General features: G+C 68.4%; 34 protein-coding genes and 1 rRNA gene (1 of these 35 running past the window's edge). 20 read left to right on the top strand and 15 right to left on the bottom strand.

Going from position 1 to position 41,876, the window contains the following annotated elements; all coding sequences use genetic code 11:
- The first annotated feature begins 62 nt into the window (after positions 1–62).
- Positions 63–179: ribosomal RNA gene (gene rrf / locus ACIP5T_RS18810) — 5S ribosomal RNA — on the top strand.
- A gap of 144 nt (positions 180–323) precedes the next feature.
- Here rrf and ACIP5T_RS18805 read toward each other — a convergent pair.
- Entirely contained in the window at positions 324–1,061 is a 738-nt protein-coding gene (locus tag ACIP5T_RS18805) for an IclR family transcriptional regulator (protein WP_400867026.1), read from the bottom strand.
- A gap of 91 nt (positions 1,062–1,152) precedes the next feature.
- Here ACIP5T_RS18805 and hutH point away from each other — a divergent pair, with 91 nt between their 5' ends.
- The 4 genes from hutH to ACIP5T_RS18785 are packed head-to-tail and all read left to right on the top strand — an operon-like array spanning position 1,153 to position 6,502.
- Positions 1,153–2,694 carry a histidine ammonia-lyase gene (gene hutH, locus ACIP5T_RS18800; RefSeq protein WP_400866967.1) on the top strand — a complete coding sequence of 514 codons (1,542 nt, stop codon included), beginning with the start codon at positions 1,153–1,155 and terminating at the stop codon, positions 2,692–2,694.
- Positions 2,687–4,399 carry a urocanate hydratase gene (gene hutU / locus ACIP5T_RS18795; RefSeq protein ID WP_400866964.1) on the top strand — a complete coding sequence of 571 codons (1,713 nt, stop codon included), beginning with the start codon at positions 2,687–2,689 and terminating at the stop codon, positions 4,397–4,399. Before hutH ends, hutU begins: the two co-directional genes overlap by 8 nt.
- The gene (gene hutI / locus ACIP5T_RS18790; RefSeq protein ID WP_400866962.1) at positions 4,396–5,613 is read left to right on the top strand and encodes an imidazolonepropionase; all 1,218 of its coding nucleotides are present in this window, start codon (positions 4,396–4,398) and stop codon (positions 5,611–5,613) included. The genes hutU and hutI overlap by 4 nt, the downstream gene beginning before the upstream one ends.
- Positions 5,597–6,502, top strand: coding sequence for an arginase family protein (locus ACIP5T_RS18785; protein WP_400866959.1), 906 nt, complete (start codon positions 5,597–5,599; stop codon positions 6,500–6,502). The genes hutI and ACIP5T_RS18785 overlap by 17 nt, the downstream gene beginning before the upstream one ends.
- A 9-nt stretch (positions 6,503–6,511) precedes the next feature.
- Here ACIP5T_RS18785 and ACIP5T_RS18780 read toward each other — a convergent pair whose 3' ends face one another.
- The 3 genes from ACIP5T_RS18780 to ACIP5T_RS18770 all read right to left on the bottom strand — a co-directional run bounded on the left by ACIP5T_RS18780 (position 6,512) and on the right by ACIP5T_RS18770 (position 8,635).
- Positions 6,512–6,940 (bottom strand): HAAS signaling domain-containing protein, encoded by a 429-nt coding sequence (locus ACIP5T_RS18780; RefSeq protein ID WP_400866956.1) that lies wholly within the window; start codon positions 6,938–6,940, stop codon positions 6,512–6,514.
- Entirely contained in the window at positions 6,937–7,281 is a 345-nt protein-coding gene (locus tag ACIP5T_RS18775) for a PadR family transcriptional regulator (protein WP_400866953.1), read from the bottom strand. The genes ACIP5T_RS18780 and ACIP5T_RS18775 overlap by 4 nt, the downstream gene beginning before the upstream one ends.
- Positions 7,282–7,357: 76 nt before the next feature.
- A complete protein-coding gene (locus tag ACIP5T_RS18770; protein WP_400866950.1) occupies positions 7,358–8,635 on the bottom strand; it encodes a DUF445 domain-containing protein in 1,278 nt (425 codons plus the stop codon).
- Between the two features lie 76 nt (positions 8,636–8,711).
- Here ACIP5T_RS18770 and ACIP5T_RS18765 point away from each other — a divergent pair, with 76 nt between their 5' ends.
- The gene (locus tag ACIP5T_RS18765; protein WP_042537810.1) at positions 8,712–8,984 is read left to right on the top strand and encodes a metal-sensitive transcriptional regulator; all 273 of its coding nucleotides are present in this window, start codon (positions 8,712–8,714) and stop codon (positions 8,982–8,984) included.
- 18 nt (positions 8,985–9,002) lie between these two features.
- Here ACIP5T_RS18765 and ACIP5T_RS18760 read toward each other — a convergent pair whose 3' ends face one another.
- A complete protein-coding gene (locus ACIP5T_RS18760; RefSeq protein WP_400866947.1) occupies positions 9,003–10,550 on the bottom strand; it encodes an amino acid permease in 1,548 nt (515 codons plus the stop codon).
- Between the two features lie 156 nt (positions 10,551–10,706).
- Here ACIP5T_RS18760 and ACIP5T_RS18755 point away from each other — a divergent pair, with 156 nt between their 5' ends.
- From ACIP5T_RS18755 to ACIP5T_RS18735, 5 genes are read left to right on the top strand one after another with little or no spacing between them, the layout of a single operon-like run.
- Complete coding sequence (locus ACIP5T_RS18755; protein ID WP_400866944.1) at positions 10,707–12,062, top strand: glutamine synthetase family protein; 1,356 nt, start codon at positions 10,707–10,709, stop codon at positions 12,060–12,062.
- A complete protein-coding gene (locus tag ACIP5T_RS18750; protein ID WP_400866942.1) occupies positions 12,043–12,795 on the top strand; it encodes a gamma-glutamyl-gamma-aminobutyrate hydrolase family protein in 753 nt (250 codons plus the stop codon). The genes ACIP5T_RS18755 and ACIP5T_RS18750 overlap by 20 nt, the downstream gene beginning before the upstream one ends.
- Positions 12,792–14,153, top strand: a complete 1,362-nt coding sequence (locus ACIP5T_RS18745) for an aldehyde dehydrogenase family protein (protein ID WP_400866939.1) — start codon at positions 12,792–12,794, stop codon at positions 14,151–14,153. Before ACIP5T_RS18750 ends, ACIP5T_RS18745 begins: the two co-directional genes overlap by 4 nt.
- A gap of 31 nt (positions 14,154–14,184) precedes the next feature.
- Positions 14,185–14,964: a 3-oxoacyl-ACP reductase gene (locus ACIP5T_RS18740; protein ID WP_400866936.1), complete on the top strand. Its 780-nt coding sequence runs from the start codon at positions 14,185–14,187 to the stop codon at positions 14,962–14,964.
- A gap of 34 nt (positions 14,965–14,998) precedes the next feature.
- Positions 14,999–15,727 carry a FadR/GntR family transcriptional regulator gene (locus tag ACIP5T_RS18735; RefSeq protein WP_400866933.1) on the top strand — a complete coding sequence of 243 codons (729 nt, stop codon included), beginning with the start codon at positions 14,999–15,001 and terminating at the stop codon, positions 15,725–15,727.
- A gap of 50 nt (positions 15,728–15,777) precedes the next feature.
- Here the strand turns inward: ACIP5T_RS18735 and ACIP5T_RS18730 are convergent, their stop codons facing one another.
- Positions 15,778–17,166, bottom strand: a complete 1,389-nt coding sequence (locus ACIP5T_RS18730; protein WP_400866931.1) for an aspartate aminotransferase family protein — start codon at positions 17,164–17,166, stop codon at positions 15,778–15,780.
- Between the two features lie 36 nt (positions 17,167–17,202).
- Complete coding sequence (locus ACIP5T_RS18725; RefSeq protein ID WP_400866928.1) at positions 17,203–18,687, bottom strand: CoA-acylating methylmalonate-semialdehyde dehydrogenase; 1,485 nt, start codon at positions 18,685–18,687, stop codon at positions 17,203–17,205.
- Positions 18,688–18,785: 98 nt separating this feature from the next.
- On the opposite strand from ACIP5T_RS18725, the gene ACIP5T_RS18720 reads away from it, so the two are divergent.
- Positions 18,786–20,324 (top strand): PucR family transcriptional regulator ligand-binding domain-containing protein, encoded by a 1,539-nt coding sequence (locus ACIP5T_RS18720; RefSeq protein ID WP_400866925.1) that lies wholly within the window; start codon positions 18,786–18,788, stop codon positions 20,322–20,324.
- A 43-nt stretch (positions 20,325–20,367) separates the two neighbouring features.
- On the opposite strand, the gene ACIP5T_RS18715 is transcribed toward ACIP5T_RS18720, so the two are convergent.
- From ACIP5T_RS18715 to ACIP5T_RS18690, 6 genes are all read right to left on the bottom strand, one after another.
- Positions 20,368–21,762 carry an aspartate aminotransferase family protein gene (locus tag ACIP5T_RS18715; protein ID WP_400866923.1) on the bottom strand — a complete coding sequence of 465 codons (1,395 nt, stop codon included), beginning with the start codon at positions 21,760–21,762 and terminating at the stop codon, positions 20,368–20,370.
- On the bottom strand, positions 21,759–22,226 hold the full coding sequence (locus tag ACIP5T_RS18710; protein ID WP_400866920.1) for an Lrp/AsnC family transcriptional regulator: 468 nt from the start codon (positions 22,224–22,226) through the stop codon (positions 21,759–21,761). The genes ACIP5T_RS18715 and ACIP5T_RS18710 overlap by 4 nt, the downstream gene beginning before the upstream one ends.
- Before the next feature lie 88 nt (positions 22,227–22,314).
- A complete protein-coding gene (locus ACIP5T_RS18705; RefSeq protein ID WP_400866917.1) occupies positions 22,315–23,475 on the bottom strand; it encodes an acyl-CoA dehydrogenase family protein in 1,161 nt (386 codons plus the stop codon).
- Positions 23,472–24,230, bottom strand: a complete 759-nt coding sequence (locus ACIP5T_RS18700) for an alpha/beta fold hydrolase (protein WP_400866915.1) — start codon at positions 24,228–24,230, stop codon at positions 23,472–23,474. The genes ACIP5T_RS18705 and ACIP5T_RS18700 overlap by 4 nt, the downstream gene beginning before the upstream one ends.
- 48 nt (positions 24,231–24,278) lie before the next feature.
- Complete coding sequence (locus ACIP5T_RS18695) at positions 24,279–25,193, bottom strand: sugar kinase (protein WP_400866913.1); 915 nt, start codon at positions 25,191–25,193, stop codon at positions 24,279–24,281.
- A complete protein-coding gene (locus ACIP5T_RS18690; RefSeq protein ID WP_400866910.1) occupies positions 25,190–26,398 on the bottom strand; it encodes an MFS transporter in 1,209 nt (402 codons plus the stop codon). The genes ACIP5T_RS18695 and ACIP5T_RS18690 overlap by 4 nt, the downstream gene beginning before the upstream one ends.
- Positions 26,399–26,787: 389 nt before the next feature.
- On the opposite strand from ACIP5T_RS18690, the gene nrdH reads away from it, so the two are divergent.
- From nrdH to nrdF, 4 genes are read left to right on the top strand one after another with little or no spacing between them, the layout of a single operon-like run.
- Complete coding sequence (nrdH, locus tag ACIP5T_RS18685) at positions 26,788–27,021, top strand: glutaredoxin-like protein NrdH (protein ID WP_042537838.1); 234 nt, start codon at positions 26,788–26,790, stop codon at positions 27,019–27,021.
- 6 nt (positions 27,022–27,027) lie between these two features.
- The gene (gene nrdI / locus ACIP5T_RS18680; protein WP_400866907.1) at positions 27,028–27,489 is read left to right on the top strand and encodes a class Ib ribonucleoside-diphosphate reductase assembly flavoprotein NrdI; all 462 of its coding nucleotides are present in this window, start codon (positions 27,028–27,030) and stop codon (positions 27,487–27,489) included.
- Between the two features lie 20 nt (positions 27,490–27,509).
- Entirely contained in the window at positions 27,510–29,630 is a 2,121-nt protein-coding gene (gene nrdE / locus ACIP5T_RS18675) for a class 1b ribonucleoside-diphosphate reductase subunit alpha (RefSeq protein ID WP_400867024.1), read from the top strand.
- A 31-nt stretch (positions 29,631–29,661) separates the two neighbouring features.
- Positions 29,662–30,642 (top strand): class 1b ribonucleoside-diphosphate reductase subunit beta, encoded by a 981-nt coding sequence (gene nrdF, locus ACIP5T_RS18670; protein WP_091226104.1) that lies wholly within the window; start codon positions 29,662–29,664, stop codon positions 30,640–30,642.
- Between the two features lie 124 nt (positions 30,643–30,766).
- Here the strand turns inward: nrdF and ACIP5T_RS18665 are convergent, their stop codons facing one another.
- Positions 30,767–31,765, bottom strand: coding sequence for a hypothetical protein (locus tag ACIP5T_RS18665; protein WP_400866904.1), 999 nt, complete (start codon positions 31,763–31,765; stop codon positions 30,767–30,769).
- A 259-nt stretch (positions 31,766–32,024) separates the two neighbouring features.
- Here ACIP5T_RS18665 and ACIP5T_RS18660 point away from each other — a divergent pair, with 259 nt between their 5' ends.
- The 4 genes from ACIP5T_RS18660 (at position 32,025) to ACIP5T_RS18645 (ending at position 39,620) form a co-directional block, all read left to right on the top strand.
- On the top strand, positions 32,025–32,480 hold the full coding sequence (locus ACIP5T_RS18660) for a hypothetical protein (RefSeq protein ID WP_400866902.1): 456 nt from the start codon (positions 32,025–32,027) through the stop codon (positions 32,478–32,480).
- 60 nt (positions 32,481–32,540) lie between these two features.
- Complete coding sequence (locus ACIP5T_RS18655) at positions 32,541–33,158, top strand: RNA polymerase sigma factor (RefSeq protein WP_400866900.1); 618 nt, start codon at positions 32,541–32,543, stop codon at positions 33,156–33,158.
- On the top strand, positions 33,155–34,156 hold the full coding sequence (locus tag ACIP5T_RS18650) for a hypothetical protein (RefSeq protein WP_400866897.1): 1,002 nt from the start codon (positions 33,155–33,157) through the stop codon (positions 34,154–34,156). The genes ACIP5T_RS18655 and ACIP5T_RS18650 overlap by 4 nt, the downstream gene beginning before the upstream one ends.
- 265 nt (positions 34,157–34,421) lie before the next feature.
- Complete coding sequence (locus ACIP5T_RS18645; RefSeq protein ID WP_400866895.1) at positions 34,422–39,620, top strand: beta strand repeat-containing protein; 5,199 nt, start codon at positions 34,422–34,424, stop codon at positions 39,618–39,620.
- Between the two features lie 92 nt (positions 39,621–39,712).
- On the opposite strand, the gene ACIP5T_RS18640 is transcribed toward ACIP5T_RS18645, so the two are convergent.
- On the bottom strand, positions 39,713–41,876 hold the 3' portion of the coding sequence (locus tag ACIP5T_RS18640; protein WP_400866892.1) for a LuxR C-terminal-related transcriptional regulator. 365 nt of this gene lie beyond the right edge of the window; the window shows 2,164 of its 2,529 coding nt (coding positions 366–2,529); its start codon lies beyond the right edge, outside the window; the stop codon is at positions 39,713–39,715.

Below are 41,876 nucleotides of genomic sequence, written 5' to 3'. Positions count from 1 at the left end.
TACGGTCGAGAACCGCATGACAATGACTTTGTTATGTGTTTTGATTGAAACATCTATAGTGTTTCGGCGGCCATAGCGTGAGGGAAACGCCCGGTCACATTCCGAACCCGGAAGCTAAGCCTCACAGCGCCGATGGTACTGCAGGGGGGACCCTGTGGGAGAGTAGGACACCGCCGGACTTCTTTTAGACAGAAAAGCCACCCAATGTTGGGTGGCTTTTCTGCGTTAACGTGCGCACACGACAGATGCCGGGCGTACAGGACACGTGATGCTCGCGGTCGGCGATCGACGCCATACGTCTCGCCTCACGCATGACGCTCGAGTCACCGCTTGAGTCGTGATTCGAGCACCGCCGCCGTCTCGTGTACAGCCTCTGCGAGGGTGCTCTCGTCGAGATCCGCTCCCGCCCAGGTCACGGCCACAGCTGCGACGGGCCAGCCGGCGTGATCGCAGACCACCGCGCCGACGCTGCGCAGGCCCTCCGCCACCTCGCTGTCCTCGGTCGCATAGCCTCGTACCCGCACCGTGCGGAGCACTTCGCGCAGTTGGCTCGGCGTGCGCGGCCCCAACCCGGTGCGATCGGGAAACGCTGAGGCACTCGGGTAGAGGGCGCGCACCTGCTCTCGGGGGAGCGCCGCCAGCATCGCCCTACCCGATGCCGTCAGGTGTGCGGGAAGCCGAACTCCGACGTCCGTGATCAGGGCCTGACGCCGTGGCGCCCGCTCCTCGACGATGTAGAGCACGTCGCCGCCGCTCATCACCGCGAGGTGGGCGCTTTCACCGAGCCTGTCCGACAGCGCCGCGACGAGAGGACGCCCGAGACGCGCGAGCGGCTGCTGCCTCGCGTATCCGCCGGCGAGCTCGAAGGCAGACGTTCCGAGTCCCCAGCGCCGATCCTCTTTCATGTGCAGCACGAAGCCGTGCGCCGCGAGGGTCGTGAGCAGGTGATACACCGTCGATCGGGGCAGCTCGAGTTCCCGGGCGATCGCCGATGCCGCGACCGGTGCGGGTCGCCCGGCGAGATAGCGCAGGATCCGCAGGGTGTTGTCGGCCGCGGGCACCTGCACGGCGGCATCCGATGTGTCTGGGATCACAGACACAGGATCCCATGAACCGCTGTCGCCCGCGACCCGGCGGGTGTGGAATCGAGACATGACCGAACTGCTCCCCGTCCTCGTCGGCGATGCCCCCCTGAGCCACGCCGATGTCGTCGCGGTCGCTCGCCACGACGCTCCCGTCACGATCAGCCCCGCAGCTCTCGGTCGGGTCGACGAGACCCGCCGCGTGATCGACGGCCTCGCTGCCGACCCCCATCCGCACTACGGCGTCTCCACCGGATTCGGCGCACTCGCCACGACCTTCATCGCTGCGGATCGCCGGCTGCAGCTGCAGGCGAGCCTCATCCGCTCGCACGCCGCCGGCACGGGCGCCGAGGTCGAGCGCGAGGTCGTGCGCGGACTCCAGCTGCTGCGCCTGCAGACCCTGACATCGGGGCGCACGGGCGTCCGCCCCGTCGTCGTCGAGACGTATGCCGCGCTGCTGAACGCGGGCATCACACCGATCGTTCGTGAGTACGGCTCGCTCGGTTGCTCCGGCGATCTCGCGCCGCTCGCGCACATCGCGCTCGCGACGATGGGAGAGGGCGACGTCCGCGACGCGGAAGGACAGCTCATCCCGGCGTCCGATGCTCTGGCAGCTGTCGGCATCGAGCCGCTCACTCTCGTCGAGAAGGAGGGCCTCGCTCTCATCAACGGCACTGATGGGATGCTGGGCATGCTGGTGCTCGCGCTGCACGATCTCGAGACGCTGCTGATCACCGCCGACATGGCCGCGGCGATGTCGGTGGAGTCGCAGATGGGGACGGATGCCGTGTTCGCGGCCGATCTCATGGCACTGCGCCCACAGTCCGGCCAGGCTGAATCAGCGTCGAACCTGCGGTCGTTCCTGCGTGAATCGCCGATCGTGCACAGCCATAAGGGCCCCGAAGACGGCCGGGTGCAGGACGCGTACTCGCTGCGCTGCTCGCCTCAGGTCCACGGAACCGCGCGCGACACGATGGGCTACGCCTCGACCATCGCCGAGCGCGAACTCGCGAGCGTGATCGACAACCCGGTCATCACCCTCGACGGCCGCATCGAGTCGAACGGCAACTTCCACGGTGCACCGGTCGCGGCCGTCCTGGACTTCCTGGCGATCTCCGTCGCCGACGTCGCCTCGATCTCGGAGCGTCGCACAGACCGCGCACTCGATCCGGCACGCAACCACGGCCTCCCGCCGTTCCTGGCAGACGAGGTCGGCGTCGACTCGGGGCTGATGATCGCTCAGTACGCCTCCGCAGGCATCGTCTCCGAGCTCAAGCGCCTCGCCGTGCCGGCATCCGTCGATTCGATCCCGTCATCGGCGATGCAGGAGGACCACGTGTCGATGGGGTGGGCTGCCGCCCGCAAGCTCCGTCGGGCGATCGATGGACTGGGTCGCGTCATCGCGATCGAGATCCTCACCGGCGCCCGCGCGCTCGACCTGCGTGCTCCGCTGCAGGCAGGCCCCGCCACGGGAGCCGTGCGCGACCTGGTGCGCACCGTCGCCGCGGGTCCCGGCCCCGATCGATTCCTCTCCCCAGACATGGAAGCCGTGACCGCACTCGTGCAGTCCGGCGCAATCGCCCGCATCGCAAAGGAGCACGCGCATGACTGACACCACGACGCCAGGCACGACGACGACGACCCCCACGACGACCCCGACCACGACCGCGTCGGGACCGCGCGTGGTCCGCGCCGCCCGCGGCAATCAGCGCACGGCCAAGAGCTGGGGCGCCGAGGCCGCCAAGCGGATGCTGATGAACAACCTCGATCCCGAGGTGGCCGAGCACCCCGAAGACCTCGTGGTCTACGGCGGCACCGGCAAGGCCGCGCGCAGCTGGGAGGCGTACGACGCGATCGTCCGCACCCTCGACGAACTGGAACCCGACGAGACTCTGCTCGTGCAGTCGGGAAAGCCGGTCGGCGTCTTCCGCACGCACGAGTGGGCACCCCGCGTGCTGATCGCGAACTCGAACCTCGTGGGTGACTGGGCGACCTGGCCCGAGTTCCGCAAGCTCGAAGAGCTCGGCCTGATCATGTACGGCCAGATGACCGCCGGGTCGTGGATCTACATCGGAACCCAGGGGATTCTGCAGGGCACCTATGAGACCTTCTCCGCCGTCGCTCGCTCGCTCGGCCGGGACTCGCTCAAGGGCACGTTGACCCTCACCGGCGGTGCCGGTGGAATGGGCGGCGCGCAGCCGCTCGCCGTCACGCTCAATGACGGGGTCGTGCTGATCGTCGATGTCGACGAGTCGCGCCTCGCACGCCGGGTGCAGCACGGCTACCTCGACGAGTACACGAGCGACCTCGATGCGGCCGTCGCCCGGGTCGTCGCAGCCAAGCAGGCCGGCGAGGCGCTCTCGGTCGGCATCGTCGGCAACGCGGCGGAGGTCTTCCCCGAGCTGCTGCGCCGGGGCGTGCCGATCGACATCGTCACCGACCAGACCAGCGCTCACGACCCGCTCGCCTACCTGCCTGTCGGCATCAGCGTCGCGGAGTGGAAGGCCGAGGCCGAGCGCGATGCCGAGGAGTTCACCCGTCGCGCTCGCGAGTCGATGGCGCAGCACGTCGCCGCTATGGTCGCGTTCCAGGACGCGGGGGCCGCGGTCTTCGACTACGGCAACTCGATCCGGGCCGAGGCACAGTTGGGCGGCTGCGACCGCGCGTTCGAGTTCCCCGGGTTCGTGCCGGCATACATCCGTCCGCAGTTCGAAGAGGGCCGCGGGCCCTTCCGGTGGGCCGCACTCTCGGGCGACCCCGAGGACATCTACAAGACCGACCGTGCGATCGCCGAGCTGTTCCCCGAAGACAAGGCTCTGCACCGCTGGCTCGAGAAGGCGGGCGAGAAGGTGCACTTCGAGGGCCTGCCCGCCCGCATCTGCTGGCTCGGCTATAAGGAGCGTCACCTCGCCGGTCTCAAGTTCAACGAGATGGTCGCCTCGGGTGAGCTCTCGGCACCGATCGTGATCGGCCGCGACCACCTCGACTCGGGTTCGGTCGCGTCACCGTACCGTGAGACCGAGGCCATGAAGGACGGTTCGGATGCGATCGCCGACTGGCCGCTGCTGAACGCACTGCTCAACACGGCATCCGGAGCGTCATGGGTGTCTCTGCACCACGGCGGCGGTGTCGGAATCGGGCGCTCGATCCACGCGGGCCAGGTCAGCGTCGCGGACGGCTCGGCGCTGGCCGCCGAGAAGCTCGAGCGCGTGCTGACCAATGACCCCGGCACCGGAGTCATGCGCCATGTCGATGCGGGATACGAGCACGCTCGGGAGATCGCCCGTGAGCGCGGCCTCAAGGTGCCGATGCTGTGAGCACCTCGCTGATCACGAACATCGGCGAGCTGACGACCAACGTCGGCTCCTCTGACGGCGACCGCTGCGGCACGCTGCACGATGCCGCGGTGCTCATCGACGGCGGGCGGATCGCCTGGGTCGGATCGGCGGACGCCGCACCTGTGTCCGACGAGATCATCGATGCCGGTGGTCGCGCGGTCATCCCCGGGTTCGTCGACAGCCACAGCCACCTCGTATTCGGCGGAGACCGTGCCGCCGAGTTCGAGGCCCGGATGGCCGGTCAGAAGTACGCCGCGGGTGGCATCCGCTCGACCGTCGCCGCGACGCGAGCGGCGAGCGACGATGAACTGCGCGTGCGACTGCGGGGATTCATCGCCGAGATGCGCGCCCAGGGAACCACGACGGTCGAGATCAAGAGCGGATACGGGCTCAGCGCCGCGGTTGAAGAGCGGCTCGTGAGACTCGCCGCCGAGGTCACGCCGGAGGTCACCTTCCTCGGGGCGCACGTGGTGCCGGCGGAGTACGCCGACCGGGCGGACGAGTACGTCGACCTGGTCACGGGGCCGATGCTCGACGCGTGCGCGCCGCACTCGAAGTGGATCGACGTGTTCTGCGAGACCGGGGCGTTCTCGGTCGAGCAGTCCAGGCGGGTGCTCGAGGCGGGAATCACGAAGGGCCTCCTGCCCCGAGTGCACGCGAGTCAGCTGGGCCCGGGCGATGGAGTGCGCCTCGCCGTCGAGCTCGGCGCCGCCTCCGTCGACCACGGCACCTACCTGACCGATGCCGATATCGCCGCGCTCGCCGCGTCCGACACCGTGCTCACCCTGCTGCCCGGAGTGGAGTTCTCGACCAGGCAGCCGTATCCGGATGCGCGTCGACTCATCGACGCGGGCGTCACCGTGGCGATCGCGTGCGACACGAACCCGGGGTCGAGCTTCACCTCGTCGATGCCGTTCTGCATCGCGATCGCCGTGCGCGACATGGGCATGACACCCGCCGAAGCGGTGTGGGCGGCGACCGCGGGTGGCGCCCTGGCGCTGCGGCGCGACGACGTCGGTGTGATCACCCCGGGTGCGCGCGCCGACCTCGTGCTGCTGAAGGCGCCAACGCGCATCCATCTCGCGTATCGACCGGGAGTGCCGCTCGTCGATCAGGTGTGGAAGGACGGTGTCGCGGTCTTCGCTGCGCCCGCGACGACTTCGGGAACGGAGAACCATGGCTCTCTCTCATGATGACCTCTGGCCCCGTGCCGGATCCTGGCCCGCCTTCGCCGCTGGAGACGACGCGGATGCCGTGCTGGTCGGCGTCCCGACCTGGCGCACCTCGCTCTCGCCGACCGGCGCGCATGCGACGCCTGCGGCGATCCGGGAGGCGCTGACCCGATACAGCGCGACGCTCATGGGTCCGCCGGTCGTAGACCTCGGCGAGGCGCTGCGCGTGCTCGACGCCGGGGATGTGACAGAGCCCGACGGGGAGGCCGGTGTCGCGGCGAGCGTCGCACGCGTGCACGAGCTCGCCGAATCCGCGCGTCTCGTGATCGCGCTCGGCGGGGACAACGCGCTGACCTACCCGGTCGCGCGGGGAGCCGGAGCCACCGGACTGATCACCATCGATGCGCACTTCGACCTGCGCGACGGGATCTCGAACGGATCGCCCGTGCGGCGGCTGATCGAGGATGCACCCGACGGCGAGCGGATCGACCCGACGCGGATCGTCCAGATCGGCATCGCGGACTTCGCGAACTCCGCGGCTTATGCCGCGCGCGCAGCCGGGTGGGGCATCCGGGTGATCACCCTCGACGAGGTGCGCCGCCGCGGGATCTCCGAGGTCGTCGCGGAGGCGACGAGCATCGCCGGAGCGGGTGCCGCCCCCCGCATCCACCTGGACGTCGACGTCGACGCCGCCGATCGCGCCGCAGCGCCCGGCTGCCCGGCATCCGTCCCCGGTGGGTTCGCCGCGTGGGAGCTGCGCGCGCTCGTCCGTTCGCTCGTCGCGGATCCGCGGGTCGTGAGCGCCGACATCGCCGAGGTCGACGCCACCGCCGACACCGACGACATGCGAACGGTCAGACTCGCGGCGCTCTGCGTGCTCGAGATGCTCGCGGCTCTCGCCACGCGCTGACCGCGGCTGCTATCCGCGCACTCTCCACGACGCCCGGCGTCGGCGCGACTCCGTCACCATGAACGTCAGGAGCGCGACAAGGCCCAGGAGGCAGAACGTGCCCAGCGTGAGTCGGATGCTCGGCGCCCACCCCCACAGCTGCATCGACGGATCCATCAGCCCGAAGACGCCGCTCAGCAACAGGAATCCGGCTCCGGCGCCGAGCAGGCCCGAAAGCGCCACGAGCCCCCACAGCATCCTGCGCGTCCACGATCGAGGGGCGAACTGGTCTGCATAGTGCTCGGGCGAACCGAAGGTCTCGAGCGGGTCCTCGCCGGATTCCGCGAGGTGGCTCCGCACCTCCCGCACGATGAGATCCACCTCATCGCTCGGCACGTCGCGCAGTTCGAGCTCGTCCTCGAGGGCCGTGCCGTAGTCATCGTCCCGTGTGCCGCTCATCGTGACTCCTTCTTCTCGCCGAGGACTGCCATCGTCCGGGTGGTGAAATCCGCCCAGGCAGCCCGGTGTTCATCGAGCGAGTGTCTGCCCGCGTCTGTGACCGAGTAGTACTTGCGTCCCGGCCCTCCGTCGCCATCCCGCCAGGTCGAGGCGAGCGAGCCGTCCTGTTCGAGCCGAGCGAGCAGCGGGTAGAGCGTGCTCCCCTTGACGGTGCCGAAACCTGCGGCCGCAAGACGCTGCGCGATCAGATAGCCGTAGGCGTCCTCATCGCTCACGAGAGCGAGCACGGCCGCGGGGAGCGCGGCCCGGGCCCACTCGCTGGGCCACTCGATCGATTCCATGACTAGATCATGACACGGACTAGTCAGAATCTCTACCTAGTGGCCGAACACGAATCGATACAGACCTGCGGGAACCTCAGACGCCGGGGATCAGCAGGTGCGCGATCGTGAAGATCGCGAGGCCCGCGAGCGCGCCCACGAAGGTGCCGTTGAGGCGGATGTACTGCAGGTCGCGGCCGACCATGAGCTCGATCTTCTCGGTGGTCTCGACCGGGTCCCAGCGCTCGACGGTGTCGGTGATGATCGACGCGATGTCGTGGCGGTAGCGGTCGACGAGGAAGACGGCGGCATCCGACACCCAGGTGTCGACGCGGTGCTGCAGCGCGGCATCCGTCGTCAGCCTGTCGCCGACCTCCTGCAGGGCCTGAGCCGCGCGGACCCGCAGCCCGCTCTCGGGGTCGGCGAGGGCGGTGAGCAGTCCGTTCTTGGCGGTGTTCCACGCTTCAGCCGCGAGAGCGCCGACTCGGGGGCTGTCGAAGAGCGACGACTTGGCGTTCTCGAGCTTCGCCCTGGTCGCCGGGTCGTTCTGCAGGCTGTCGGCCAGACGGGCGAGGTATCCGTCGACGGCGATGCGGGCCGGATGCTTCGGGTCGGCCTGCACGGCGCGCACGAACTTGACCGCCTCGTTGTAGGCGGTGTCGTCGACGAACCGGTGCGCGAGCTTCGGCACCCACCCGGGGAGCCGTCGCGAGATGAGCCCCGAGAAGGACTCGGCGTTGGCGTCCAACCAGCGGGCGATGCTGTCGGCGGCGAGATCGACGGCTCCGTGGTGGGCGTCTGCCTCGACGATCTTCTCGAGCCAGGCGCCGGCGGGCGGTCCCCACTCGGGGGAGACGAGGTGCTCGCGCGCGAGGTCGGTGATGAGGTCGCGCACGTCGTCATCGCTCAGGGCGTTGAGAACGGCGGTCGCGATCGTCGCTCCCTCGGCGCCCACGCGCTCGGCGTGGGCGGGCTCGCTCAGCCATTCGCCGGCGCGCTTGGCGATCGCGGTGCTGGCGAGCTTGGTGCGCACGACGCTCGCCTCGAGGAAGTTCGTCTCGACGAACTCGCCCAGCGTGCGGCCGATCTCGTCCTTGCGGTTCGGGATGATCGCAGTGTGCGGAATCGGCAGTCCGAGCGGCCTACGGAACAGCGCCGTCACAGCGAACCAATCGGCGAGGGCGCCGACCATCCCGCCCTCTGCCGCTGCCCGGACGTAGCCCAGCCACGGCTGCCGCTCCTGGAACGCGAACGCGAAGACGAAGACGACGGCCATGAAGATCAGCGCGCCGAGCGCCACGGCCTTCATGCGTCGGAGGGCGCGAAGTCGTTCCTGGTCTGCGGGCGACAGGAGCTCCATCGGGGTTCGCGGCATGACGTCATCCTTTCACGGGGAGTCCTCCGTGAGGTCGGCGAGCACCACCATCGCAGGACACGAGTACCCTCGAAACGTGATCGAAGACATCAAGAAGCGTGCACTGCACCGCACCAGCATCCTCGAGGGTCAGATGCGCGGCGTCGCGCGGATGATCGAGAACGAGGAGTACTGCATGGACATCATCACGCAGTCCCGCGCGATCCAGCGCTCACTGGAGTCGCTCAACCGCCTGCTGCTCGAGAACCACCTGCGCACGCACGTGACGCACATGTTCGACGAGGGTGGGGAGGAGCGCGACAAGGCCGTCGACGAGCTGCTCAAGGCGTTCGACTTCGACCGAAAGTAGAGCCGCGCTCCTCTCGCGTCACCGCTTGCCGTCGAAGACCTCGCCCTCCATCGCGTCGTAGCCCTCGGCCTGCGGGTCGCCGTGCGAACCGCCCGACAGCGCGTATTCCTCTTCGGGCGAGAGGATGAGACGGTGCCGGAAGAACAGGCCGAATCCGAGCAGAATGATCGCGTAGACGATCGCGATCGCGATGATCGCCGGGCCGAACGTCGGGTTCAGCAGGAATCCCACGAAGATCAGCACGGCGATCACGAGTGCGATCACTGCGCCGGGGATGCCCCACGGGCTGACGTACGGGCGGTCGACGTTCGGGAACTTCTTGCGCAGGATGATGAACGACACGAGCTGCAGCCCGTAGGCGACGACCGCGCCCCAGACAGCGATGTTCAGCACGATCGCACCGGCGACGGTGCCCGCGCCCTCGGAGTCGACGGCGGTGAGCACGTCGAGCACGATCAGGGCGACGAAGCCGATCGCGGCCCCGACCGTGAGGGCGACCCACGGCGTCTGGCGTTTGCCGGTGAGTGAGAGGAAGCGCGGGTAGTACCCGGCGCGAGACAGCGAGTACATGTTGCGTCCGTAGGCGAACATGATGCCCTGCAGCGAGGCGAGCAGGCCGATCAGCGCGAACAGGGCGAGCACGGCGGCGAGCTGGTCGCCGACGATCGCGCGGAAGCCGTCGAGCAGAGGCTCGCCGGCCGTGCCCGTCGCATCGGCGCCGAGCACGCCGGTGTTCAGGAACAGCACCAGGAGGCCCGTGACGATGAGGGTGCCGCGAGCCCAGAATCCCGCCTTGGGGATGTCACGCGTCGGGTTGTGCGACTCTTCCGCAGCGAGCGGGAGCTCTTCGATGCCCAGGAAGAACCACATCGCGAACGGCAGGGCGAACAGGATCGGCAGGACGCCGTGGGGGAGGAAGGTCGACTGGCCCTCGTCGGGGACGATGTCCCACAGCGCGTCCCACGAGAACGCGCCCGAGAAGATCGCCATGGCCGAGAACACCAGGATGATGCCGATCGAGATCACCGACACGATGATCGCGAAGCGGAACGAGATGGCAGCGCCCGCGGAGTTCAGGGCGATGAAGACGATGTAGAGGATGAGGTACCAGACCCATCCCGGTAGCTCGAGGCCGAGCAGCTCGCTCGTGATGCCGTTGGCATACGACGCCGAGAAGTAGACGATCACCGCCGTGGTCGCGACGTACTCGATGGTCTCCGCGGCACCAGTGACGAGGCCGCCCCAGGGGCCCATGGCGGAGCGCGCGAACGAGTAGGCCCCGCCGGTGTGCGGCATCGCGGCCGCCATCTCACCGATCGCGAAGATCATCCCGTAGTACATCGCGACGAGGATGGCGAAGGCGATGAGCATCCCGCCGAAGCCCGCGAACTCGATGCCGAAGTTCCATCCCGAGAAGTCGCCCGAGATCACCGCGGCGACGGCGAGACCCCACAAGCCCCAGACTCCGGCCGACCTCTTCAGGGTGCGTTTCTCGAAATAGTCACTCCCGGCGCGTGTATAGGTCGCTCCGGCGACCTTGCGGGATTCATTGCTCTGCTGGGACATCCGCTCTCCGTTCGCATGCGTGCAGGCGCCGGGTGCACCTTGCGGACGATTGTGACAGTCAATGGTGGTTTCGTCTACCTTTAAACCTCGAGGTGATCTACTCTGAGGGCGAAGCCGGTCGGCCGATCGCTTCACGGCACGAGAACGGAGCGTCACATGGCGGGCAACCTGAGCATCGAACAGCTGGATGCCGGCATCGCCGCCGGCGAGATCGACACGGTGATCGTGGCCTTCGCGGATGCGCAGGGGCGACTGGTCGGCAAACGCGTGTCGGCGCGACTGTTCCAGGAGGACATCCTGGCTCACGGAGCCGAGGCCTGTGACTACCTGCTCTCCGTCGACGTCGACATGAACACGGTCGACGGCTACGCGATGTCGGGCTGGGACCGCGGATATGGCGACATGGTGCTCAAGCCCGACGCCGAGACGCTGCGCAACATCCCCTGGCTCGACGGCACGGTGCTCGTCATGGCCGACCTCGTCTGGCAGAACGGCGAACCGGTCGGGCCCTCGCCCCGCGCGATCCTCGACCGGCAGCGCGACCGTCTCGCCGAGCGGGGCTGGACCGCGTACTCGGGCACGGAGCTCGAGTTCATCGTCTTCGACAACACCTACCGCGACGCCTGGGCGCGCAAGTACGAGGGCCTGACGCCCGCGACCGACTACAACGTCGACTACAACCTGCTCGCCTCGACGCGCATGGAGCCGTTGCTGCGCGACATCCGCAACAGCATGGACGGCGCCGGTCTGTACTGCGAGGGAGTGAAGGGCGAGTGCAACTTCGGTCAGCAGGAGATCGCATTCCGCTATGCGGAGGTACGAGAGACCGCCGACCAGCACGCGATCTACAAGAACGGGGCGAAGGAGATCGCTGAGCAGCATGGCCAGGCGCTCACGTTCATGGCCAAGTTCAACGAGCGCGAGGGCAACAGCTGTCACATCCACCTGTCGCTGCGGGATGAGTCGGGCGCCCCGGTCATGGCGGGAGACGGCGAGCATGGCTTCAGCCCGGTGATGGAGCACTGGATCGCTGGGATCCTCGCGACGCTGCGGGAGTTCACCCTGCTGCTCGCGCCCAACATCAACTCGTACAAGCGCTTCGCGAAGGGCAGCTTCGCCCCCACCGGCGTCGCCTGGGGCATCGACAACCGCACGTGCGCGCTGCGCGTCGTCGGGTCGGGCTCGGGGCTGAGGGTCGAGAACCGCGTGCCCGGCGGAGACGTGAATCCCTACCTCGCCATCTCGGCGATCATCGCCGGTGGCCTGCACGGCATCGAGAACGAGCTGCCGCTGCCCGAGCGGTTCACCGGCAACGCGTACGAGGCGGGCGTCGACCATCTGCCCACGACTCTTCGTGAGGCGGCGAAGGTCTTCAGCGAATCGACCATCGCGCGTGCGGCCTTCGGCGATGACGTCGTCGAGCACTACCTGAACCAGGCCCGCATCGAGGTCGAGGCCTACGACGCGGCCGTCACCGACTGGGAGCGCATCCGTGGCTTCGAGCGCCTCTGACCCCGCGCCGCTGATCGGCGTGACCACGTACCTCGAGCGCGCGCAGCAGGGGGTCTGGGATGTCCGCGCGGCGTTCCTGCCCGAGCAGTACCTCACGAGTGTGACCTCCGTCGGCGGCATCGCGCTTCTTCTTCCCCCGCAGGATCCGGATGCTGCGGATGCGGCGATCTCGGGCATGGACGGCCTCGTGCTCTCCGGCGGCGCCGACGTCGCCCCCGAGCTGTACGGCGAGGACCGGCATCCGCTCACCGACCCCGCCAGGGTCGATCGCGATGCGTGGGAGATCGCCCTCTTCCAGGCGGCGGAGCGCCGCGGCATCCCGGTGCTCGCGATCTGTCGTGGTCTGCAGCTCGTGAACGTCGCCCGCGGCGGCACCCTGCAGCAGCATCTGCCCGAATCGCTCGGCACGGAGAAGTACCGCATCGGCGGAGGTGTCTTCGCCGAGAACGACGTCGAGGTGTCGACCGAGACGCCGCTCGCCGACATCATCGGTGAGACCGAGATGCGGGTGCACAGCTACCACCACCAGGGCGTCGATCGCCTGGGCGAGGGGCTGGTCGCGGCGGCGCACTCCGACGACGGACTCGTGCAGGCCTTCGTCGACACGTCGGCCGGTCACATCGTCGGCGTCCAATGGCACCCCGAGGAGAACGCCGAGGATCGGCGACTCTTCACCGATCTCGTCTCACAGGCCCGTGCGTTCGCCGCACGGCGGAAGGAGGACGCCCGATGAGCGCGTTCACAGTCATCAACCCGTCGACCGGCGCGGCGATCCGCGAGGTCACGCGCGCCGACATCGCAGAGACGGATGCCGCGATCGCGCGCGCCGTCTCGGCTCAGCGCCGGTGGGCGGCGCTCGCACCCGTCGCGCGGGCCGATGCGCTGCGTGCCTTCGCGCGCACGGTCGAGGCCGCGGTCGAAGAGCTGGCGCAGCTCGAAGTGCTGAATTCCGGGCATCCGATCGGCTCTGCCCGGTGGGAAGCCGGTCACGTCGCCCAGGTGCTCAACTACTACTCGGCCGATCCCGAACGTCTCTCGGGTCGGCAGATCCCGGTGGCCGGCGGTCTCGATGTCACCTTCCACGATCCGTACGGCGTGGTCGGCGTCATCGTCCCGTGGAACTTCCCGATGACGATCGCGGCGTGGGCGTTCGCGCCGGCGCTCGCCGCAGGCAACGCCGTCGTGCTGAAGCCCGCCGAGCTCACTCCTCTGACGGCCATCCGACTCGGCGAGCTCGCCCTCGAGGCGGGCCTCCCCGAGGGGCTCTTCGAGGTCGTCACCGGCTCGGGTTCGGTCGTCGGGCAGCGGTTGGTCGAGCATCCGGATGTCCGCAAGGTCGTGTTCACCGGATCGACCGAGGTCGGTATCGAGGTCGCAGCAGGCTGCGCGCGTGCGCTGAAGCCGGTCACCCTGGAGCTCGGCGGCAAGAGCGCCAACATCGTCTTCGCCGACGCCGACCTCGAGAAGGCCGTCGCGGCCGTTCCCGGGTCGGTGTTCGACAATGCCGGGCAGGACTGCTGCGCGCGCAGCCGACTGCTCGTGCAGCGCTCGGTGTACGACCGGTTCCTCGAACTGCTCGAGCCGGCGGTCCGGGCGTGGCGAGTGGGGGACCCGTCGAGCGCGGATACCGACATGGGGCCGCTGATCTCGGCGGCGCACCGCGAGACGGTGTCCGGATTCCTCGACGACGCCGACATCGCGTTCCGGGGCAGCGCTCCCGAGGGCGACGGCTTCTGGTTCGCGCCGGCCGTGGTGTTGGCCGACCCCGCCGACCGGATCGCCCAGCAGGAGGTGTTCGGCCCCGTGGTCGCGGTGATGCCGTTCGACGACGAGGCCGATGCGATCCGGCTCGCGAACGACACCGCCTACGGCCTTGCGGGCTCGATCTGGACCGAGAGCCTCGGACGCGCGGTGCGCGTCTCGCGCGGAGTGCAGAGCGGCGTGCTGTCGGTGAACTCGCACTCCTCGGTGCGCTACGCGACGCCGTTCGGTGGCATGAAGGCCTCGGGACTCGGGCGGGAGCTCGGACCGGACGCCGCCGAGCACTTCACCGAGACGAAGAACGTCTTCTTCGCGACCGACGAATCCTGACCCGCATCCCCATCTGCAACGGAGAACACACATGACCATCGATCTGACCCAGCGCCTCAAGGACCGCGTCGCCATCATCACAGGCGGCGCGAGCGGCATCGGCTTCGCCACCGCCCAGCGGTTCGCCGCAGAAGGCGCATTCGTCGTCATCGCCGACGTCGACCCCGCCACGGGCGAAGCGGCGGCGGCCGAGGTGGGCGGAGCGTTCCGCCTCGTCGACGTCGCCGACGAGACCAAGGTGAACACACTCTTCGACGGCGTCGCCGAGGAGTTCGGTCGCATCGACATCGCGTTCAACAACGCGGGCATCTCACCCGCCGACGACGACTCGATCGAGACGACCGAGCTGCCGGCCTGGGATCGCGTGCAGGACGTCAATCTCAAGAGCGTCTACCTGTGCAGCCGTGCGGCACTTCGTCATATGGTGCCCGCGGGTCGAGGATCGATCATCAACACCGCCTCCTTCGTCGCGCTGCTGGGGTCGGCGACCTCGCAGATCAGCTACACCGCGTCGAAGGGCGGTGTGCTCGCCATGTCACGCGAGCTCGGTGTGCAGTTCGCACGACAGGGGGTGCGCGTGAACGCCCTGTGCCCCGGACCCGTCAACACCCCGCTGCTGCAGGAGCTCTTCGCCAAAGACCCCGAGCGCGCGCAGCGTCGACTCGTGCACGTGCCGATGGGACGCTTCGCCGAGCCGTCGGAGCTGGCCGCCGCGGTGGCCTTCCTCGCCTCGGACGACTCGTCGTTCATCACCGCGAGTGCCTTCGTCGTCGACGGCGGCATCACCAACGCCTACGTCACCCCGCTGTGAAGCGGGATCATGTCGCTGTGACAGGCTGAGAAGCATGAGCGAGCACCCTTCCGACGGCGATCTCGTCGAGGTGCGCCGGGCCGTCTACCGGCCCCTGCGCCGAGGCAACGCGCTCGAGGATGCGGTCGCTCGACTCGTGCAGACCATCCGTCTCGGCGTCGTCGCGCCAGGGGAGTCGCTGCCGCCGGAGCGTGAGCTCGCGGCATCCTTCGGTGTCAGCCGCGACACCGTGCGCGAGGCGATCCGTGAACTCGCCGACACCGGATACCTCGTGCCCAAACGCGGGCGATACGGCGGCACGTTCGTCGCCGACCCGCTGCCGCAGCCCTCGGATGCCGGGGCCGTGACCGCTGCCGAGTTCGACGACGTACTGGGTCTGCGTCGGGTGCTCGAGACCGGGGCGGTGCGGGCGGCCGCGAGCCGGACGCTGGATGCCGCGACCCGCGCCGACCTGTGGGCGCGGCATGAGGCCGCACTGCCCGCCGGGCCCGGGGAGTACCGCCGCCTCGACACCCTGCTGCACCTCGCGATCGCGGAGGCCGCCGGAATCCCCTCGCTCGTCGCTCTGGTCGCCGAGAATCGGGCCGACGTCAACGCGTGGCTCGACACGTTCCCGCTGATGCCGAGAAACATCCAGCACTCGGGCGAGCAGCACGAGCGCATCGTGACGGCGATCCTCGCCGGGCGCCCCGATGTCGCGGAGGCCGCGATGCGCGATCACCTCGCAGGTTCCGAGGCGCTGCTGCGCGGATTCCTGATCTGAATCCGCGCAGCAACGGCTGCACCTCACGGCACGGTCAGCTCACAGCACTTTCAGCTCGCTGCGGCCTCGTCGGCGACCGACAGGGCCTCATCGAGCACGGTGAGACCGCGCACGAGCTCCTCCTCGCTGATCACGAGTGGCGGCGCCACGTGCATGCGGTTGAAGTGCGTGAACGGCCAGACGCCGGCCTTCTTCGCGGCGGCGGCGAAGGCGGCGACGGGCGCAGCATCCGCTCCACTCGCGTTGAACGGCACGAGCGGCTCGCGCGTCTGCTTGTCGCGCACGAGCTCGACGGCCCAGAAGAGGCCGCGGCCGCGCACCTCTCCGACGCTCGGGTGGGTGTCGACCCATGAGCGCAGGGTCGGCTCGACGATGCGCTCGCCGAGGTCGCGCACGCGCTCGAGGATGCCGTCGCGACGGAACACCTCGAAGGTCGCGACACCGGCGGCGCACGCGAGCGGGTGGCCCGAGTAGGTCAGTCCGCCGGCGAAGGGCGTGGTGTCGAACGCCTTCGCGATGCGCTCCGAGATGACGACGCCGCCGAGCGGCACGTAGCCCGAGTTCACCCCCTTGGCGAAGGTGATGAGGTCGGGCCGGCCGTCGTAGGCGTCGATGCCGAACCACTCGCCGAGCCGGCCGAAGCCGACCATGACCTCATCCGCGATGTAGACGATGCCGTAGCGGTCGCACAGCTCGCGCACGCCCTGCAGGTAGCCGGGCGGCGGCACGAGCACTCCGTTGGTGCCGACCACGGTCTCGATGATGATCGCCGCGATGGTCTGCGGGCCTTCGAGCTGGATCGTCTGCTCGAGGTGGGCGAGTGCGCGCTCGGACTCCTGCTCCGGGGTCTCGGCGTGGAACGGCGAGCGATAGAGGTAGGGTCCGAAGAAGCGCACGGCTCCCGAGTCGGGAGTGCCGTTCGCCCATCGCCGAGGGTCACCCGTCAGAGAGATCGCGGTCGAGGTGGACCCGTGATAGCTGCGGTACATCGACAGCACCTTGTGGCGCCCCGTCGACTGACGGGCCATGCGCACCGCGTACTCGTTGGCCTCGGCGCCGCCGTTCGTGAAGAACACCTTCTCGAACCCCTCGGGCGCGACCTCGACGATCAGTCGGGCGAGCTCACCCCGCACGTCGTTCGCCATCGCGGGCTGGATGGTGGAGAGCCGCCCCGCCTGCTGCTGGATCGCTGCGACCAGATCGGGATGTTGGTGCCCGAGGTTGAGGTTCACCAGCTGACTCGAGAAGTCGAGGTAGGCGTTGCCGGCGTAATCCCAGAACGTCGAGCCCTCGCCCGCCGCGACGGGAAGCGGGTCGATCAGGCCCTGGGCGCTCCAGGAGTGGAAGACGTGGCCGCGGTCGTCGGCTCGAACCTGCGCCTCGGCTTCGGGGGCCGGGAGCGGATGCGATGCGCCGTGCCGGTCGATGAAGTTCGTCATGTCTCGTGTCTCAGTTCTCGGTGTCTGCTCGGGAGCTCAGTGGTTGCTCGGGAAGCCCAGGTCGATCTGCGAGGGCGTGTGGTCGGGCCAACGCGTGGTGACCACCTTCGACCGAGTGTAGAAGTGCACCGACTCGGGGCCGTAGATGTGCGAGTCGCCGAACAGCGAGTCCTTCCAGCCGCCGAACGAGTACGCGCCGATCGGCACGGGAATCGGCACGTTCACGCCGACCATTCCCACCTCGATGTCGAACTCGTACTGGCGGGCGGTGCCGCCGTCGCGCGTGAAGATCGCGGTGCCGTTGCCGTACGCATTCGCGTTGACCAGCTCGACGGCCTCGGCGTAGGTCTCGACGCGCACGACCGAGAGCACCGGTCCGAAGATCTCGTCGTCGTACACCTTCATGCCCGGGGCGACCTGGTCGATGAGACTGACTCCGATGAAGAAGCCCTCCGAGTCGAACTGCTTCGTCGTGCCGTCGACGACCACGGTGGCACCCTCGGCGGCCGCTCCGGTCACGTACGAGGCGACGCGGTCGCGGTGCTCGCGGGTGATGAGCGGACCCATCTCGCTCGCGGCATCCGTGCCGGCGCCGATCGAGAGTCCGTCGATGCGTGAGGCGATCGCGGCGACCAGGTCGTCGGCGATGTCACCCACTGCGACGAGCACCGAGACCGCCATGCAGCGCTCACCGGCCGAGCCGTAGGCGGCCGAGATCGCGGCATCCGCTGCGGCGTCGATGTCGGCATCCGGCATGACGACCATGTGGTTCTTGGCGCCGCCGAGCGCCTGGACGCGCTTGCCGGCGTTCGCCGCGCGCTGATAGATCGACCGGGCGATGGGGGTCGAGCCGACGAAGCTGATCGCGTTCACGCGCGGCGACTCGAGCAGAGCGTCGACGGCCTCCTTGTCGCCGTGCACGACGTTGAGCACACCATCGGGCAGACCCGCCTCCTGGAAGAGCTTCGCGATCCAGACGGCCGCCGAGGGGTCTTTCTCACTCGGCTTGAGCACGACCGTGTTGCCGCAGGCGATCGCTGAGGCGACCATCCACAGGGGCACCATAACGGGGAAGTTGAACGGGGTGATCGCGGCGACGACGCCGACCGGCTGCTTGACCGAGTGCACGTCGACGCCTCGCGAGACCTGCTCGCTGCGCTCGCCCTTGAGCAGGTGCACGAGGCCGGCGGCGAACTCGACGTTCTCGATGCCGCGCGACACCTCGCCCGCGGCATCCGAGAGCACCTTGCCGTGCTCCGAGGTGACGATCGCGGCGAGCTCGGGAGTGCGCTCCTTGAGCAGCTGACGCAGGCGGAAGAACACGTCGGCGCGCTTGATGAGGCTCGTCTCGCGCCAGGCGGGCAGAGCGGATGCCGCGGCGGCGATCGCCTCGCCGACCTCGCCCGTCGAGGCGAAAGCGACCTGCTTCGTCACCTCGCCGGTGGCGGGGTCGAAGACCTGACCCGTGCGTGCCGCCTCAGCGGTCTCTGCTCCATTGATGATGTGACGGACGATGTCCACGGGGCTCCCTCGCGGTGGGTGATCCGTATCGAACACTCTGACCGGGGTCCGATACGCTGGCTTTCTCCAATGATCACAGAGCGCGGGGAGCCGATCCGGTGTCAGACCGTAGCGAGATCGTGCGGAATCGGACAGATCGTCCGACCGGCGGCGTCTTCGTGAGCGTCGCGGACGTGCTGGCCGAGGCCGCGGTGCAGGCAGGAGAGCCCGACGTGCTCGTCGGCGGTGCGGCGCTCGATGCTGCGGTGCGCTGGGTGCACGTCTCCGACAGTGTCGGTGTCGCGCGGCTGCTCGACGGCGGCGAGCTGCTGCTGACGACCGGGGCCGGATGGCCCACCGACGATGCGGGGCTGCGCGACTTCGCGTCGAGCCTGCATCGGGCGGGCATCGCCGGGATCGTCTTCGAGGTCGGAACAGCTCGCGAGACCGTGCCGCAGCCCGTGGTCGACATCTGCGCGACCGTGGGACTCGCCCTCGTCGCTCTGACCCGCGAGGTGAAGTTCGTCGCCGTGACCGAGTCGGTGCACCACGCGCTGATCGCCGCCCAGACGCAGGCGCTGCACGAGCGACAGCGTCTGCACGAGCTGTTCACCGCTCTGAGCCTGCAGGGTGCTCCGGCCGATGTCGTGGTGGCTGAGACGGCTCGAGCGCTCGGCGCCCCGGTGATCCTCGAGAATCTCGCGCGCGAGGTGATCGCGACCGAAGCCCTCGGGATGCCGGTGGCTGAGGTTCTCGACGGCCGCATCGATGCCGAACAGGTGGCAGTTCAGGCGCGAGGCGTGCGCTGGGGAACGTTGCTCGCTCTGCCCGGCCCCGCGCACCCGGCGGGCCGACACACGGTGCTCGAGCAGGGCGCGACAGCCCTCGCATTCGGCTGCATCGCCGACGGCGGCGACGCCGAATGGTCGCTGCTCGCGCAGCGCGCCGTCATCGACGACCTCCTCGGCGCGCGTTTCGCGAGGGCGGACGACATCGACGCACGCCTGCGCGCAGGGGGTTTCACGCTCGCCGATCGTCAGTGCCACGGCATCGTGGCGCGGGGTGCGCGATCGATCAGCGAGCTCGCCTATCGTGCACGGCAGGCCGGATTCGCCGTCGCGGCCGCCCGAGTGGCAGACGACGATGTCGCGCTGCTGTCGCTGCCGGCATCCGCTGTCCTCTCCGACGAGGTGGTGCTGCGCATCGCCGGCGCCGATCGGGCCGTCTTCGTGGGGCCGGTCGCCGATGACGTCGTCGGACTTCTCGGCTCTCTGCGTGCCGCGCGCGACCTGGCCGACAGCGATCGGGCCGAGTCGGGTGCCCGAGTGCGCCGAGTCGACGACCGCCCGCTCGAACGGCTCGTCGCCACGCTGCGCGACGACCACCGACTGCACGAGCACAGCGAGCGGATGCTGGCGCCGCTCATCCGGCACGATCGGGAGCGCCGCGGCGACCTGCTCGATGTGCTCGCCGCCCTCGTCGCCCATCCGGGCAACCGCTCGGCGGCGGCCACGGCGAGTCAGCTGTCGCGGTCGGTCTTCTACCAGCGCCTCACGCTGATCGGCGACCTGCTCGGTGCCGATCTCGACGACGGCGAGACTCTCGCGGCACTCCACCTCGCACTCCTCGCGAGGCGGCGCACCGCGGCATCCGTCTGAGTCAGGACACCAGGGTCAGAGCACCCGAGTCGGAGCAGCGGGGTCAGAGCACCGACTGCGCGTCGGTGAGGACGCTCCGCAGGATCTGTCCGATCTCACGGAACTCGGCGGGGCCGACGGTGAGCGGAGGAGCGAGCTGGATCACGGGGTCGCCGCGGTCGTCTGCTCGGCAGTAGAGCCCGGCCTCGAACAGTGCGGGGGAGAGGAAGCCGCGCAGCAGCCGCTCGGACTCGTCGTCGTCGAAGGTCTCGCGCGTCGCCTTGTCCTTCACGAGCTCGATGCCGAAGAAGTACCCGTCGCCGCGGACGTCGCCGACGATGGGCAGGTCGAGCAGCGTCTCGAGCTCGGCTCGGAACAGCGGCGAGTTCTCGCGCACGCGCTCGTTGAGTCCCTCCTCGTCGAAAATGGCGAGGTTCTCGAGTGCGACGGCAGCCGAGACCGGGTGCCCGCCGAACGTGTAGCCGTGCGGGAACGAGACGTCGCCCTTCGAGAACGGCTCGTAGATCCGGTCGCTGATGACGGTGGCGCCGATGGGCGAGTAGCCGCTCGTCATTCCCTTGGCGCAGGTGATCATGTCGGGCACGTAGCCGAGACCGGTGCACGCGAACGTGTGACCGAGGCGGCCGAACGCGCAGATGACCTCGTCCGAGACGAGCAGCACGTCATGGCGGTCGCAGATCTCGCGCACCCTGGCGAAATAGCCGGGAGGGGGCGGGAAGCATCCGCCCGAGTTCTGCACCGGCTCGAGGAACACCGCGGCGACCGTGTCTGCACCCTCGAACAGGATCATCTCCTCGATGCGGTCTGCCGCCCAGCGCCCGAAGGCCTCGAGGTCGTCGCTCGGACCGCCCATCTCGGCCGCGCGGTAGAAGTTGGTGTTCGGCACCCGGAACCCGCCGGGGGTGACCGGCTCGAACATCGACTTCATCGCCGGGATGCCGGTGATCGCCAGTGCGCCCTGCGGGGTGCCGTGATAGGCGACCGAGCGCGAGATGACCTTGTGCTTGGTGGGCTTGCCCATCAGCTTCCAGTAGTGCTTCGCGAGTTTGAACGCGGTCTCGACCGCTTCGCCGCCTCCGGTCGAGAAGAAGACGCGGTTCAGGTCGCCGGGTGCCTCGTCGGCCAGGCGGTCGGCGAGCTCGATGGCCGCCGGGTGCGCATACGACCAGAGCGGGAAGAACGAGAGCTCGGAGGCCTGCTTCGCTGCGGCTTCGGCAAGGCGGCGGCGTCCGTGCCCGGCGTTGACGACGAAGAGTCCGGAGAGGCCGTCGAAGTACTCCTTGCCCTTCGAGTCCCAGATGCGGTGGCCATCGCCCTTGACGATGATCGGCACGCCGCTCTTCTCCATGGTCGACTGCCGGGTGAAGTGCATCCACAGGTGATCCTTGGCCATGGCCTGAAGCTCGGCCTCGGACGGAGTCGTGCGTTGCGTGCTCATCGGGTCCCCCAGTTGTAGAGCTGCTTCTGCAGCTTGGCGTAGATGAAGGTCTCGGTCGACAGCACCCCGTCGATCGGACGGATGCTGTCGTTGATCAGCGCGAGGAGGTCTTCGTCGTCCTCGCAGACGACCTCGGCGAGGATGTCGAAGGAGCCGACCGTGATCACCACGTAGTCGATCGCGGCGATCTCGGCGATGGCCTCTGCGACCACACGGGTGTCGCCCGAGACGCGGATGCCGATCATGGCCTGTCGCGGGAAGCCCAGCTGCATCGGATCGGTCACGGCGACGATCTGCATCACACCTGACTCGGTGAGTCGCTGCACCCGCTGGCGCACGGCGGCCTCGCTGAGTCCGACTTCGCGCCCTATGTCGGAGTACGAGCGCCGCCCGTCTTCCTGCAGCAGCTCGATGATCGTCTTCGCGACATCATCCAGAGGGGGGTGCTTTTTCGACGGCGTCATGATGCGATCCTCGCACCGGAGCGGGCTGCCTTCAACCGATTCCGCAGATTTTCCGAAGCTGCAGCGGGCAAACCGCAGAATATCGCGGTCAGGAGTCGAGTGGACCCAGCCAGGCGCTCGCCGCGGTGGAGTGCGCCGATTCGGGATCGGAGGGGTGGAAGGCCCCCGCCAGGACGTCGCGGTAGAGCCGCGACAGCTCGTTCGAGGAGAAGTACGAGCCGCCGCCGGCCACCAGCATCGCCTGGTCGACGACGTGCTTCGACATCGTGACGGCTCGGTGCTTGACACCCGACAGCAGTGTGAACCACCGGGCGCCGTTGTCGACCCGCTCGTCGACGTCTCGGGCGAGCGCGGCGATCTGCGGAGGCAGGGCGTCGTACGCCAGCCCCATGTCTGCGATGCGCCAGCGGATGTCGGGATCCTGGCTGTATGCGGCGCCCGTCTTCTTCGAGCGGCGCTTCTGCGCGGTCAGCACGGCGAGATCCAGGGCGCGGCGTGCGACGCCCGTGTAGACCGAGGCGAGCAGGATCTCGAAGACCGAGAAGATCCCGAACACGATCGGGTCGGGGTTCGGGCCCGGATCGATGCGGCGCACCACGTGCGCGGCATCCGCAACGGCCCCATCGAGTCGGGTCGTGCGACTCTGGGTGCCCCGCATGCCGAGAGTGTCCCAGTCGTCGCCCGTGACCACCGCATCGGTGCGGTCGACGAAGGCGAACACGAGCTTCGGGGCGTCGGCGCTCGTCGTGTCGAGTCCGTGCAGCCCGAGCTTCGTCCACACGGGGGCGAGCGAGGTGAAGATCTTGGTGCCGGTGAAGGAGTAGCCGCCGTCGGCGGTGGGAACGGCATCCGTGTCGCTGCCGAACAGGACGAGGTCGTTGCCGCCCTCGCTGATGCCGAAGGCGAAGACCTCTCCGGCGACCGCTCCGTCCTGCACGAACTCGAGGCCGGGGACGCCGCGGTCGGAGAAGACCTTGGCGACACCGGTCCAGACGAGGTGCATGTTGATCGCGAGCGCGGTGGCCGGGGCGGCGGTCGCCAGGCGCTGCTGGAGGATCGCCGCCTCGGCGAGTCCGAGCCCCGCGCCCCCGCGGTCGGCAGGAACGAGGATCGACAGATAGCCGGCATCGCGCAGCTCGTCGAGATCCTGCTCGGGGAAAGTGTTCTCGCGGTCGTGGATCGGAGCCCGCTCGCGGATGCGCTCGAGCAGGTCGTCAGGAAGATACGTGGTCGGGTCGAACGTGCTCACGCGAGCGCCTCTCTCAGCTGTCGGACGGTCTCTTCAGGCTTGTCGCGGTGCAGCGAATGACCGGCTCCCTCGACGACCGACATGGTGACGCGAGAGTTGGAGGCGAGCACCGCGGCTGCGACCTGGCCGGTGAAGATGCTGTAGACCGCGGGATCGGAGGCGATCACATGGGTGGGAACGGCCAGCCGTGCGGCATCCGCGGTGACATCCCACGGGGTGTTCTGCGCACTCGTCTGCTCGACTGCCCACGCACTCGCTCTGTGCACGGCGTCGACCTTGAGCTCCCAGTCCTGCGGGTGCCAGTGCGGGTGCTCCTGCCGGACCAGCTCGACCCTGTTGTCGGCGAAGGCGCGCTCCTGGCTCCGGCGCACGATCGCTGCGTCCCGACCGCCGACGAGGATCGCCGGGTCGAGCAGCACGAGACGGCGGGTCCACTCGGGAGCGGATGCGGCGGCTGCCGTGCTCGCCGCGCCGCCGAGCGAGTGGCCGACGACCGCGTCCCACGAGCCGACTCCCTCGGGCACGGTCGCGATGAGGTCTGCCGCGTAGGCGGCGACCGAGTAGTCGAGGACGCGAGGCGCATCGCCGTGGCCGCGCAGATCGACCGCGGTCGCGTGCCATCCCTCGTCGGCGAGGGACGTGCCGACCCGCCACATGAGAGCCGCGGACGAGCCGAGGCCGTGCACGAGGAGGACGCGGCGATCGGAGGCCGGATCACCCCAGGAGATGCGGGGCAGCGTGAGCGGTGCAGGCATGCAGCAAGCCTACGACCGGCGTCGGCTGACCGGCCCTGTGTGCGCGGGTCAGCCGAGAGGAGGCAGGTCGCCGTGCGTCGTCAGCACGCGCGCAGCGGCGGTATGCCCGGCCGAGAGGCGCTCGGCGAGCTCTGCGCCCTCGAGAGTCGCGGCGAGGAACCCGGCTGCGAAGGCGTCGCCGGCGCCGACCGGCTCGACGACCTCGACCCGAGGGGCTGGCACGAACACAGGCTCGTCGTCGCCGTGGAACGCCGTCGCGCCGATGTCGCCGTCCTTGACGATGAGCAGCCCGCAGTGCGGAAGGTGGGCGCGGATCTCGGCGGGAGTCGCGGTGCCCCAGATGCGCTCAGCCTCATCGCGGCCGACGAAGGCGATGTCCGCGGCATCCGCGAGGCGGGTCAGCGTCGCGGCCGCATCCTGCATCGTCCACAGCGCGCGGCGGTCGTTCACGTCGAACGAGACGAGGGTGCCGGCTGCGCGAGCGTCGACGAACAGCTGATCGACCATCGCGCGGCAGGTGGGCGAGAGCGCCGGGGTGATGCCGGTGGTGTGGACGATCCGGACGCCGGCGAGCTGTGCGGCGTCGAGGAAGCCGGGCTCCATCAGCGACGCGGCCGACCCGCGCCGGTAGTAGTAGACCGACGATGACTCGGTGCCCGGATCCTTGAACATGACGCCGGTCGGCGCACCCGCATCCGTCGTCACCCAGAGGTCGACGCCTCGACGTTCGAGCTCGGTCGAGATGCGCACCCCGATCGGGTCGTCGCCCAGGCGCGACGCCCAGGCGGCCCGGTGCCCCGCCGCGACGAGTCCGACGGCGACGTTGCCCTCTGCGCCGGCGAGCCCCAGTGCTGCCGTCTCGGTCTCGGCGAGAGGTGCGCCCAGGGCGGTGACGAGTCCCATGGACTCGCCGACGCAGACGACCTCGGGGGCGGTGGATGCGGGGGAGGACGCTGAGCTCATGAAGGGGTGACCGCCAGGGGTTCGGTATCGGGGTGAGGACTCGCATCGCGATGACGCAGATCGGGGAAGGAGCGCACGAAGACGATCGAGACGACGAGGCCGGCGGCGGCGAAGAGCGTCGCGGCGAGGTAGGCGCCGCGAGGATCCGTCGCATCGACGAGGAAGCCCGCGACTGCAGAGCCGGCGGCGGCGCCGATCAGCTGACCGGTGCCGGCCCATCCGAAGGCCTCGGCGGTCTCGCTGAACTTCACGCTCGCGGTCGTGATGGCGAACAGCACGGCGAGAGCCGGAGCGACTCCGATGCCTGCGACGATCAGGGTGCCGCCGAGCCAGAACTCGTTCAGGGAGAACATGGTGAGTGCGAGACCGACCGTGACGATGGTGAGGCGGCGGGCCATCGCCCAGGGCCCGATCGGGATGTGTCCGAACGAGAGTCCGCCGGCGAGGCTGCCGACGGCGAACACCGCGAGCACGAGGCCGGCAGCCAGGCTGCCGTGCTCGAAGGTCGCGACGACACCGACCTCGACGGCCGAGCACGCGCCGATGAGCAGGAAGCCGATGACGGTGGCGAGCAGCACCGGCGGCTTGAGGACGACCTTGCCGAGGGCGCTGCGACTGCGCGGGATGCGCACGCGGCCGACCTCGGGGGAGAGGATGAACCACGCTCCGCCGCCCACCAACACGACCGCCACGAGCAGCAGACCCACGGCGGTGCCGATCTGCGTCGACACGAGCGTGATCACGACGGGGGCCAGCACCCAGATGATCTCCTGCAGCGAGGCATCGAGAGAGAAGAGGGGTGTGAGCTGTGTCGAGTTCACGAGCTTCGGATAGATGGTGCGCACCGCGGCCTGCACCGGCGGCGTCGAGAGGCCGGCGATCATGCCGAGGACCATGTACCCGGGGACGTCGAGGGGGAGCAGTGCGAGGCCCAGCACCGCGACCACGCACACGCTGAGTGTGAGGGTGAGCACGCGGCGCATTCCCCAGGCGCCCATCCACCGGCTCGTGATCGGGCCGGCGACCGCCTGCCCGACGCTGGTCGCAGCGAGCACGAGGCCCGCCGAGCCGTATGAGCCGGTCTGCTGTTCGACGTGCAGCAGGATCGCGAGCGAGGTCATTCCGTTGGGGAAGCGAGCGGTCAACTGTGCAGCGATCATGCGCGCCACTCCGGGCGTGCGAAGAAGGTCCCGATATCCCGCCACGGGTCAACGCTACCGGGAGCCGCGGACGCCCGTCTAAGCCGCTCCTCCCCGACACGCCGCGACACGCCCAAACCGAGTTTCCACAGAAAATCCGATGTCGGAGGCGGGTCGTATGGTCCGACCTGTGGATGGATCTCTCACAGGTCGTTCCCAGCCGCGATTTCTCGCGGTTCGGGGGTGCTCTCGAGGGCCCTGAGCCTGTGGAAGAAACGGTGGAGAACCTGTGTTGTACCAGTGGAGAGCGGTGGAAAACTACACGTATGTAACTACTACCCCTAGTGGTCACCCTGAATGTCCGTACCTATATGTAGTATTGAGATCCCGGTGAGGGTCTACCGGAAAACAGCCTGATTCAGATGCAGGCCAGAGATTTGAGGGGAAGCGAAAAGATGTCGATCACGGTCTACACGAAGCCGTCCTGCGTTCAGTGCAACGCCACCTACCGCGCGCTCGACGCCAAGGGCATCGAGTACGAAATCCTCGACCTGTCGGAAGACGCCACTGCGCTCGAGCAGGTCAAGGCGCTCGGCTACATGCAGGCGCCCGTCGTCGTCACCGACGAGGGTCACTGGTCGGGCTTCCGTCCCGACAAGATCGACGAGCTCGCCTCGCGTCTGGCGTGATCCGCCATGAGCGCCGTCGCGACCGCCGCGCCGCTCCTGGTCTACTTCTCGAGCGCCTCGGGTAACACCGCGCGCTTCGTCGAGAAGCTCGGGCTCCCGGCCCGACGCATTCCCCTTCTCCGACAGCAGGAAGATCTCGTCGTCGACGAGCCCTTCGTGCTGGTCACCCCCACCTACGGCGGGGGCGAGGGGCGCGGCGTCGAACGAGGCGCGGTGCCCAAGCAGGTCATCCGGTTCCTCAACGACGAGCGCAACCGGAAACACATCCGCGGAGTCATCTCCGCGGGGAACACCAACTTCGGCGACTCGTTCTGTCTCGCCGGTGACATCATCAGCCGCAAGTGCAACGTGCCTCACTTGTATCGGCTCGAGATCTTCGGCACACAAGACGATGTAGATCGCGTGAGCGACGGATTGGAGCGACGGTGGGTACCGCAGTTGACGAGCAGGCAGGAACCGACTCAGTGACAGACACGGTGGCGTTCAAGATGAACCCGACCTACGAGGGCCTGGACTATCACGCTCTCAACGCGATGCTGAACCTGTACGACGCGAACGGGAAGATCCAGTTCGACGCCGACAAGCGGGCGGCGCGCGAGTACTTCCTGCAGCACGTCAACCAGAACACGGTGTTCTTCCACTCGCTCAAGGAGCGCCTCGACTACCTCGTCGAGAAGGAGTACTACGAGCCGGCCGTGATCGAGCAGTACTCGCTCGAGTTCATCCAGAAGCTCAACGACCTCGCCTACGGCAAGAAGTTCCGCTTCGAGACGTTCCTCGGCGCGTTCAAGTACTACACGAGCTACACGCTCAAGACGTTCGACGGCAAGCGCTACCTCGAGCGTTTCGAAGACCGCGTCGTGATGACGGCCCTCGGTCTCGCCGGCGGCGACGAGAACCTGGCGGTCGCGCTGGTCGAGGAGATCATCTCCGGCCGCTTCCAGCCCGCGACGCCGACCTTCCTCAACTCGGGCAAGGCACAGCGCGGCGAGCTCGTCAGCTGCTTCCTGCTGCGCATCGAAGACAACATGGAGTCGATCGCCCGCGGCATCAACTCCGCTCTCCAGCTCTCCAAGCGCGGTGGCGGCGTGGCTCTGCTGCTCTCGAACATCCGCGAGGCCGGCGCACCGATCAAGCAGATCGAGAACCAGTCGTCCGGCATCATCCCCGTGATGAAGCTCCTCGAAGACAGCTTCAGCTACGCCAACCAGCTCGGCGCCCGTCAGGGTGCCGGTGCGGTGTACCTCAACGCGCACCACCCCGACATCATGCGCTTCCTCGACACCAAGCGCGAGAACGCCGACGAGAAGATCCGCATCAAGACGCTGTCGCTCGGCGTCGTGGTTCCCGACATCACGTTCGAGCTCGCGAAGAACGGCGAGGACATGTACCTCTTCTCGCCGTACGACGTCGAGAAGGTCTACGGCGTTCCCTTCGGCGACATCTCGGTCACCGAGAAGTACCGCGAGATGGTCGACAACCCGCGCATCAAGAAGACCAAGATCAACGCGCGCGAGTTCTTCCAGACGATCGCCGAGATCCAGTTCGAGTCGGGCTACCCGTACATCATGTTCGAGGACACGGTGAACAAGGCCAACCCGATCAAGGGCCGCATCAACATGTCCAACCTCTGCAGCGAGATCCTGCAGGTGAACACGCCGACCACGTACAACGACGACCTCTCGTACGACCAGATCGGCAAGGACATCTCCTGCAACCTCGGCTCGATGAACATCGCGCTGTCGATGGATGCCGATGACCTGGGCCAGACGGTCGAGACGGCGATCCGCGCGCTGAGCGCGGTCAGCGACCAGAGCCACATCCGCTCGGTCCGCTCGATCGAGGACGGCAACGACCGTTCGCACGCGATCGGCCTGGGACAGATGAACCTGCACGGCTTCCTCGCCCGCGAGCACGTCCACTACGGGTCCGAAGAGGGCATCGACTTCACGAACATCTACTTCTACACGGTGCTGTTCCACGCGCTGCGCGCCTCGAACAACATCGCGATCGAGCGCAAGCAGGCGTTCGACGGCTTCGAGGACTCGACGTACGCGTCGGGTGAGTTCTTCGACAAGTACATCGAGCGCGCCTGGGTGCCCGAGACCGAGAAGGTCAAGGAGCTCTTCGCGGGCAAGCACATCCCGACGCAGGCCGACTGGGTGGCGCTGAAGTCGTCGATCCAGGAGCACGGCATCTACAACCAGAACCTGCAGGCGGTGCCGCCGACCGGCTCGATCTCGTACATCAACAACTCCACGTCGTCGATCCACCCGATCGCGTCGAAGATCGAGATCCGCAAGGAAGGCAAGCTCGGCCGCGTCTACTACCCGGCGCCGTTCATGACGAACGACAACCTGGAGTACTACCAGGACGCATATGAGATCGGCTACGAGAAGGTCATCGACACGTACGCCGCCGCCACCCAGCACGTCGACCAGGGCCTGTCGCTGACGCTGTTCTTCAAGGACACCGCCACGACGCGTGACATCAACAAGGCTCAGATCTACGCATGGCGCAAGGGCATCAAGACGATCTACTACATCCGTCTGCGTCAGATGGCGCTCGAGGGCACCGACATGACCGAGTGCGTCTCGTGCATGCTCTGATCCGGCCCTGACCACAAGAAACGACGAGAACATGACTCCTCACCCCCCGCTCAAGCTGGTCGACAGCGTTCAGGCGATCAACTGGAACCGCATCCAGGACGACAAGGACCTCGAGGTCTGGAACCGTCTGGTGAACAACTTCTGGCTGCCTGAGAAGGTGCCGCTGTCGAACGACGTCCAGTCGTGGAACACGCTGACGCCCGAAGAACAGCTGCTCACTATGCGCGTCTTCACCGGTCTGACGCTGCTCGACACGATCCAGGGCACCGTCGGCGCCGTGTCGCTGATCCCCGACGCGATCACCCCTCACGAAGAGGCCGTGTACACGAACATCGCGTTCATGGAGTCTGTGCACGCGAAGAGCTACTCCTCGATCTTCTCGACGCTCGCGTCGACGAAGGAGATCGACGAGGCGTTCCGCTGGTCCACTGAGAACCCGAACCTTCAGAAGAAGGCTCAGATCATCATGGACTACTACCAGGGCGACGACCCGCTCAAGCGCAAGGTCGCCTCGACCCTGCTCGAGTCGTTCCTGTTCTACTCGGGCTTCTACCTGCCGATCTACTGGTCGTCCAAGGCGAAGCTGACGAACACGGCCGACCTCATCCGCCTCATCATCCGCGACGAGGCCGTGCACGGGTACTACATCGGCTACAAGTTCCAGAAGGGTCTCGAGAAGGAGACCGAAGAGCGCCGCCAGGAGCTGAAGGACTACACCTTCAACCTGCTGTTTGAGCTCTACGACAACGAGGTGCAGTACACGCAGGACCTCTACGACGGCGTCGGCCTGACCGAGGACGTCAAGAAGTTCCTGCACTACAACGCCAACAAGGCGCTGATGAACCTCGGCTACGAAGCGATGTTCCCCTCGACGGTCACGAACGTGAACCCGGCGATCCTGTCGGCGCTCTCGCCGAACGCCGACGAGAACCACGACTTCTTCTCGGGGTCGGGCTCCTCCTACGTCATCGGCAAGGCCGAGGCCACGGAAGACGACGACTGGGACTTCTGAGTCCTGCGCTGAACATGATGAGGGGGCGGATGCTGCGGCATCCGCCCCCTTCGTCGTCCCCGGGCGCTCGCCGCGATTTCGGTGAGCGGGCAGTGCGCGATGGCAGTCACGGCGCAGCGCCGCCTCAGTCGCGCTCGTCGGCCAGGCGGGCTCGTCGCTCCTCCTCGCGCTTCGAGTAGGTGGCGGCGCGGATCGCATCGTCGGACTCCAAGCCCGTGCCCAACGCCCCGCCGAGGGTCGCCGCCGACGCGACGAACCAGGTGAGTACGAACAGGTCGCCGACTTCGACGGTTCGGCCGAGAGATGCACTCATCACCGCCGTGTCGAGCACGAAGAGCGCCCAGGCCAGGTTCACGACGTACAGCGCCAGATAGCAGATGACGATGCCGATGGTCAGAGTCAGCAGCGTCGAGGTGTTGTAGAGACGGGATCTCTCACGGGCCTGAGGCGAGTCGTCGTCTGGACGGTCCCAGAGCCTGCCGTCGATCACGATCCAGGCGATGATGATCGCGATGGAGGCCACCGTCGCCGCGACCAGACGCCAGCCGGACAGCGAGCTGGCGAGCGACCACACCGTCGGCTCGATCGTCGCCACCGCGCCGGTCGCGAGGGCCGCGACCAGCGCGGACTTGAGCCCGGCGGCGAGCAGCCATGGACGATTGGCGAGCACCATTCCCAGAAGCACGCGCCCACGGGCACTGAGTCCGGGGAGCGGCAGGCGCTGCTCCTCAGGCGAGGCGGGCTCAGCCATCCCGTCGACGAGCCCCCGCACCGCGTGGCGGGCGCGGCTCTGCACCCGAAACCCGCCCAGAGCGGGCAGCGACAACACTGCGGAGTGGCGTCGAGGATCGATCGCCGCCAGCAGATAGCGGCCGTCATCATCCCGGAGCGGAAGCTCGGTGACGCCGATGACGAGATCCCAGCGGTTCTGGTCGGCGTGTGCACGAAGGCGCTCCAGGGCGACATCGACGTCCTCAGACCCGAGGGTGAACGGCTCGCTCACGAGTTCGACGATCCAATCGTCGGCCGCGGCGGCGAGCGGCGGCGTGAGGTCGGTCATCCGACGCGCGACCGTCGTGGGTGAAGCAGGATCTGCCACGAGGCCCACTCGGATCGGCTCCATCTCCGCAACCTACACCCGCCTCTCGTGCGCCGCATCGGCATCCGCGATGTGCGGAGCTTTTCAGTCGCCGGCGGAGGTCAGCCCCCAGAGGCCTGCGCACCCTGTCGACGCCCTCGTGCTCGTCTGGGTCAGCGGATCTCGGAAATTCTGTAAGGAAGTCGCGTCAGCTGCAAAGAGGCGCGGGCGCGGGCGTTGGTCGCGCGTCCGTGGCAGAGAGACATTGGATACGTGCAATGACTGTTGCCCGGATCGGATCAGAATGAAGAACAAGCTCCTCGCCATCGCCGCCGCGGTGATCCTCCTGGCTGGGGTGGCCTCACCCGCGCAGGCAGCCGAGCCTGAACTCCATCCCGATGTCGAGTACGCCATCGACGCAGTCCCCGGCGGCATCGTCGTCGACGAGACGACGGTGGTATGGCCGGCGCTGGGCATGGTGCTCACGGCCGCGTCCGACATGAGCCGCTCGGTGGGCACCTGTGCCACAGGAAACTACTGCGCCTACGCCGGACCGGGGCGCACGGGCACGAAGATCAGCTTCGGGATCTGCACCGTCGTCAGCACCTCCGCTCTCGCGAGCGTCGGCTCCATCGCGAACGCCCGCTCGTCGGGTTCGGTGCAGGCGCGCAGCGCTGCGGGCACCATTCTCGGCACAGCGGCCGCGGGAACGGGCGTCGATGTCGGCGCCGGCACCAGCACCCTGCGCTGCAACCTGTGACGGGCAGGTAGCCTGCGAAGACCACCCGCCCATCCACGCCGACGAAGGAAAGGGTCGCCGATGCTCCGACACGCATTCGGCGCTGTGGTGTTCGCAGGCAGCGCGACCGGACCGGTCGACGTCCTGCGAACCGCCGGAATGTTCGGCCGACCCCGGGAGAGTTCCGCGACGTCCGCGACCGGCCACGGACCGGAATCCAAGGAGGTCGTCTACCGCAAGGTCTTCAACGACCATTGGCCCAGAGTGCGTCGGCACATCGAATGCTACGTCGACAACCACGACGAAGTGGACGAGCTGACCGCTGAGGTGTTCGTCGTCGCGTGGCGCAAACTCGACCCGGCTCGGCCGATGCCTCTGACGTGGCTGCTGCGCACCGCGAACAACAAGCTCCGCGACCGCACCCGCCGAACTCGTTCGCACGACCGCGCGCTCGAGGCGCTGACACGAGGACTCGCCGACCCGGCCACACCGCTGGATCCCCTGGAGGCGCTCGCATTGCGGCAGGCGGTCGCGTCGCTCAGCGCTCGCGAGCGCCAGGTGGTGGTCTTGACGTACTGGGATGAGCTGAACGCGGGAGAGGTCGCGGATGTGCTCCGCACGAGTCAAGCCGCGGTGTGGACGACGCTGACGCGTGCCCGACACAAGCTGCGCGTTCTTCTCGAGGGCGGTGAGTCATGAGCGTCTCAGACGTCGAGATCGACCGCCTGTTCCGTGCGATGAGCCCTGCGTCGGATCTCGCCGACCGCCCGTCGCTCTCTGCCGCGGAGATCGCGATACGAGAGGGCATCATCCGCGGCACCTTCCGCCGCGCTCCTCGCCGCTCACGACGGGGGATCGTGTGGGCCGGCGTGACGACGGCGACGGCCGCGATGGCGGTCGCCGTGCTGGTGGCGGTCACCGTGCTCACTCCCTCTCAGCCGGCGATGGCGCTCACCCCACCGCCTCTCTCATACACGGCCGCGCCTGCGCTTGCCGAGGTGTTCGCCGACGCACAAGACGCACTGCAGGCGCCGCCTGACGTCGAGCAGGAATCCCGCGTGCGCTCGGTCGCATGGGGATGGAACGTCGACATGGGGGACAAGCGGGTCGAGATCGTCCCGCAGGAGATCACCTTCACGTGGGCCCCCGGAGAGACGGCGACGTCGACCATCATCGCGGGCGACTCGCTGTGGCCCGACGGCAACCGCCCTGAGGGGGTCGAGCCGAGTCCGTACGAGCCCGGTGAGGTCATCGACACCGTCGTCACCCCGCCTGAGGAGTTCACCCTCCCGCCTGCGGCGCAGGAGCTCCGTGGCAGTTCCCGGGAGGATCTGGAGAGCGCCCTCGCCGTGTTCGGCGCGACGCCCGAGTCGTCGTCGGGCGAGCTCGCCGCCGCGATCATGGGCCTGTTCGGGTACTGGACCCTCAACGACGAGCAGCACGCGACGCTGCTGGAGATCCTCGCCGATGCGGACGGCATCTCGGTGCGGGGCGAGACGAACGACCGGCTGGGACGAGATGTCATCGGTCTGCAGATGTCGTCTGTCATCCCCGAACGCGTCGAGACCCTGTTCGTCAGCGTGGAGACAGGGCGCATCGTGGGGGTCGAGAGCGAACTCGTGAAGTCTCTCGACGGTCTGCCGACGGGTGTCATCCTCTACACGATGTGGGACGCAGACGAGGCCGACAGCCGCTGAGAGCGGCGAGCTCCGCGCGTTCTCCGGCCGTCTGAGGCCCGTTCCCCCCTTTCCGCGCCGCCTCGGTCTCGCTGTCGCGCTCAAGGGGTGAAAACAGGGGGTGAATTCAGCCCGTTCGGCCGGGCAGGAACCCGCCCGCACGGCAGTCTTGCCGAGGCCCGATTCGAGCGCGCAGTCAGTCGACAGCGCTCCGGGATGCCGCCGAAGGGGGTGGCGGGCCCCGTGTGCGCGAGCGCGCACCGGATGCGACAAGGGGAGAGCAGTCGTGATTATTCGTGGTGCGCGAAAGCGCCATCAACCGACCGAGACAGATAAGGCGACGCCACGCTGGGGGAGGACTGCACGCAAGCTCGTCAGCGGCCTCGTCACCACTGCGGTCGTCGCGTCGTCGATGGTCTTCATCGGCGGTACGGTCACGGCCGCCCCCGCCGCAGCCGCCGACCCGTTCCTCTGCACGCCCGGGGCGGTCTTCGTGCAGAGCTCGACGGAGATCCGCGAGTTCGCAGTGAACGAGCAGGGAGGCGCGCCCGGTGAGGGCGGCACCCTGGGCACGGTCAGCTTCGGCACCGACCACTCCGACAACGGCCTCGGCATCTCGGCCGGCGGTCGCTACGCGTACACGGTGACCAACACCTCGTCGAACAAGGTGCTGGCGAAGCACGACCGGGTCGCCGATCAGACCACGCGCACCTCGTTCACGCTCAGCTCCGCCGTCCTGCGTGGTGCCGTGAACCCGGCGACCGGGGTCTACTACTTCGCGAGCGGCACCGCCAACAACGCGATCAACATCTACGCCTGGAACGAGGGCGTCACCCCGCAGACCTACGTGCAGGTCGGCACGCTGCGTCCCACCGCAGGCAGCAGCGCCTTCGGCGCGAACGGCGACATGGCCTTCAGCGCCTCCGGCCAGCTGGTGCTCGTCGCCGACCAGGACATCTACGCCGCCGACCTGCCCACCGAGCTCGTCTCGAGCACCGCCACCATCGACGCCAAGCAGGTGCACGACCTCGGCGACGGTGTGCAGGGCAACGGCATCGCCTTCGGCAACCTGGGCCACATCTTCGTCTCGGTCTCCGGCGGAGGCAACCGCATCATCGAGGTCGACCTTCCCCGTGGTGAGACGGTCAACACGACCCCGCTCGGCAGCTTCTCGCCGACGGACATGTCGAGCTGCACCTTCCCGAACACCCTCACGCTCAAGAAGGACCTGCCGGAGGGACGCCACGCACCGACCGACCAGTTCGCGCTCAGCATCCAGTCGCCCGCCGGATACAGCGTTCCGCAGACCTCGGTCACGACGACCGGTGACGAGCCGGGCGTCCAGCGCGACTACGCCGGCCCGGTCTTCACGAACCAGGGAGACACGTTCGATCTCGCAGAGGCCGCCTCGGGCTCCGCCGATCCGACAGGCTACGACACGTCTCTCGTCTGCGAGCAGGTCAACGGAGACGGCACGACCACTCCTGTGGCCGTGAGCGCCACGGGAGAGGTCACCCAGCCTGCCGGCCCTCTCGGTACCGACGTCACCTGCGTCTACTCCAACGTCCGCCTCGCGCCTGGGCTCGACCTGCGCAAGACCTCCGACCCGGCCGACGGCACAGTCGTGCAGTCGGGGCAGCGGATCACCTATCAGGTCGCGGTTGAGAACACCGGGAATACGGTGCTCGATGACGTCGAGGTCGCCGACGACCTGAGCGGCGTCCTCTCGTTCGCCGAATATCAGGACGACCTCTCGACGACCGTCGACGGCATCGAACTCGTCGAGAGCGGCGCGGCCATCGCCGACGGCATGCTCATGTGGACGGGAGCCCTCGAGCCGGGGCAGATCATGACGTTTACCTACTCGGTGATCGTCGACGACGGTGTCGAGGGCGAGAGCATCGCCAACAGCGTCACCGCCTCGGGCACCCCTCCCGGTGGTGACCCGATCGTTCCGCCCGCCGTCACGACCGAGCACCCGGTCGCGGGCTTCACCGTCATCAAGACCGCCGACCCCGCCTCGGGCACCGTGGTGCAGCCGGGCCAGGTCATCGACTACACCGTCACCGGTACCAACACCGGCGCGACCACTCTCTCCCCGGCATCCATCGCCGACGACCTCGCCGAGGTGCTCGCGCACTCCGAATACAATGCCGACATCGCGACCGCGATCGACGGCATCCCGGTGCTCACCGGGGCAGCCACCCTCACCGGCACCGGCACCGACCTCGCCTGGAGCGGCACGCTGCAGGCTGGCCAGGTCGTGACGATCACCTACTCGGTGACCGTCGATGAAGACGCCTCAGGCGAGGTGCTCAGCAACGTCGCCTCAGGCACTGCCACCCCGACGACGCCGAACCCTGCCGACCCGACGGGCCCGCAGATCCCCGGCGAGCCGATCGTCCCTCCGACGGCGGTCACCGAGCACCCCGTGCTCGGATCGGGCTTCACCATCAGCAAGACCGCCGACCCCGCATCGGGCACCGCGGTGTCGGCCGGTGACACGATCGAGTACACGGTCACCGGAACCAACACCGGCGACACCGACCTCTCGCCGGTGACCATCACCGACGACCTCGCAGCCGTGCTCGATGACGCCGCGTACAACGACGACGTGACGGCCGACCGCGGCAGCGCGGATGTGGCCGATGGCGCGCTGACCTGGACGGGCTCCATCCCGCAGGGTGAGTCCGTCACGATCCGCTACTCGGTCACCGTCGACGCCGGCGTCGAGAGCGCTCTGCTCCGCAACGTCGTGAACGGCGAGGCCACACCGCGGATCCCTGTGGACCCGAGCGACCCCGAGGGTCCGTCCACTCCCGGCACGCCGATCACGCCGCCGCAGGTCGAGACCACGCATCCCGTCGTCGACACCGGCTTCGAGGTCACCAAGACCGCTGACCCGGCATCGGGAACGGCCGTGAGCCCTGGCGACACCATCGAGTACACGGTCACGGGAACGAACACGGGCAACACCGTGCTCGACCCCGCAGCGATCACCGACGACCTGTCGGCCGTTCTCGCGAGCGCCGCCTACAACGGCGACGTGTCGGCGACGACAGGCACGGTCGACGTGACCGGATCCCAGCTCAGCTGGACGGGCGCGCTCGGTGCCGGCGATGACGTCGTGATCACCTACACGGTGACCGTGGATGACGACGCGACCGGTGTGCTGCTGCGCAACGTCGCCGAGGGAGAGGCCACGCCGCTGATCCCCTCGGACCCGACCGATCCTGACAGCCCGACCACCCCGGGTTCTCCGGTGTCGCCGCCCCCTGCGACGACCCAGCACCCCGTGGTCGCGCCCGGCTTCGCGGTCAGCAAGACCGCCGACCCGGTCACCGGCACCGCCGTCGACCCCGGCAGCGTGATCGAGTACACCGTGACCGGCACGAACACGGGTGACACCGTGCTCGACCCGGTGGAGATCTCGGACGACCTCGCCGGTGTGCTGGTGAACGCCTCGTACAACGACGATGTGGGTGCCACGCGCGGCACCGCCACGGTGGCCGACAGCGCCCTCGCCTGGACCGGTTCGCTCGAGCCGGGTGAGAACGTCGTGATCACGTACTCGATGACCGTCGACGGCGACGCCGGTGGCGAGACCATCACGAACACGGTGACGGGCGAGGCGACCCCGCTGGTGCCGACCGATCCGAGTGACCCCGAGAGCCCGACGGCACCGGGCACGCCGATCGTCCCGCCGACCGTGATCACCGAGCACCCGGTCAACGTGCCCGGCTTCGAGTTCTCGAAGGCGGCCGATCCGGCATCCGGAACCGCGCTGGATCCGGGTGACGTGATCACCTACGTGCTGACCGGCGTGAACACCGGCGAGACGGCGCTCGACAGCGTCGAGATCGTCGACGACCTCTCGGGCGTCCTCGATCACGCGTCGCTCGACGGCACTCCCGTCGCGACGATCGTCGGCGGCGCGGCTGCTCCTGTCGTGGTCGACGGCGACGAGCTCTCCTGGACGGGTGCGCTCGCGATCGGACAGACTGTCACCATCACCTACTCGGTGACGGTCGGACCGGATGCCGCCGGCGAACTGCTCGAGAACTCGGCGACCGCCGTCGCGACGCCTCCGGGCGGCGAGGAGATCACACCTCCTCCGGTCACGACCTCGAACCCGGTCAACGAGCCCGGCTTCTCGGTATCGAAGACCGCCGCTCCCGCTCCGGGCACGGCCATCGACCCCGGCACCGTCGTCACCTACACGGTGACGGGCGTGAACACCGGCGAGACCGTGCTCGATCCCGTCGCCATCCTCGACGACCTGTCCGGAGTGCTCGACGACGCCGAGTTCAACGACGACGCGGTCGCCCTGGTCGACGGTTCGCCGGCGGCTGCTCCGGCACTCGCGGGCGAGACGCTCTCGTGGACCGGCGCGCTCGAGATCGGCGCGACAGTCACGATCACCTACTCGGTGACGGTGAACGGGGATGCCGGTGGCGAGACGCTCGAGAACTCCGTGACGGGCAGCGCGACTCCTCCTGGAGGAGTGCCGCCCATCGAGACGCCTCCTGCAGTCACGGTGAACCCGATCAACGAGCCCGGATTCGAGCTCGTCAAGACGGCCGACCCGGCCTCGGGAACCCGTGTCGACCCGGGAAGCGTCATCACCTACACGGTGACCGGCATCAACACCGGTGCGACCGCGCTCGACCCGGTGACGATCAGTGACGACCTGTCGAACGTCCTCGCTCACGCCGCCTACAACGGCGATGTGTCGGCTGCCGTGGACGGCACGCCCGTCGCGGCGCCCACCGTCGACGGTGACGAGCTCTCGTGGCAGGGTGCTCTCGCGATCGGCGAGCGGGTCGCGATCACGTACTCCGTGACGGTGGATGCCGACGCGGGCGGTGCGACGATCTCGAACGTTGCCGAGGGCAGCGCCATCGCCCCCGGCGGTGCGGAGCTCACGCCGCCTCCGGCGTCGACGGAGCACCGTGTCGGTGCTCCGGGCTTCACTTTCGCGAAGACCGCGAACGTGAGTTCCGGAACCGTCGTCGCGGTGGGCAGCGTGGTCACCTACACGCTCACCGGCGTCAACACCGGTGAGACCGACCTCGACGAGGTCGTCGTCAGCGACGATCTCGCCAAGGTGCTGGACCACGCGGCACTGACCGGCGTCGTCACCGCGGCGGTCGGCGACCACGAGGTCACGGCGCCCGTGGTGACGGGCACCGAGCTGCACTGGGTCGGCGCCCTCGCCGAGGGCGAGACGGTGACGGTCACCTACTCGGTGACCGTGGATGCCGATGCTGCCGGTGCCACGCTCGAGAACGTGGCCACGGCGCTGGTGACGAGCCCGGGGGACGAGCCTCTCCCGGTCGTCGAGAGCGCCACGGTGCATCCGGTCCAGTCACCGCTGGCGATCACGGGCGGTCAGCTCGCACCCTGGGTGCTGGTGCTCGCGCTGACCCTGCTCCTGGGGGGAGCAGCGCTCCTGATCCTGCGCCGTCGCGCAGCGATCGGCTGAGCGACCCGCACGAAGAGCGACCCTCGGCACCTACCCCCTCAGGTGCCGAGGGTCGCTCGGTGCCGTGATCCGATTCCTGCGGCGGTCGAGGCTCAGTGGTCGGAGAGCAGGTCGTGCTTCGCGGCCTGCTCGATCGCGTCGGCACGATTGCGCGCATCGAGCTTGCGATAGATGCTCCGCAGCTGCGTCTTGAGGGTGTTCTGCGACACGTTCAGGTCGGCCGCGATCGACTGCAGGGACGCACCCGAGGTGAGTGCGCGCAGCACGACGAGCTCACGGGCGGAGAGACGCGGGCGATCGGATGTCGGAGGAAGCACCGCGGTCACGAGGCGCCCGGAGTCGCGGGTCGCCAGTGAGTCCTGCAGAAGCTCGACGTCTTCGGGGCCGAACAGAGAGACCGGCGTCGTCAGCTCTCGATCGTCGAGTTGGATTCGCAGGGAGGCCGCCGCCTTGCCGGCCGCGGTCGCGCCGGCGGTTCGCCGCAGGGCGGCGACCTGGACCGCCGCGGCCTCGGCGCGCTGACGCGCGGTCTGGGGCACCTGTCTCGTCTGCGCCAGCATCCGAGCCGCTTCGGAGGCATCGCCCTCGAACACAGCGAGGCGCGCGCGTTCGACGATCGTGCCGAACTCGTCGGGCGTCGCATCGTGGCGCAGCGTCGAGCGAGCCGCGGCGACGTCGCCGACGGCGAGATACAACAGCGCCCGCGCGCGGCTGAGCACGTGCCGTGCGTGGGCGCTCGCCGTCTCGCGCTTCCGCAGTCTGCGCAGTGACTCCAGCTGCTCGAGTCCGGCCGCGGCTCTGCCCTCGTGCAGAGCGACCCATGCCTCAGCGAGCCCCATCGTCGCCCAGTGCTCGCTGGTCGAGCGATGAGGGCCGAACACTCGGACGTGCTCGCGGGCGGCGGCCACGTCGCCGTCTTCGACGGCGAGCAGCGCCTCTGCGACGCGGTAGAAGGTGCCGCGGTAGCCGTCGCGCTGCTGTTGCTCCCACGAGCTCTCGCGGATCAGCTCGGCATAGTGGCGCGCCTCCGGCATGTCGCCGTTCAGAGCGTGGATGCCGCTGAGCAGCGCGATGCTGTGGAAGGCCTTGCTCAGGTCACGCGACGCCGCCAGCGCCGCCGCGTTCTCGAAGCACTCGATCGCGGCATCCTCTCGTCCGCCGTAGTAGAGGGAGATGCCGAGATGCGTGCAGAGCAGCGGCATCTCCAGGGCATACGGCTGCCACACCGATTCCGGCGTCTCGCGGTAGAGGCTCAGTGCTCGGGCGGCGACCTGAGCGGCGCGCTCCGACATCCCGATGACTCGCAGAGCGGCGCTCTCGGCGGCCCAGATGAACACGCGCTCGGTCGTCGCCACATCATTGCGTCGGGAGTTCGCTGCCGAGATCGCCACCCGCATCAGCTGCAGGCCGCGCAGACGCCTCAGCTTGCTGGCGTTGTAGCAGATGGCCAGCAGCATGGCGATGAGCGGCTGGTCCTTGAGGCGTGACACCGGAAGACGGCGCAGCAGGCGGACTGCGGCAGGTCCGTGGTGGTCGAGCAGCTGGCTCCACCCCGACATGATCACGTGCGACGCGAGCGGGAGATCGTCGTATTCGATGGCGAGCTGCAGTGCATCCATGGGTGCTCGCCGCTGGAGCGCGCCCTCGACAGCCAGGTTCATGAGGCGCGAGAGCTCATCGGCGTGCGACCGCACGAGCTCGCGGCGCAGCAACGTGCGGACGACCGGGGCGAAGGAGAACAGGCGGTCGGCCGACCAGCTTCCGAGACCGAAGGCCTCCGCGTCGTCGAGGGCGTCCTCGATCTCGTCCACACCCGACAGTGCACGCGCCGAGGCGATGTCGACGGCATCGGCGACACTGATGCGCACCAAGGCCGTGAGGCCGTCGCCGTCGATGCCTGAGCGTTCGAGGCGTGACTGCATGTACTCCTCGACCGCGGGTGAGGCGGCCTCGACCGCCGAGGTCGGGTCGTCGCCGCGAGCCGACCGCTTCGAGGCCGCGTGGATCAGCGCAGGGAACCCGCCCGTCGCCTGGAGGATGTCCGCTGCGTCGGATTCGTCGATCCCCAGAGCACGCGAGATCTCCTCGGCGTCGAAGAGCAGGTCGTCCGGTCCTATCAGCGTGCGATCGATCACCAGGCTCAACCCGTCGCCGTCGAAGGCGCTGCGCCGGTTCGTCGCCGCGATGACGCGTGCACGAGGCGCCGCGGCGACCGTCCGGCACAGGTCGAAGGTGCTCTCCGGCGACAGGCTCGCG

Origin of the sequence: Microbacterium sp. NPDC088619, assembly GCF_044752825.1 — a bacterium.
In the GTDB taxonomy this organism is placed as follows: Bacteria; Actinomycetota; Actinomycetes; order Actinomycetales; family Microbacteriaceae; genus Microbacterium.
The sequence above is the reverse complement of the archived record's forward strand: the minus strand, read 5'-3'. Positions and strand labels throughout refer to the sequence as shown.

Excerpts from the sequence above, each read along its gene's own strand:
- ACIP5T_RS18660 (WP_400866902.1), top strand. The coding sequence starts at position 32,025 with ATGAAGAACAAGCTCCTCGCCATCGCCGCCGCGGTGATCCTCCTGGCT.
- ACIP5T_RS18730 (WP_400866931.1), bottom strand. The coding sequence starts at position 17,166 with ATGACGAACTTCATCGACCGGCACGGCGCATCGCATCCGCTCCCGGCC.
- ACIP5T_RS18785 (WP_400866959.1), top strand. The coding sequence starts at position 5,597 with ATGGCTCTCTCTCATGATGACCTCTGGCCCCGTGCCGGATCCTGGCCC.
- ACIP5T_RS18665 (WP_400866904.1), bottom strand. The coding sequence starts at position 31,765 with ATGGAGCCGATCCGAGTGGGCCTCGTGGCAGATCCTGCTTCACCCACG.
- ACIP5T_RS18735 (WP_400866933.1), top strand. The coding sequence starts at position 14,999 with ATGAGCGAGCACCCTTCCGACGGCGATCTCGTCGAGGTGCGCCGGGCC.
- hutU (WP_400866964.1), top strand. The coding sequence starts at position 2,687 with ATGACTGACACCACGACGCCAGGCACGACGACGACGACCCCCACGACG.
- ACIP5T_RS18655 (WP_400866900.1), top strand. The coding sequence starts at position 32,541 with ATGCTCCGACACGCATTCGGCGCTGTGGTGTTCGCAGGCAGCGCGACC.
- nrdH (WP_042537838.1), top strand. The coding sequence starts at position 26,788 with ATGTCGATCACGGTCTACACGAAGCCGTCCTGCGTTCAGTGCAACGCC.
- ACIP5T_RS18710 (WP_400866920.1), bottom strand. The coding sequence starts at position 22,226 with ATGACGCCGTCGAAAAAGCACCCCCCTCTGGATGATGTCGCGAAGACG.
- ACIP5T_RS18715 (WP_400866923.1), bottom strand. The coding sequence starts at position 21,762 with ATGAGCACGCAACGCACGACTCCGTCCGAGGCCGAGCTTCAGGCCATG.
- nrdF (WP_091226104.1), top strand. The coding sequence starts at position 29,662 with ATGACTCCTCACCCCCCGCTCAAGCTGGTCGACAGCGTTCAGGCGATC.
- ACIP5T_RS18700 (WP_400866915.1), bottom strand. The coding sequence starts at position 24,230 with ATGCCTGCACCGCTCACGCTGCCCCGCATCTCCTGGGGTGATCCGGCC.
- ACIP5T_RS18695 (WP_400866913.1), bottom strand. The coding sequence starts at position 25,193 with ATGAGCTCAGCGTCCTCCCCCGCATCCACCGCCCCCGAGGTCGTCTGC.
- ACIP5T_RS18760 (WP_400866947.1), bottom strand. The coding sequence starts at position 10,550 with ATGTCCCAGCAGAGCAATGAATCCCGCAAGGTCGCCGGAGCGACCTAT.
- ACIP5T_RS18740 (WP_400866936.1), top strand. The coding sequence starts at position 14,185 with ATGACCATCGATCTGACCCAGCGCCTCAAGGACCGCGTCGCCATCATC.
- ACIP5T_RS18755 (WP_400866944.1), top strand. The coding sequence starts at position 10,707 with ATGGCGGGCAACCTGAGCATCGAACAGCTGGATGCCGGCATCGCCGCC.
- ACIP5T_RS18650 (WP_400866897.1), top strand. The coding sequence starts at position 33,155 with ATGAGCGTCTCAGACGTCGAGATCGACCGCCTGTTCCGTGCGATGAGC.
- nrdE (WP_400867024.1), top strand. The coding sequence starts at position 27,510 with ATGAACCCGACCTACGAGGGCCTGGACTATCACGCTCTCAACGCGATG.
- hutH (WP_400866967.1), top strand. The coding sequence starts at position 1,153 with ATGACCGAACTGCTCCCCGTCCTCGTCGGCGATGCCCCCCTGAGCCAC.
- ACIP5T_RS18770 (WP_400866950.1), bottom strand. The coding sequence starts at position 8,635 with ATGCCGCGAACCCCGATGGAGCTCCTGTCGCCCGCAGACCAGGAACGA.
- nrdI (WP_400866907.1), top strand. The coding sequence starts at position 27,028 with ATGAGCGCCGTCGCGACCGCCGCGCCGCTCCTGGTCTACTTCTCGAGC.
- ACIP5T_RS18745 (WP_400866939.1), top strand. The coding sequence starts at position 12,792 with ATGAGCGCGTTCACAGTCATCAACCCGTCGACCGGCGCGGCGATCCGC.
- ACIP5T_RS18780 (WP_400866956.1), bottom strand. The coding sequence starts at position 6,940 with ATGAGCGGCACACGGGACGATGACTACGGCACGGCCCTCGAGGACGAG.
- ACIP5T_RS18775 (WP_400866953.1), bottom strand. The coding sequence starts at position 7,281 with ATGGAATCGATCGAGTGGCCCAGCGAGTGGGCCCGGGCCGCGCTCCCC.